This is a genomic window from Pseudomonas sp. PKS (assembly GCF_051913525.1).
GTDB classification, from domain to species: Bacteria; Pseudomonadota; Gammaproteobacteria; order Pseudomonadales; family Pseudomonadaceae; genus Aquipseudomonas; species Aquipseudomonas guariconensis_D.
In genome coordinates this window covers 1-56485 of sequence record NZ_JBEGDO010000027.1, presented here as the reverse complement: position 1 = coordinate 56485, position 56485 = coordinate 1, and the positions used below count along the sequence as shown (strand labels likewise).

Sequence of the window (56485 nt, the reverse complement as noted above, 5' to 3'; positions counted from 1 at the left end):
TCGCTCGACGGTGACGGCGCCACCACCTACATGATCTGCTGCGCCGCCATGCTGCCGCTCTACAGCCGCCTGGGAATGAGCCCGCGGATCATGGCCGGCCTGATCATCCTCGCGGGCGGCGTGATGAACATGACCCCCTGGGGCGGCCCCACCGCTCGTGCCGCCAGCGCCCTGCATGTCGACCCGTCCGACATCTTCGTGCCGATGATCCCGGCCATGGCGTTCGGCGTGGTGGCGATCCTGGCCATCGCTTACCTCTACGGCAAGCGCGAACGGGCCCGGCTGGGCGAACTGCACCTGCCCACCGACGACATCGACCACAGCGAGATCACCGTTTCGCAGTTCCCGGAAGCCCGTCGGCCCAAGCTGATCTGGTTCAACGGCGCCCTGACCGCCGCGCTGATGGTCGCCCTGATCGCTGGCGCCTTGCCGCTGCCGGTGCTGTTCATGATCGCCTTCAGCATCGCGATGATCGTCAACTACCCGTGCCTGCAGCAGCAAAAAGACCGCATCGCCGCCCACGCAGGCAGCGTGCTGGCCGTGACCGGGCTGATTTTCGCCGCGGGTATCTTCACCGGCATCCTCTCTGGCACTGGCATGGTCGAAGCCATGTCCAAGAGTCTGTTGGCGGTGATTCCCGACGCACTCGGGCCGTACCTGGCGGTAATCACGGCGATCGTCAGCATGCCGTTCACCTTCTTCATGTCCAACGACGCCTTCTACTACGGGGTTCTCCCGGTACTCTCCGAAGCGGCCAGCCACTATGGCATCACTCCGGTAGAAATGGCCCGCGCGTCGATCGTCGGACAGCCGGTACACCTGCTGAGCCCCTTGGTACCCTCTACCTACCTGCTGGTGGCTCTGGCGGGTATCGAATTCGGCGATCACCAGCGCTTCACGCTCAAGTGGGCAGTACTCGTGTGCCTGTGCATAATGCTCGCCGCGCTGCTCATGGGGATCTTCCCGCTGTTCAGCAGTCTGTAAGAAACGCGCACTATTCAACCGCGACGCACCCGCCTGGGTGCGTCGCCCTTATCGTTCAAAGGAAAACACATGGAATGGCTGACCAGCCCGGAAATCTGGGTTGCCTTTTTTACTCTTACGGCGCTTGAGATCGTTCTCGGTATCGACAACATCATCATGATCTCGATCCTGGTCAGCCGCATGCCCAAGCACATGCAGCCGCGCACGCGGATCTTCGGCCTGGCCCTGGCCATGGTCACCCGCATCATGCTGCTGCTGTCGATCACCTGGGTGATGCGCTTGACCGACGACCTGTTCGTCATCTTCGAGCAGGGCATCTCGGGGCGTGACCTGATCCTGTTCTTCGGTGGCCTGTTCCTGCTCTGGAAGAGCTCCCAAGAGATCTACCACGGCCTCGAAGGCGAGGACGAAAACGCGGAAGAGCCCAAGGGCGCAGGCGGCAAGTTCTTCTACACCATTATCCAGATCGCCATCATCGACATCGTGTTCTCGCTGGACTCGGTGATCACTGCCGTGGGCATGGTCTCCCACGTACCGGTGATGATCGCCGCGATCATCGTTGCCGTACTGGTGATGATGCTCTGCGCCGGCACCATCAGCGAGTTCATCGACAAGCACCCGTCGCTGAAAATGCTGGCCCTGTCGTTCCTGATCGTGGTCGGTACAGTGCTGATTGCCGAATCCTTCGACGTGCATGTACCAAAAGGCTACGTCTACTTCGCCATGGCGTTCTCCCTGGCGGTCGAGGCGATCAACATCCGCATGCGCACCGCCTTGGCACGAAAACAAGGCAAGGAGCATGAACCGGTGAAACTGCGCAAAGACATTCCGGGTCAATAAGATCAGGAAGCGCAAGAAAGAAAGGGCCCTTCGGGGTCCTTTCTCGTTTCTGGCGCGAAGTTCCCTCGGGTTGATGACAGCCCTTTCATGACTCAAATGTTTCAAATGCCTGGCGAGCATGCGAAGCTGGCGGCAGGTCCGCAAAACAACTAAAGCTTCAGTGAGCCCCAAAAAACAGCCCACCCCCGGGCCCGGCTCACAGCTTCACCTATTGGCCCCAGCCTGGGGCACAAGGCAACAAGGGGGCCCAGAACATGCTGACCCTGCTCAACTTGCTGTCCGCCGTGGCCTTGCTGGTGTGGGGCACGCATATCGTGCGTACCGGCATCCTGCGCGTGTACGGCTCAAACCTGCGTCGTGTGCTCAGCCAGAACATGAGCAAGCGCCCGCTGGCCTTTGTCGCCGGCATCGTGGTCACCGCCATGGTGCAGAGCAGCAACGCCACCGCGATGCTGGTGACCTCGTTCGTGGGGCAGGGCTTGATGGCCATGACCCCGGCACTGGCGATCATGCTGGGCGCCGACGTGGGCACCGCGCTGATGGCGCGGGTGCTGACCTTCGACCTGTCGTGGCTGTCGCCACTGCTGATCTTCCTCGGGGTGATCTTCTTCCTCTCGCGCAAACAGACCCGCGCCGGCCAGCTCGGGCGCGTGGGCATCGGCCTGGGCCTGATCATCCTGGCCCTGCAACTGATCGTGCAGGCTGCCGCGCCGATCACCCATGCCCAGGGTGTACGAGTGCTGTTCGCCTCGCTGACCGGCGACATCATGCTCGATGCCCTGGTGGGCGCCTTGTTCGCCCTGGTGTCCTATTCCAGCCTGGCCGCCGTGCTACTCACCGCCACCCTCGCGGGCGCCGAAGTCATCAGCTTGCCGGTGGCGATCGGCCTGGTGGTGGGCGCCAACATCGGCAGCGGCCTGCTGGCCTTCCTGACCACCAGCATGCAGAACTCCGCCGGCCGCCGGGTCGCCCTGGGCAGCCTGCTGTACAAATTGATCGGCCTGGTACTGATCATTCCCGTGCTGCATCCGCTGGTGGACTGGATGGACTCGCTGACTTTCAGCCCCCAGGAGCTGGTGATCGGCTTCCACCTGCTCTACAACACGCTGCGCTGCCTGGTCATGCTGCCCACGGTCAAACCCATGGGTCGGTTGTGCAGTTGGTTACTGCCAGAACGCGAGAACGGCAATGGGCCGATCAAGGCACGCCACCTGGACGCCACCGCCCTGAGCACACCGAGCCTGGCCCTGGCCAACGCCGCCCGCGAAACCCTGCGCCTAGGCGATATCGTCGACAACCTGCTCGAAGCCATGCTCGGCGCGCTACGCGGCACCCAGACCGCACTGCCTCAGCAAGTGCGCGCCCTGGGCGAGGATGCCGAAGCCTTGTACAGCGCCATCAAGCTGTACCTGGCACAGATGTCCCGGGAAGACCTGAGCGAACAGGACAACCGGCGCTGGGCAGAGATCATCGAGCTGGCCATCAACCTCAAGCTCGCCAGCGACCTGATCGAGCGCATGCTGCGCAAAGTCCAACAGCAAAAGACCTCGCAGCGCCGGGAGTTTTCCCAAGTCGGGCTGGAAGAACTCACTGGCCTTCAGGAACAGTTGCTGGCCAACCTGCGCCTGGGCTTGTCGGTGTTCCTCAGTGCAGACCCCGAGAGTGCGCGCTTGCTGCTGCGCGAGAAGCGCCGTTTCCGCGCACAGGAGCGGCGCCTGGCCCACGCACATGTCAGCCGCCTGCAACGTAAAGTGGTGCAGAGTATCGAAACCAGTTCGCTACACTTGGAGCTGATCGCCGACATGAAGCGATTGAACTCTTTGTTCTGCAGCAGTGCCTATGTCGTACTGGGCGGCGCGGATACGGGCGGACTTCTGCTCGACAGCGTGCCGGACGAGGCCCGCCTGTCCTGAAACTCGAACACACCTGGAGACCCGAGCTCGCCGATGCGTTGCCTGATGTTCGTTTGCCTGCTGATCTGCAGCCTGCCCTCGTTTGCCCTCGATCGTTCGCGGGTGGAGGGGTACCTGTTGCCCAACGGCCTGCAGGTGATCCTCAAGTCCGGCTATGAGCGCGATCATGTGGCCATTCGCCTGGTGGTCGGCGTCGGCTTGGATGATTTCGACTGTGACCAGAAGGAACTGCCGCATCTGCTCGAACACCTGTTGTTCAGCGGCATCGACGACACCGGCGAAGGGGGTCTGGAAGAGCGCCTGCAATCGCTGGGCGGTGAGTGGAACGCCTACACCAGCAGTGCCGACACCACCTTCGTGATCGAAGCGCCCGCGCGCAACCAACGCAAGGTCCTGGACCTGCTGCTGTCGGTGATCCGCGACACGCGCATCGACGCCACGTCCCTGGCGACCGCGAAAAAGATCATCGAACGCGAGGACGGCGGCCATTACGGCCACTTGCAACGCTGGCTCGACCGCCAGGACATCGGCCACCCAGGCAGCGACCAGTTGGCCGTGGAGCTGGGCCTGAAGTGTGCCGAACGCTCCAACCTCGACGACATGACCCTCGAGCAGGTGAAAACCCTGCGCGAACGCTGGTATGCCGCCAACAACATGACCCTGATCGTGGTGGGCGGCCTGGACCGCCTGCTGCCGGCCTACCTGGAACGCACCTACGGCGAACTGCCGGCCACCGAGCCGGGCGAGCGTCGTAACCTCGACACCATCACCCAACAGGCCGAGCAACGCCGCGACCTGACCCGCGGCTGGCTGGGCGACAGCGTCAAGCTGCACTGGCTGTTCATCGAGCCTGAGACCGACAACGACCAGAACGCCACCCTCGATCTGCTCTCGCGCTATCTGGACTGGGCGCTGTACGACCAGTTACGCCTGCGCCATGGCTTGTCCTACGGGCCATCGGTGCGGCGCGAAAGCTTCGGCGATACCGGCATGCTGGCCCTGAACGCAGACCTCGAACGCCAGGATGTCGACCGGGCGATCAAGGTGATGGAACAGTTGTTCGATCATCTGCGCAAGAACGGCCTGGACCCGGACACCTTCGCTCGCATCAAGGACGCGGCCATCGCCCGGGAAAGCTGGAGCACCCAAGGCAACAGCGCTCTGGCGGACTATTACTGGGGCGCGCTCAACGACTACAACGACGGGCGCTTCCGTGACCCGGCGCGCAAGCTGCGCCAGGTGAGCCTCAAGCAGGCCGACGCCGCCTTGCGTACCTTGCTCAAGGAGCCCGGTTATTTGCGCATCGAGAAGCCACTGCTGGGCTTCGACGAACTTTATGGGCTACTCGCCTTGCTATTGGGGGTGATCCTGGCCGTGGGCCTGCTGCGCCTGCGGCGCCATCGGGCACCTGAGCCCGACGGCGCTACACGCCAGCCCTGATTTGGCAGTATCCTGCGGCATCATCTTGCCAGTTCCCATCCTATCGCGGGCTTTTACCGCGATAGGGCCTGCCTGGCCTCACTCACGTTCTTGTCTGTTGCGTCCATGCCCCCGATACCCCATTTCGTCATCCGCGTGATCGAGCTGCTCAAGCGCTATCCCGGCGTCATCGCGCTGGGTGGCTTCCTGTCCGGCATCGGCAGTTTCATCCTCGTCGACCGCCAGGCCAGCCTGGCCAGCTGGGTCGCCATCCTCATGCTGGTCAGCTGGATCTGGCTGATGCTGGAGAACACCCTGACAGGCCTGTTCGCCAAGGTCTTCAAACGCGAGATTCCCCAACCGCTGCTGCGCTATGCGACGCAGATGATCCACCAGGAAAGCCTGTTCTTCGTCCTGCCGTTCTTCTTCATCACCACCACCTGGAACAGCGGCCAACTGGTGTTCACGGGCTTGCTCGGCGCGGCTGGCCTCATCTCGATCATCGACCCGCTGTACTATAAGTGGCTGGCGCCCCGACGCTGGCTGTTCCTGGCGTTGCACACCCTAACGCTGTTCGCCGCCTTGCTGACCGCGTTGCCGATCATCCTGCACCTGACGACCGCGCAAAGCTTCAAACTGGCATTGATTGCCGCCATGGCGCTGTCGTTCCCGAGCCTGGCCAGCAGTTTCCCGATCAACAACTGGCGCCGCGCAGTGGCGTTGGTGCTGGTGACGCTGACTGTCGGCGGCGGCGGTTGGCTGTTGCGCTCCTGGGTACCCCCGGCGACCCTGTGGATGACTGAAGTGGCCGTCAGTACTGAAGTGCAGAACCGCCAGCCCGGCGACTCTCTCGACGAAGTCCCTGTCAGTCGCATCCGCAGCGGCGGCCTGTATGCCTATACCGCGATCAACGCCCCGCGCGGCCTGAACGAGCGCATCTATCATGTGTGGCAGTTGAACGGCAAAGAAGTCGACCGCATCGCCCTGGACATCCATGGCGGGCGAAAGGAAGGCTATCGGGCCTGGACCTACAAACAGAACTTCCCGCCCAACCCGGTGGGCAAGTGGCAGGTGAGGGTGCTGACCGAGGATGGCCAGGTGATTGGCGTGCTGCGCTTCAAGGTGCTCGACGACGCGCCAGCCCAGTGAGGCTTGGGCGCAACGGTCTTGTGTTGCTTTCACCGACGTATTCGCGGACAACCCCGCTCCCAGAGTGCCGGTGGCAAGCGACAGCTCAGCAGCCCCGGCCGCTCTGGTGCGCTATGATCTGAGTCGACGCCTAGCGCCCTGTCAGATGCATGGAGCCTATGACCACCCCCAGCGCCACCCTGGACACCAGCAGCCAACCGGCTTGCCTGCGCATCGCCGGTGATTGGACCTTGGCCCACTACGCCAGCCTCAAGCGCGAGAGCGAACGGCTGCGCTCGCAGTATGGTGACGACACGATCGCCGACCTGAGCCAACTGGGCCGACTCGACACCGCCGGCGCCTCGCTGCTGGCCGAGTTGCTCGGTTCCGAACGCCTGTCGCATTGCACCAACGACCTACCCGAAGCCAGCCGCGCCTTGCTAAAGAACGTCTACTGCTCGGTGCAGGACTACTGCATCCCGGTCAAGGAAGCCGAACGCCCCGTCTTGCTGCTGTTGCTCGAGCGCATCGGCTGCGCCGTCGCCACCCTCTGGGAGGACACCCGGCAATTGCTCGGCTTCATCGGCCTGATCCTCGAGACGCTCGCCCGAAGAGCCTGGCAGCCTCACCGCTGGCGGGTCACGCCGGTGGTGGCGCACATCGAACAGACCGGCCTGGACGCCGCACCGATCGTGGCACTGTTGACCTTTCTGGTGGGCGCGGTGGTGGCGTTTCTCGGCGCCACGGTACTCGCGGACTTCGGCGCCACGGTGTTCACCGTGGACCTGGTGGCGTTTTCCTTCCTGCGGGAGTTCGCCGTGCTGTTGACCGCCATTCTCATGGCCGGACGCACCGCCAGCGCCTTCACCGCACAGATCGGCTCGATGAAAGCCAATGAAGAGATCGATGCCATCCGCACCCTGGGGCTCAACCCCATCGAACTGCTGGTGGTGCCGCGAGTGCTGGCCTTGCTGATCTCCCTGCCGCTGTTGACCTTCGTCGCGATGATCTGCGGCATCGTCGGCGGCGCCGTGGTCTGTGCCCTGTCCTTGGGCATCTCGCCAGCGATGTTCCTTTCGTTGCTGCAGAGCGACATCGGCGTGCAGCACTTCATCGTCGGCCTGGTCAAAGCGCCGTTCTTCGCCTTCCTGATCGCCGCCATCGGCTGCCTGGAAGGCTTCAAGGTCAGCGGCAGCGCCGAATCGGTGGGGGCGCACACCACCTCCAGCGTGGTCCAGTCGATTTTCGTGGTGATCGTGCTCGATGCGGTGGCCGCACTGTTCTTCATGGAGATGGGCTGGTGAGTGGCGCACAAGACGCAGTGATCGAAGCCCGGGGGCTGTGTAACCGATTCGGCAGCCAGAGCGTGCACGAAAACCTCGACCTGGACCTGTATCGCGGCGAGATCCTCGCCGTGGTCGGTGGCTCGGGTAGCGGCAAGTCGGTGTTGCTGCGCAGCATCATCGGCCTGCGCCGGCCCAACGGAGGCCAAGTCAAGGTGTTCGGCCAGGACCTGGCCACACTGAACAGCGAGCAGCGCTCCCTGGTGGAACGACGCTTTGGCGTGCTGTTCCAGAAGGGCGCGCTGTTTTCCTCGCTCACGGTCACCGAGAACGTGGCCCTGCCATTGATCGAACACGCCGGGCTCTCCCGGGCCGACGCCGAGCACCTGGCGGGGGTCAAGCTGGCCCTGGCCGGCCTGCCGATCTCCGCCGCCGACAAGTACCCGTCCTCGCTGTCCGGCGGCATGATCAAGCGCGCCGCCCTGGCCCGTGCCCTGGCGCTCGATCCGGACATCCTGTTCCTCGACGAGCCCACCGCCGGCCTCGACCCGATCGGTGCCGCCGCGTTCGACCAGTTGATCCTGACCCTGCGCGATGCCTTGGGCCTTTCGGTGTTTCTGATCACCCACGACCTGGACACGCTCTACACCATCACCGATCGGGTCGCGGTGCTGTCACAGAAAAAGGTCCTGGTGGCCGGCCCCCTGTCCCAGGTCGAGCAGACCGACGATCCCTGGATCCACGAATACTTTCACGGCCCGCGCGGGCGGGCGGCGGAACACGCCGCCGCCGGCGCCGGGCAGGAGCACTGAACAATGGAAACCCGAGCTCATCATGTCCTGATCGGCCTGGTCACCGTCCTGGTGGTGGCCGGCGCCATGCTGTTCGGCCTGTGGCTGACCAAGTCGAGTGTCGATGACACCTTCAAGGACTACGAAGTGGTGTTCAACGAAGCGGTGTCCGGCCTGTCACGGGGCAGCCCGGTGCAGTACAACGGCATCAAGGTCGGCGACGTCAGCACCCTGCGCCTGGACCCCAAGGACCCGCGTCGGGTCCTGGCCCGCATCCGCCTGAGCGCCGACACGCCGGTCAAGGAAGACACCCAGGCCAAGTTGACCCTGGCCGGCGTCACCGGCAACTCGTTCATCCAGCTCAGTGGCGGTACGCCGAAAAGCCCCGAACTCAAGGGCAAGGACGGCAAACTGCCGGTGATCGTCGCCTCGCCATCGCCCATCTCGCGCCTGCTCAACGACAGCAGTGACCTGGTGACCAACATCAACCTGCTGCTGCACAACGCCAACCAGATGTTCTCCGAAGACAACATCGAGCGCCTGAGCAACACCCTGGCCAACCTGGAGCAGACCACCGGCACCTTCGCCAGCCACAAGGGCGGAATCAGCCAAGCCATCGATCAATTGGCCCAGCTCGGTAAACAGGCCAATGCCACCCTGGCCGAGACCCAGGCCTTGATGCGCAACGCCAACAGCCTGGTCGGCAGCGAAGGCAAGCAGGCCATCGACAGCGCTGAACAGGCCATGCAGTCGCTCGCCGAGAGTACCCAGACCATCAACCAGATGCTCAATGACAACCGCGAGGCCATCGACGGTGGCGCCCAGGGCTTGAATCAACTGGCACCGGCCATCCGTGAACTGCGCGAAACCCTCAACGCGCTCAAAGGCATCTCCCGGCGCCTGGAGGCCGACCCAAGCGGCTATCTGCTGGGCCGAGACAACAACAAGGAGTTCCAGCCATGAGACCGTCGCTGCGCCTTCTGGCCTGGGCCGCCACCTTGAGCCTGGCCACCGCCTGTTCGATCCTGCCCAAGACCGAGCCGGTGGACACCTACCGCCTGCCGGTGAACCAACCCAGCCGAACCGCCAGCGCGCTGGACTGGTCGCTGCGTCTGAACAAGCCACTGGCCAGTGAGGTCTTGGCCACGCCCCGTATCGCAGTGATCCCCCAAGGCGATGTGATCAGCAGCTACAAGGGCGCACGTTGGAGCGATCCGGCGCCATTGTTGATGCGCAACCGCTTGCTCGATGGTTTCCAGCGCGACGGGCGGGTGCAGCGCCTGAGCGCCGATGACAGCAACCTGCAGGCCGATTACGAGCTGGCCGGCGAACTGCAGGCATTCCAGAGCGAGTACCGCGCACAGGGCGCGGTGGACGTGGTGATCCGCTATGACGCGCGACTGGTGGACGGACGCAGCCAGCGCATCCTCGCCAGCCATCGCTTCGAAGTGCGCCAGCCGCTGGCTGACAAACAGGTGTCAGCGGTCGTGGCGGGGTTCGGCAATGCCAGCGACCAACTGGTCGGGCAATTGGTGAACTGGACCGTGACCCAGGCCAGCCAGGCTCAGGCGAAGAACCAGTAGCAGACCAGGATCGCCGCGATCACCCCGGACAGCTCGGCGAGCAGGGCGCACCCCACGGCGTGCCGCACCCGCTGGATGCCCACCGCGCCGAAGTACACCGCCAGCACATAGAAGGTGGTCTCGGTGCTGCCCTGCACCGTCGCCGCCACCAGGGCAGGGAAGCTGTCGACGCCGTGGGTCTGCATGGTCTCGATCAGCATGGCCCGTGCCGCGCTGCCAGAGAACGGCTTGACCAGCGCCGTGGGCAGACCATCGACGAAACGGGTGTCCAGGCCGATCCACTCCACTGTATGACGAATGCCGTCCAGCGCCAGCTCGAGGGCGCCGGACGCACGCAGCACACCGACCGCGCACAGCATGGCGACCAGGTAGGGCAGCAAGCCCTTGGCCACATCGAAACCTTCCTTGGCGCCCTCGACGAAGGCCTCGTAGACCTTGACCCGTCTCAGCGCACCAATGACCAGGAACAGAATGATCACGCCGAACAACGTCAGGTTGCCCAGGATCGACGACAGGCTGGCCAGCGCCGTTGCCGAGAGGGTGCCGAGAAACGCCATGAACGCCCCCAGCAAGAGGGCGCCGGGCACCAGGTAGGCGAGCACCACCGGGTCCCACAGGCGCAGGCGCTGCATGACCGCCACCGAGAGCAGGCCAACCAGGGTCGAAGCACTGGTGGCCAGCAGGATCGGCAAAAACACCATGGTCGGGTCCATGGCCCCTTGCTGGGCGCGGTACATGAAGATCGTCACCGGCAACAGGGTCAGGGACGACGCATTGAGTACCAGGAACAGGATCTGCGCGTTGCTCGCGGTGGTGCTGCTGGGGTTGAGTTCCTGCAGGGCGCGCATGGCCTTCAGGCCGATGGGCGTTGCCGCGTTGTCCAGGCCCAGGCCGTTGGCGGCGAAGTTCATGGTGATCAGGCCTAGGGCAGGGTGCCCAGGCGGCACTTCCGGCATCAGGCGAGCGAACAAGGGCCCCAGGACCTTGGCCAGCCACTCCACGATACCCGCCTGTTCGGCGATTTTCAGGAAGCCCAGCCAGAGGGTGAGGGTACCGAACAGCAGGACCATGACCTCCACCGACAGCTTGGCCATGGCGAAGATGCTCTCGACCATTGCCGCGAAGATACCGGCATTGCCGCCGACCAGCCATTGGGCCAGGGCGCTGACCGCCGCCACCAGGAAAAAGCCGAGCCAAAGGCCGTTGAGCATCCGTGTGTTCCCCCTGAAAAATGCCCGAATGATAGCGTATCGCGCCAGTGGGCTGGGGCCAGGGCAAGGGCTTTGCCCTTGTTCGCGGGTAAATCCGCTCCGGCAAAGCCATGACAAACTGCCAGGCAACAAAAAACCCCGATCAAGTCGGGGCTTTTTGTGAGGTGCGTGTGCTTAGTGGTTCTGCTGCACGACCTTGGCAGGCTCGCCTGCAGTCGCAACCACCGCGTCATGCTTGTGGCCGGCCAGCAGCGAACTGTAGTAGCGCTCGCCCTTGGCGGCGTCGTACATGCCTTCCCAACGGGCGATGACCAGGGCGGCCAAGGCATTGCCGATCACGTTCAGGGCGGTGCGGGCCATGTCCATGATGCGGTCGACACCGGCGATGAATGCCAGACCTTCCAGCGGAATGCCCACACTGCCCAAAGTCGCCAGCAAGACCACGAAGGAAACACCCGGCACACCGGCAATGCCCTTGGAGGTGACCATCAAGGTCAGCACCAGCAGCAGTTGCTGGCTCCAGGACAGGTCGATGCCGTACAGCTGGGCAATGAAGATCGCCGCGATGCTCTGGTACAGGGTCGAGCCGTCGAGGTTGAAGGAGTAACCAGTCGGCACCACGAAACTGCAGATCGATTTCGGCGCGCCATAGGCTTCCATCTTCTCGATCACGCGCGGCAGGACGGTCTCGGAGCTGGAAGTGGAGTAGGCCAGGATCAGCTCATCTTTCATGATGCGCATGATCTTGATGACCGAGAAGCCGAACAGGCGGGCAACCAGGCCCAGCACCATGAAGGCGAAGAAGGCAATGGCGAAGTACACCAGCAGGACCAGCTTTGCCAAAGGCAGCAACGAGGCGAAGCCGAAGTTGGCGACAGTGACCGCGATCAGGGCGAACACACCGATCGGCGCGTAGTTCATGATCATGTGGGTGACCTTGAACATGGTCTCCGACACGGCCTGGAAGGTACGCACCAGCGGGTCGCGCAGATCGCCCGGCAGGCTCGACAGGCCCAGGCCGAACATCACCGAGAAGAAGATGATCGGCAGCATCTCGCCACGGGCGACAGCCGCGAAGATGTTCGACGGGATCAGGTTGAGCAGGGTTTCGATGAAGGCATGCTCATGCTGCACCTCGGCCGCAGTGGCCTGGTACTTGGAGATGTCGACGGTGCCCAGAGTGCTCATGTCGATACCGGCACCTGGGTGGAACAGGTTGGCCAGCACCAGGCCCACGACGATAGCGATGGTGGTCACCACCTCGAAGTAGATGATGGTCTTCAGGCCAATGCTGCCCAGTTTCTTCGCGTCGCCAACTCCGGCGATGCCCACGATCAGCGACGAAATCACGATCGGGACGACGATCATCTTGATCAGGCGAATGAAGATGTCACCGGCAGGCTGCAGGACGTTACTGATCCACCATGCCTTTTCTGCACTGAAATGGTTCAGCAGCGCGCCGATCGCAACGCCCAGGACAAGTCCGATGAGGATCTGCCAGGCGAGGCTCAGTTTTGCCTTCTTCATGTCTTTACCCTTTCTTCTAGTGGTCATGGGTGCCAGGCGGAAAAACGCATCCCAGAGCCTTTGCCAGCGTATTGGGTAGCGTTGGACTTCCGTGCGGCGACGCCATCGAAGGTCACCGCAAGCGAGCGCCGGGCGCTCGGGCCTGCGAAAAAAGGCGGCAACTATTGCGACGGGAAGGGGGGCAGTCTAATGCCGGAAATGACTACCCCATGCCGAATCGGCATGGGGGCTGAAGGGAAATTTGCGCATCAGAAGGGGTCGATTTTTCGGCGTTCGGATTTCCGAACAAGACCAAAGCGCCATTTTCCGGCAGATTTACCAGCATCCATACGGGGGTTTTTATCCCTTGTTCGACAATCCGAATGGTACCCAGCGGGCTAATGGTCCGAGACCCGCCCACCGAAAAAATTTCGATATACGGTCGAGACAAAATGTGTCTTGAGGGAAAAATACTGAAAGCAACCAGACGTCTTTCTTATATAGGCGTCTCGGAAGTCTGACCTGGCTTTGCGCCTAATCTGACACCGCCGGTCAAAACTTCCGATACCGCCCTATCTGACCCGGCCCATTGCGGAGGTACTCCCTGTACCCCTAGGCCACTCCGATCCTGCAACAATCAGAACAGCCCAGCCCCTTGGTCATGCGTCACCCCTCCTCGGAGCGGCGCACCATAGAAGCCTGAAAGATAAAAAGGTTCAGCTTCTAGGACGTTACACGTGCGTGACCCTTGGTCAGTACCACTTCGGGTCCCGTTTGAGCTGCTCCTGCAGCATGGCTTTCATCCCATCGTCCGGGTCACCCAGCCAGCGATACTGCGCATGCCGGGTGGGTGATTTGTCCGCGGGCAGGCCTTCGGGGACTTCGACGAGCATCCCGTAGGCATGATCCTTGTCCCAACTGAACGCCACCACGAGGCGCTTGTACGTGCAGTTGGACGGGGATTCGCATAAAGGGCCCACCAAGAACTGGTCACCATCCTCGGTAACCGCCGACATCTGGTGTTGCGAGCTGCCGGATAAATTGATGACCCAATCGGGCAGGCGCTCCTCGCCCTTGATCGTGTCCTGCCACGTTTCGCGGTACTCGGGGTCCGAACCGAGCAGCTGATCGACCCGGACCTGGCCGTCATTGGCTGCTATCGCCGCGGCGCTACCGCCCAGCAACAGGGCGGTAGCCAGGGTTGTGCAAAGCATCCGGCTCATGCTCAACCTCTGCCGCGTCCGAAGAAGAAAGAAGCCACGAACAGGACCAGGAAGACGATGAACAGAATCTTCGCGATGCCAGTGGCGGCGCCGGCGATACCACCGAAGCCCAGCACGGCAGCAACGATGGCGATGATCAGGAAAGTGATAGCCCAACTCAGCATGATGGTTCTCCTTTCTTTTTGAAATCGATCCGGTACGGCATTCAGAACACCCAGCGTTGTTCATGGACGACAGCGTCCAGATGGGTTGGCGAAGCCTTGGCAGCCGGCAATGGCGCGGTGACTTTGACCAACGTGTTGGCACGGCTCGCCTGGATCTGCGTCAACATCGCGGTTTGCGCCGCCACCTGCTCGGCCAGGCGCGCCGTCTGCCAGCTGTAGTAGAACTGGCCAGCGGCCAGTGTCAGCAGCAGTGCTAAGCCCAGAAACAGGCACTGACGCCAGGGCGAATCGGCGATCTGCGGGCGGTTGACGAATGGGCGATTCATGCCGGCTCCTCCTGCTGTGTTTTTATTCGAACCTAGACAGGAAGTTGCAGCCTGCATGCCAGTCTTCGCCTTCTTTAAAATTCCTTTTAAAACAGACAGTTATAGATAACGCCAAGGGCCACCAAGCACGTATCCTGCACGATGGCCTGCCTGGGGTCGTGCGTTTTGCACGATCAACCCTCTACCTTGCTGGCGATTTTCAACAGGTCGGCATCCACGCCTCGCACGCCGACGATCTGCCGTGCCACCTCCACCGCAATGGTCTTCTGCTCGCTGCTGACCACCTCGCCGGAAAGCCGGACCATGCCCTGTTCGCTGGCCACCTTGAGGTTCAGGCCGTCGAGGTTGCGGCTGTAGCGGTAGCTGCTCTGGATCTTGTCGACGATCCAGTTGTCGCTGGGCTGCGGGCCGACCGGTGCGTCCACAGGCTTCTCCCGCGCCTTGGCCATGGCGGCGCTGTCCAGGCTGACCAGGTTGTTGACCAGGTGCACCCCATCGGTGGTACGCGCCAACACGCCTGCCAGCTCCTTGGCCTCGGCACTATCAACCTTGCCACGCAGGGTGACCACGCCCTCGCGGCTTTCCACTTCGATAGCTGCCTTTTCGGTAATACGGCTCCAGAGCAACCGGGCGCGGATCACCGCGGCCAAGGTGGCGTCCTCCAGACGCTGGGCATAGGCGCGCAGTTCAAGCGGCCGCTCGACCAGCGCCGGGTTTATCTGCAGTTGGTTGTCGACTTGCTCGATGCCGTGGGTGGCAAGCGCGACATGCTCGGCCAGTTGACGCTCGACGTCGTTTTCCACTTCGCCGGTCAACCTGGCGTTCGCGTCATTGACTGCCACTTCGATACGAAACGGGTTGAGCACCCGGTTCAGCGACAGGGCTGTCTGCAGGGCGCCTTGCAGGCGCGCGTCCTGGACCGGATCGGCGAAAACCGGTGGCACGGCGGTCAGCAGGCACGTCGTCAGCACCAGGATTCTCAGGGAAAAAGACATGTCGGCTCCTCCGTCGGTGACATATGAACAGAGAATCGTCGCAACCCCCATGCCAGTCCGCTGTCTTTTTTCTGAGCGCCTGTCCTCGCAGGGCCAGGACGCAGGAAAGCCATTGGCTAGCATGCAAAGGACGGATTCCTTCAGAATTGACCATGCAACTTGCCCGATTTTTCCGACACTAATTGAGATCAATCCCGAAGGAGCGCAGGAAAATGGAATCAGCCCAGGACAACCAAGGCCGCATTCTGCTGGTGGATGACGAATCCGCGATCCTGCGAACCTTCCGTTATTGTCTGGAAGATGAAGGCTACAGCGTGGCCACGGCCAGCAGCGCCGCACAGGCTGAAGCGCTGCTGCAACGCCAGGTGTTCGACTTGTGCTTTCTCGATCTGCGCCTGGGCGAAGACAACGGCCTCGATGTCTTGGCGCAGATGCGCATCCAGGCACCTTGGATGCGCGTGGTCATCGTCACAGCCCATTCAGCGGTCGACACGGCAGTGGACGCGATCCAGGCCGGCGCCGCCGATTATCTGGTCAAACCCTGCAGCCCCGACCAACTGCGCCTGGCCACCGCCAAGCAGTTGGAGGTCCGTCAGTTGTCCGCTCGCCTGGAAGCGCTCGAAGGCGAGGTGCGCAAACCCAAGGACGGCCTGGATTCCCACAGCCCGGCCATGATGGCGGTGCTGGAAACCGCCCGGCAGGTGGCGAGCACCGATGCCAACATTCTGATTCTGGGTGAGTCCGGCACCGGCAAAGGCGAACTGGCCCGCGCCATTCATGGCTGGAGCAAGCGAATGCGCAAGGCCTGCGTGACCATCAATTGCCCCTCGCTCAATGCCGAATTGATGGAAAGCGAGTTGTTCGGCCACACCCGCGGTGCCTTCACCGGGGCCAGCGAAAGTACCCTCGGCCGGGTAAGCCAGGCGGACGGCGGTACGTTGTTTCTCGATGAAATCGGCGACTTCCCCCTGACCCTGCAGCCCAAGCTGCTGCGCTTCATCCAGGACAAGGAATACGAGCGGGTCGGCGATCCCGTCACCCGCCGCGCCGATGTACGCATCCTCGCGGCGACCAATCTCAACCTCGAAGAGATGGTCCGTGACAGTCGCTTCCGCGAGGACCTGCTGTACCGCCTCAACGTTATCACCCTGCACCTGCCACCGCTGCGTGAACGCAGCGAAGACATCCTCATGCTCGCCGAGCGCTTCCTGGCCCGCTTCGTCAAGGAATATGCCCGGCCCGCGCGGGTGTTCAGCGACGAGGCCCGCACGGCATTGCTCAACTACCGCTGGCCGGGCAACATCCGCGAACTGCGCAACGTCGTGGAGCGAGCGAGCATCATCTGCCCGCAGGAGCGCGTGGAAGTCAGTCACCTGGGCATGGCTGAGCCTCCCACCAGTAACGCACCACGCATCGGCGCGGCCCTGAGCCTGGACGAGCTCGAGCGTGCGCACATCGGCGCAGTGCTGGCGGCCAGCGATACCCTGGACCAGGCGGCCAAGACGCTGGGGATCGACGCCTCGACCCTGTACCGCAAGCGCAAGCAGTACAACCTATGAAATGGCCCATGAAGCTGCGCACGCGGCTTTTCCTGAGCATCTCGGCCCTGGTCACGGTCGCCTTGCTCGGCCTGCTGCTCGGGCTGGTCAGCGTGATGCAGATGGCCACCGTGCAACAACGATTGGTGGGAGATACCACCCATACGCTGGAGATCGCCCTCAAGCTGCGGCAGAACCTGGGGGAGCAGTTGAAGCTCATCCTCGATGCCGACACCGACCCCCGTAATCTGCTGACCCTGCAGGAAGACTTCCAGTCCCTGCTCAACCAAGGCCTTGCCGAAGGCGGCGAGCGCACTGCCTTCAGCAAGGCCAGCAGCAACTACCAGGCCTTTCTCCAGGCCTACCGCGAAAGCGCGGCGCCCGCGCGCAGCATGGACACCGAACAACCCTTGGGCGCTGCCTTCAACCAGGTCCGTACCGACCTGATCGACTCGCACAAGCAAGCCCTGGAGCACATCACCCGCAGCGAAGAACAGGCGCGCGACCGCGCCCTGCTGATCAGCGGCATGCTCGGCCTGATGGGCCTGTTGGTGGTGGTACTCGGGTTCGTCACGGCGCACAACATCGCTCGCCGTTTCGGCCAACCCATCGAGGCCTTGGCCAAGGCAGCCGACCAGGTCGGCCAGGGCAATTTCGACGTCACGTTGCCAATCACCCAGGCTACCGAGCTCAACCAGCTCACCCGGCGCTTCGGGTTGATGGCCGATGCCCTGCGCAAACACCAAGCCACCAACATCGATGAACTGTTGGCCGGTCAGCAGCGCCTGCAGGCCGTGCTAGACAGCATCGACGATGGCCTGCTGATCATCGACCGCCGGGGCCGCCTGGAGCACTTGAACCCTGTGGCGCAACGCCAGTTGGGCTGGGACACCAGTCGGGTCGGGACGGGCCTGGCCGAAGCATTGCAGCGCCCGGAGCTCGAACCACAACTGCATCAGGTCTTGCGCGGCGGCGGCCTGGACCGACCGCCGGACGACCTGTGCATCGAAGTGGACGACGAGACCCGCCTGCTGACCTACAGCCTGACGCCGGTCAGCCACCCACAAGGCCCGATCCTGGGGGCCGTGATGGTGCTGCACGACGTCACCGAGCAGCGGGCATTCGAGCGGGTGCGCAGTGAATTCGTCCTGCGGGCCTCCCACGAGCTGCGCACGCCTGTGACCGGCATGCACATGGCGTTTGGCCTGTTGCGAGAGCGGGTGACGTTTCCACCCCAGGCGCGGGAAAACGACCTGTTGGATACCATCGGCGAGGAGATGCAGCGCCTGACCCAACTGATCAATGACCTGCTGAATTTCTCCCGCTACCAAAGTGGCCTGCAAAAGCTGGAGCTTTCGCCCTGTAGCATCGAGGAGCTGCTAGAGCGTGCCCATTCACGCTTTGCCGAGCAGGCCGCGCAAAAGAACATCGAGCTGTTCATCGACGTCGAGCCTCCTCTGCCACGCATCCAGGCAGACGCCGCGCAGCTGGACCGGGTGCTGGACAACCTGCTGCACAACGCGATCCGTCACACCGCCAACGAGGGGCGCATCCGGCTGCATGCGCGGCGGCATGCCGAACGGGTGATCATCGGGGTCGAGGACAACGGCGAAGGCATCGCCTATGGTCAGCAAGCCCGGATCTTCGAGCCCTTCGTCCAAGTCGGGCGCAAGAAAGGCGGGGCCGGGTTGGGCCTGGCGCTGTGCAAGGAGATCGTCCAGCTGCATGGCGGACGGATGGGCGTGTATTCCCGGCCGGGGCAGGGGACGCAGTTCTACATGACCTTGCCAGTTTAGGGCGCCCACTGCGCGCCGTGCTTTCGCGGGTAACCCGCGTCCACAGTATCTGCGGCGTTCTCAACAGCACCACTGAACCTGTAGGAGCGGGTTTACTCGCCACGGTTATTTGCCATTGCGCCGCTGACGCGTCACCAGTTCGGTGAACTGCCGCGCACTAAGCGGATGGGCAAACAGCCAGCCTTGCCCATAATTGACGCCTTCACTGTTGAGCAACTCCGCCTGGTCCTCGCATTCGATCCCTTCGGCTATCACCCGCAGGTGCAGTGAGTGGGCCATGCGAATGATATGCGGCGCCACGCCGCTGCTCGCGGCATCATGCCCCAGCGCATCGATGAAGGCCTTGTCGATTTTCAGGCAGTCGACCGGGAGCGTTTGCAGGTAAGCCAGGCTGCAATAGCCTGTGCCAAAGTCGTCGATCAGGACCTGATGCCCCACCGCGCGCAAGGCCTGCAAGTTGTCGCGTGCCACCACCACATCGATCAGGCCCCGTTCGGTCACCTCGAAGGCAATCTGGCTGGCAGCCACCCGGTGGTGCGCCAGCAACCGGGCCGCCACCCGCCCGATGCGGGGCACCATCACATCACAGGCCGCCAGGTTCACCGAGATGTACAGCGAAGGATTGGCCCGCAACAACTGACCCAGCTGCTCTAGCACCCGTTGCAATACGAAGTCCGTGATCTGGCGGATCTGCCCGGTGTTCTCGGCCAATGGGATGAACAGATCGGGACTGGTCAGCGAGCCATCCGGTCTCAGCCAGCGCACCAAGGCCTCGGCACCGACGCAACGGCGACTATCGAGCTCGAAAATCGGCTGATAAAGCACCTGCAGCTCGCCCCGACGCAAGGCGTTTTGCAGCTCCGAACTCATCGAGCGCCGTTGCAGAATCAACTGCAGCACCAGCCAGCCGACGCAGCAGGCCAATACTAGGCTGCCCGGAAACAGCAACCAGAGCATCCCGTTCATCTTCAGCGGCAGGCCCGCCCGGGGCGCGATCAGCACCAGCTGGTAGTCGGGCGAGTTGGTCGGCATGTGATAGAGCAACCAGTCGTTCTTCTCCAGCAACGACTGGTTCGGTGGCAGCGGCCAATCCACTGTCGGCGGAGGCCAACGCTGGGGCGGGCCGAGCACGGGGATCGCGCGGGTACCATGGTCAAGCACGACCAGCACGCTGCCACCCGGCGGCAAGTCGACCACATCGGAAAGATGGCCCCGGGAGGTGGACACCAGGAACTTGCCGCGCCCCAACATCAGGGCAGCCAGGTTCTCGTTCGGCTCGGTGCTGGTGTTGAGCCAATAGCTGTAGGTGGGCCCCTGGATGTCCGGGGCACGAAGGGGCTCGAGGGTGCTTTCGGCGCCACGGCTGGAGCAGACCACCGCGCCGTCCACGTAGGCGGCCTCATAGATGAATCGCGAACTCAAGCCGATCTGCTGCAAGGCCGCGACCATCGCCGCATCACAACCGCGCAGGGGTTGCGCCTGCAATTGATCCACACCTTCGCGCAACTGGCCGAAGATCTGCTCTAGGCGCTCCAGAAAACGCTCGCCCCGGGCGTTCATCTGGGCGCTTTCGTTTTGTTTCATCTGTTGCAGCGCGACACCGAAGCTTCCAGCAAGCAGCACGATTGCGCTGGAAAATGCGGCCAGCCCAGCCAGCATCCAGGGACGGTGGAAAATTTGACGCAGTGTCGCAAGGAAGGCTGACATCACAGGCATCCAGTTGATTACCAAGAGGTATAGCAACTGTGCGAGAAGTCAGCCTGCCCGTTTGGCGTATGACACCATCAGAAAGGTTTCGTTACCGTTACTCAGCGCGAGCGATTCAATACTTGCAGCATCGCGGCCGTCTGCGCATCCGGCATCCCGTCGAAGCGCTGAGGACGGAAACGCATCTGGAAGGCCGCGATCACATGGCGAGTGGCAACATCCAACTCGCCGGTCTGCTCGATGGCATAGCCGAAACGCGCCAATTGCTGCTGATACCAGCTGATTGTCGGAGGATTGACGCTGAAATACGCCTGTTGCCTTGCCACAGCATTGGCATCCGGCCAAACGCCAAGGCCGGCATCGGCGAGACGTTTCCAAGGGAACAGCGGGCCCGGATCGAGCTTGCGCAGCGGCGCGATGTCACTGTGGCCGATGATGTGCCGTGGCTCGATGTGGTTGCGTTTGACGATATCCTTGAGCAACGCGATCAAGGCCTGGATCTGAGCCTCGCTGTAGGGGTGCCAGACGCGACCGTTGGGTGTGTCGGTGTAGCCTGGGTTGACGATCTCGATGCCGATGGAGCTGGAGTTCAGCCAGGTGCGCCCTTGCCATTGGCTGTCGCCGGCATGCCAGGCCCGGCGGTTTTCGTCCACCAATTGATAAACAGTGGCCGGGCCATCGCCGACCAGGTAATGGCTGCTGACTTCACCATGGGTCAGCAAGGCCAAGGAGCGCCCCAGGGATGCGTTGGTGTAATGCAGGACGATGAACTGGATACGGCTGTCGTGGTTGACGGAAGGATGGTTACGGTCGATCCGCAGGCCGGTGGAGCAGCCAGCCAGCATCAACAACATCAGCCCGGCAAAAAGCGTTTTCATGGGAGAGGGCACGTCAGTAAGTAATCGACATCAGCGCTACAGTATAACGTGCACTTCTCACTACAGCTCGAGAAACGCAATCACCGCGTGCACATCAGCAGAAACTCCAGGGCGTTGTCGCCACTGGGTCCTTTCTTGTCGACCAGTTGGGTCATCACATCGACGTTCCCTGCCAAAGGCTTGCCCGTTACCTTGGCTTGCCCATGCAGCTGGCGATCGTAACTGCTGGCATCGATGGCCGAAACCGTGCAAAAACCCGGGTCCTGCTGCACAACCTGTTTGTTCAACTTCAGTTTGTACACGCTGAAGTAGTTGGGCTGGGACTGATGGGTGATGTCGGTGATCCATTTCGGGGACTGCCGCAACAGTGTGCCGTCAGCCGCCACATGGGCGGTGAACACTTGTTCTTTGGCCATTGCGGTCGTCTGCATGGCCAGAACCATGGCAAACACGGCCAATCCGTTGATTGCTTTCATCTGCTACTCCTGTCTGATCAAGGTGCCGAAACCTGTCCTTCAGGTTTCCGGCCGACCATTGTCAGAGCCAGGGCCGCAGGGAATGCGGTAAATAACTATGCCTGTTCCACGCGATTTCGACCCTGATCCTTGGCCCGGTACAACGCGTCGTCCGCGCGCTTGAGAACCTGGTCGCCTCGCTCGCCAGAGCGGAAAGCGCTCAGGCCAATGGAGGTGGTGATCACCACCCGCTCGCCCTTGAAGTGGAACGGGCAGGCCTCGATGGCCGCTCGCAAGGTCTCGGCCAGCTTGAGGCCGACCGCAGGCGAGGTCTGCGGCAGCAGCACGACGAATTCCTCGCCGCCGAACCGGGCGATGAAATCCTGCCCACGCAGACGCTTTTGCAACTGGTCGGCGACGATCTTGAGGACCTTGTCGCCAGCCAGGTGGCCATAGTTGTCGTTGATCCGCTTGAAGTGATCCAGGTCGAGAATCGCCATCAGCAAATGCCCGCCGTGGGTCTGCCAGTGCTGGACTTCACGCTCGACGCGCTCCGACCAGGCCGCGCGGTTGGGCAGCCCGGTGAGGGGGTCGAGCAGGGCTTTCTGGCGCTGCTCCTCAAGGTGCTCGCGGTAGCCGAGGGCTTCCTGCTCCATGTTCGCTACCCGATCGGCCAAGCCCTGCAAGCGGCCCGCCAGCTCCTGCTCACGACGATCGCGCTCATGCTGATGCTCGTCCATGGTGCTCAGCAAGCCTTCGAGGCGGTTCTCCAGGATAAGCTTGAGGCTGTCCACGTCCGCGGCGCCCTGCACGCTGCTTTGCAGGCCATCGACCTGCTCACGCAATTGGTTGTCCAGTTCACGCGCGGCGCAGCTGTTATCGGCATGCCCGGCACTGGCCTCTTGCAGGTGACTCTGGAAGGTTTCCAGGCGCCCGTTGAGCTGCTGCAGGTAGGCTTCGAATTCATGCTGACCGCTGTCTGTGATGGCCAGCATGAGCACGGCCAGGTCATCGAGCACCGGAATCAGCTCGTACCAGTTCAACCCACGCGACACCCGCTCGCGCATGGCCAACGCCTGTGCCTTGTGGCGCTCCGGCAGGCTCAGGTCGTCGAGCAGGCCGATCAGCGTCTGCTCGATGTGCGCCGCGACCGTGCTGTAGGGGGGTTCCACAGCATCGGGGAGGGCATACGGGCCTTCTTCTTCCGATGTGCTTTGCACAAGGTCAAGCCCTTGGTCGACGATGACGGCAAGCTCGTCGGCAGGCTCGATTTCAATCGGTGACGACGGAACGGCCTCAGGGCTTTCAGGTAGCGGTAGGGGCTCCAGCGTCTCTTGTTGCGGCAAAGGCTCGTCGGTACCGGTCAGCTCAGCGACCTCGACGTCAGCCGCAGCGGGCACCGCGTCGACATTTCCCTCAGCAGCCTGCCCAGGGTCTGTCTGCGGTTGCGGCAAGGGATGCAGTTCATCCACATCGGCCGGCGCCACAGGCTCAGCCGGCGGTTTCTCGAGGACCTCGGCAGGCCTGGCTTGAGCAAGTGCGGCGGCCGGCTCCATATCCGCCTCGCGGCCGCCGAACAGCCGCTGAAGAAAACCGGGTCGTGGTTCTTCATCGGACCTTTGCAGCACACTCAGGGCGCGACCCTGCAGGCCGCTCAGCTCGCCCAACAGCGGCGGCAGCTCGCGGGACTGGCTCACCCCGCCGTCGAGTTTCTTGGAGAGCTTCTTCAGGGGCCGGGCAATATCACCGGGCAAGGGCAAGCGCTGCAGTTGCTCGACCAGCGACGTCAGGGCCTCGCTGACCTGCGTCATGCGGGTCTCGCGGCGCTGCTCGGAGTCCAGCACGGCTTTTTCCAAGCGTGGCAACAGGCCCGCAAGGCCGGCGTCCATGTTGTCGCTACGAATGACCTCGCGCATTTCCTTCATGCACTGATCGACAGTCTTGTCGCTGCCCTCGGCCGCCAAGGTGCTGCGCACCAGGCCGCGACGCAGCAGATCGAGACGAGCCTCCCAACGGCGCTCCAGCTTCTCTTGCTGTTCGATGCTTTTGAGGTACTTCTCTTTCCAGCGCTCGCCTTCGTCTGTCATGCCTGGATCCGCAAACCGGTGATAGCAATCAGCCCAAAGCCGGCAGCGTATCCACAGTCAGTGCATCAGGCAAACGAATCTCGACGGCAACCGGAAGGTGGTCGGAAATTGGCTGGGCCAGCACCTCGACCCGCTCCAGGGTCAGGCTCGGGCTGAGCAGGATGTGATCCAGGCAACGCTGGGGGCGCCAGCTGGGGAAGGTGGCCTCGACCTGCGGCGCGATGAGGCCCAGATCACGAAGAGGCGAATGCTCGAGCAGGTCATTGGCGTGGGTATTCATGTCGCCCATGAGCACTTGATGGCGGTAGCCGCCGATCAGCTCTCGGACATAGGCCAGTTGCCGGGCCCGGGTCTTGGCGCCGAGCGCCAAGTGCATCATCACCACGATCAGGGCGTCTTCGCCTTCGCCAAAACGCACCAGGATCGCACCTCGACCGGCCGGGCCAGGCAGGGGGTGATCTTCAAGATGCTGAGGCTTGAGGCGGCTGAGCACGCCGTTGCTGTGCTGGGCGAAACGCCCGAGGTTGCGGTTGAGCTGCTGGTACCAGTAGGGGAAGGCCCCGAGCTGGGCCAGGTGCTCGACCTGATTGACGTAACCCGAGCGCAGACTGCCGCCATCGGCTTCCTGCAGGGCCACCAGATCGAAGTCGCCGAGCAGGTCGCCGATCCGTTGCAGGTTGCTGGCCCGCCCGTTGTGCGGCAACAAGTGCTGCCAGCTGCGGGTCAGGTAGTGCCGATAGCGCTCGGTACTGATACCGACCTGGATATTGAAGCTGAGCAACCGCAGCCGTCCATCGACCGGCAGGCCCGAGGCCTGCAGGTGATGCTCGTTGACCTGCGGTTGCCGCAGGCCAACCAGGCGTGTGGAGCGAAAGCGGCTCATGGGCAACGCCGCTTACTTAGCGGCGCGCTCCTTGGCGATCAGCTGGTCGGCGACATCCAACACGCCTTCCGGCCCACCGGCGGTACCCAGGTCGAAGCGGTACTTGCCGTTGACGACCATGCTCGGTACGCCAGTGATTTCGTACTTCTTCGCCAGGTCCTTGGCCTGCTGCACCTGGCCTTTGATGGCGAACGAGTTGAAGGTGGCGAGGAACTTGTCCTTGTCCACGCCCTGGGTGGCCAGGAAGTCGGCCATTTCTTCAGGTTTGATCAGGCGCATGCGCTTGTTCTGGATGGCATCGAAGACCGCGGCATGGACGTTGTGCTCCACACCCATGGCCTCGAGGGTCAGGAACATCTGGCCGTGGGCATCCCATGGGCCACCGAACATGGCGGGTACGCGCTTGAAGTTGACGTCGGCCGGCAGTTTTTCAGCCCATGGGTTGATGGTCGGTTCGAAGTGGTAGCAGTGCGGGCAGCCGTACCAGAACAACTCGACGACTTCGATCTTGCCCGGCACGGAAACAGGAACAGGGTTGCTCAGCTCGAAATACTGCTTACCTTCGACAGGCTCCGCAGCCTGTACGGCAGTCATTCCGAATACGCTGGCGGCGACCAGCGCAGCGCTGAGAATCAGTTTACGCATGCTTTACTCCTGAGCAGTCATTGGTCGCCTCGACGCGACCGGTAGCTAAGACCGGTCGGGAAGGGCTCGAGTTCTGTAGTGTAACGGCTATGGACAGAAAAAAGGGCGGTCCAGGCCGCCCTTTCATCTTTGCCAGGCAGCATTAACCGAACGTTAATGCGCAGTGCCTGCGACGAGCCTGGAGAGGCTTCAGTGCAAGCCCTGGATGTAACTGGCCAAGGCCTCGATGTCCTTGTTGCTCAGCTTGCCTGCGATCGAACGCATGGTCATGGCATCGCCGTCATTGGTGCGGTTGCCTTCGCGGAAGTCGGTGAGCTGCTTGGACACATACTGGGCGTGCTGGCCACCCAGGTGCGGGAAGCCCGCCAGGGCGATGCCTGCGCCATTGGGCGAATGGCAACCGGTGCAGGCCGGCATGCCTTTCTCCAGGTCGCCACCATTGAACAGCGCGCGGCCACGCTCGACCAGCTTGGGATCAGTCGCACCGACACTGCCCTTCTGGCTGGAGAAGTAGGCGGCGATATCGGCCAGATCCTGATCGTTGAAGTTGGCCAGCATGCCGGTCATCTCCAGCACGGTACGCTTGCCGGACTTGATGTCGTGCAGTTGTTTTTCGAGATAGCGCTGGCCTTGGCCGGCCAGTTTGGGGAAGTTCGGCGCCAGGCTGTTGCCGTCCGGGTTGTGGCAGGCTCCACAGACGGCTGTCTTGGCCTGACCGGCAGCAGCATCGCCTTTGATGGGTTCCGCAGCATTGGCCGCACCTGCGACACCCATGGTCAACAGCAGACTCACGAATAGTTTGTTCATCAGCTAATCCAACACGGCTAGGGGTGAAATGTTATGTATCGGGACTGTCGCTCATCCAGAGGATGACAGACCGGTAGTCCTCGGTACTGCAGTCCATGCACAATCCACGCGGCGGCATAGCCTTGAAACCCTGGGTAACATGCGCCACCAATACGTCCATACCTTGCGCAAGCCTCGGTTTCCACGCTACCCGATCACCCCGCTGGGGGGCCTGTGGCAACTGCCCGGCATGACAGGCCGCACACGTGCGGTTGTACAACGCCTCGGGATCCTGTGTAGCCTGAGCGCTGAAAAACGGCAGGAACATACCGACAGCAAGCAGCCATTTCGCCATGCGCAACGACCTTTCAGGGTTGGGGGCCGCGCTGCGTTCTAATGCGCGAGCTATTGTTCGACACCCCATGCACATCATCCTACGCCGGGATAATGCGCACACAAAAACTGGGGCATTATATACTTCCGCCATCCAAACGGAAACGACACAGCTTGCCGCGCCCGGCGCCTGAATGGCTGGTCTTGGCAACACCCATATCGGATATCCCATGCAAGTCAAAAACCCCATCCTCGGCCTCTGCCAGAAAGCCAAATTCGCCCTTAGCGCCGCCAAGGTCGAACAATGCCCTCAAGACCAGGGTTACGAGGTGGCTTTCGCCGGTCGTTCCAACGCCGGCAAATCCAGCGCCCTCAATACCCTGACCCATGCCAGCCTGGCGCGTACCTCCAAGACCCCCGGGCGCACCCAACTGTTGAATTTCTTCAGTCTGGACGATGAACGGCGTTTGGTCGACCTGCCAGGCTACGGATATGCAAAAGTCCCGATCCCGCTCAAGCAGCACTGGCAGCATCACCTGGAAGCCTACCTCGGCAGCCGTGAGTGCCTGCGCGGGGTGATCCTGCTGATGGATGTGCGCCACCCGATGACCGATTTCGACAAGATGATGCTCGACTGGTCCAAAGCCAGCGCCATGCCGATGCACATCCTGCTCACCAAGGCCGACAAGCTCACCTTCGGCGCGGCCAAGAACACGCTGCTCAAGGTGCAGTCGGAAATCCGCAAGGGCTGGGGTGATGGCGTGACCATCCAGCTGTTCTCGGCCCCCAAGCGCCTGGGGCTCGAGGAAGCCTACGGCGTGCTGGCCGAGTGGATGGAGTTGGAAGACAAACCTGCCTGAAGGCAAGGCAGTGTCGCGTGGGAGCGAACGCTCAACACCCGATTGGCGGGTACAGCCGCTCCCACAGAGCTACGCGCAAGCTGGCCCCAAATTCCAGGCAAAAAAAACCCCGGACTTCGTATGGGGAGGGGGAAGTTCGGGGTTCAAGTCCGGACCGCTAGGGCGGGGTCCGGGTATCTGCCAACACTTAACACAACATAGGAGCATCGAAAGGCTTCACCAGCCATTCAGTTACTCTGAGTCCCGCTTCACCGGTTTAGTTCCAACGCCCTGAAAACTATTTGCGATAGTTTCATGAAACCTCAGAACCGCCAGCGCTGAACCGACAACGGATCCGCGACTCTCGCCGCAGATCCTATCCTGCTTCCCCTGCTCGATTCAGTGAGCTTCGTCCCAATTCGAGCCAATGCCCACTTCCACGAGCAACGGCACATCCAGCTGCGCGGCATTGCTCATGTAGGGTCGGATCTGCTCCCGCACCTGCTCGACCAAGTCCTCACGCACCTCCAGCACCAGTTCGTCGTGCACCTGCAGGATCACTCGCGCATCCAGGCCGCTATCGGTCAGCCAGTTATCCACAGCCACCATGGCGCGCTTGATGATATCCGCCGCGGTGCCCTGCATCGGCGCGTTGATCGCGGTGCGCTCGGCGCCCTTGCGCAGCGCCGGGTTCTTCGCGTTGATGTCCGGCAAATACAGGCGGCGACCGAACAAGGTTTCGACGAAGCCCTGCTCGGCAGCCTGGGCGCGGGTGCGCTCCATGTAGGCCAGCACACCGGGGTAGCGGGCAAAATAGCGGTCGATATAGTCCTGGGACTGCTTGCGATCGACACCGATCTGCTTGGCCAGGCCAAAGGCGCTCATACCGTAGATCAGGCCAAAGTTGATGGCCTTGGCGCTACGGCGCTGGTCGTGGGTGACTTGCTCCAGCGGCACGCCGAAAACCTCCGCAGCGGTAGCCCGGTGTACGTCCAGGTCGTTGCGGAAGGCGTGCAGCAGCCCTTCGTCCTTGGCCAGATGGGCCATGATGCGCAGCTCGATCTGCGAATAGTCGGCCGCCAGCAGCTTGTAGCCGGGGCTGGCGATGAATGCCTGGCGAATCCGACGCCCTTCGGCGGTGCGCACCGGAATGTTCTGCAGGTTCGGATCGCTGGACGACAGGCGCCCGGTGGCGGCCACAGCCTGCTGGTAGGAGGTGTGGATACGGCCGGTGCGCGGGTTGATCTGCTCTGGCAGCTTGTCGGTGTAGGTGCTCTTGAGCTTGCTCAGGGAGCGGTATTCCATCAGTACCGTGGGCAGCGGGTAATCCTGCTCGGCCAGTTCGGCCAACACCGCTTCGGCCGTGGAGGGCTGGCCCTTGGCGGTCTTGCTCAGCACCGGCATGCCCAGCTTGTCGTAGAGGATCACGCCCAACTGCTTGGGCGAGCCCAGGTTGAATTCCTCGCCCGCCAACGCGAAAGCCTCACGCTCGAGCTCGGCCATCTTCACGCCCAGCTCACCGCTCTGCACCTTGAGCAGCTCGGCATCGACCAATGCTCCCTGGCGCTCGATCTTGGCCAGCACCGGCACCAACGGCATCTCGATGTCCATCAGGACCGGCTGCACACTGGGTGTCTTGGCCAGACGCTCCTGCAGGGCGTGGTGCAGGCGCAGGGTGATATCGGCGTCCTCGGCCGCGTAAGGGCCGGCCTTTTCCAGCGGGATCTGGTTGAAGGTCAACTGTTTCGCGCCTTTGCCGGCGATGTCCTCGAACGCAATGGTGCTGTGATCCAGGTACTTGAGCGCCAGGCTGTCCATGTCGTGGCGGGTGGCGGTCGAATCCAGCACGTAGGATTCGAGCATGGTGTCGTAGGTCACGCCGCGCATCTGGATGCCCTGGGCCGGGTCGCCACCCAACGCACAGTTGGCCAGGATATTGATGTCGTACTTGGCGTTCTGACCGATCTTGCCCTTGGCCAGGTCTTCCAGCAGTGGCTTGAGCGCCAGCAATACGCTGTCGCGGTCCAGTTGCGCAGGAGCGCCGTCATAGTCGTGGGCCAGCGGCACATAGGCAGCCTCATAGGGCTCGACCGCGAACGACAGGCCGACCAGCTTGGCCTGCTGGGCGTCCAGGCTGGTGGTCTCGGTGTCGAAGGCGAACAACGGCGCCTGGCGCAGCTTGTCGAGCCAGACGTCGAAGCGCGCCTGGTCGAGGATGGTTTCGTACTTGGGCTCGACCTTGGCCTGCGACGCAGGCGGCGGGGCGACCACGTCACCGGCCTGGGCCGCATCGCGCTGGACCTCGGCAATCCAGCTCTTGAACTCCATCTCGGTGTACAACGCCAGCAAGGCGTCGCGGTCCGGCTCGCCGCACACCAGCGCATCGACTTCGATGTCCAGCGGCACATCGACCTTGATGGTCGCCAACTCGTAGGACAGGAACGCCGCCTCGCGGTGCTCCTCGAGCTTGGCCGGCAGGCCCTTGGCGCCGCGAATCGGCAGCGCCGGGACCTTGTCGAGGTTGGCGTACAAGTCGCTCAGGCCGCCACCGATGCCCGTCAGCAAGCCGACGGCGGTCTTTTCACCGACCCCCGGCACACCGGGGATGTTGTCGACCTTGTCGCCCATCAGCGCGAGAAAGTCGATGATGTGCTCGGGACCGACGCCAAATTTCTCGTGCACGCCAGCAACGTCCAGCACGCTACCGGTCATGGTATTGACCAGCGTAATGTGCCCATCCACCAATTGCGCCATGTCCTTGTCGCCGGTCGAGATGATCACTGGCCGATTCAAGGCCGCGCTGCTGCGCGCCAGGGTGCCGATGACATCGTCGGCTTCGACCCCTTCGACACACAGCAGTGGATAGCCCAGGGCCTTGACGCTGGCATGCAGCGGCTCGATCTGCACCCGCAGATCGTCAGGCATGCTCGGGCGGTTGGCCTTGTATTCGGCGAACATGGCATCGCGGAATGTGCCTCCCTTGGCGTCGAAGACCACCGCGAAGAGGCTGTCCGGATACTGCTTGCGCAGGCTCTTGAGCATGTTCAGCACACCCTTGACCGCACCGGTGGGCATGCCCTTGGAGGTGGTCAGCGGCGGCAGCGCATGAAAGGCGCGGTAGAGGTAGGAGGAACCGTCCACCAGGACGAGGGGCGCTTGGCTCATGAGGAGAATCAACCTTTTCGGCAGGTCCGGCGCTAGAATAGCGGGAACAATTGACGACAAAGGGACAAGGTTATCATGCGTACACTCAATCGCCTGTTACTGCTCGGTCTGTTGGCCACCATGCCAGTCGTCACCCTGGCGGCGGAAGACGCCCCATCGGCAGATCCCGATGTAACCATTCGCACGGAAGGCGACAAAACCATCCAGGAGTACCGGCAGAACGGTTTCCTGTATGCGATCAAGGTGACGCCCAAGCACGGCAAGCCTTATTTCCTGGTACGCGCCGATGGCTCCGAAGGTAACTTCATTCGATCCGACCAGCCGGACATGCTGATTCCGTCCTGGAAGATCTTCGAGTGGTAATCTGAGGCGTATCGTTCACATCAACCAGGCACTTCCGGGTGGAAGTGCCCGCATGGGCTTCTTTTCATCATGTCAGTCTTCACCCCCGTGACCCGGCCTGAGCTGGAAACCTTTCTGGCGCCGTATGAGCTGGGCCGCCTGCTCGACTTCCAGGGCATCGCCGCCGGCACCGAGAACAGCAATTTCTTCGTCAGCCTGGAGCAGGGGGAATTCGTCCTGACGCTGATCGAGCGCGGGCCAGCCGAGGACATGCCGTTCTTCATCGAACTGCTCGATGTGCTGCACGATGCCGACATGCCAGTGCCCTACGCCCTGCGTGACCGCGACGGCAATGCCCTACGCGAACTGTGCGGCAAGCCTGCGCTGCTGCAGCCACGGCTGTCAGGCAAGCACATCAAGGCGCCGAACAACCAGCACTGTGCCCAGGTGGGCGAGTTGCTGGCGCATATCCACCTGGCCACCCGCGAGCACATCATCGAGCGCCGCACCGACCGCGGCCTGATCTGGATGCTTGAGGCTGGGGCCGAGCTGATGCCAGGCCTGGATACCGGCCAGGGCCAGATGCTGCAGGCCGCGCTGAACGAGATCGACGCGCACAAAGCGCAGATCCTGGCCTTGCCACGAGCCAACCTGCACGCCGACCTGTTCCGCGACAACGTGATGTTCGAAGGCACGCACCTGACCGGCGTAATCGACTTCTACAACGCTTGCTCGGGGCCGATGCTCTATGACATCGCCATCACCGTGAACGACTGGTGCCTGGATGAAGCCGGCGGCATCGATGTGCCACGCGCCCAAGCGCTGCTGGCCGCCTATGCGGCACTGCGCCCATTCACCGCTGCCGAAGCCGAGCTGTGGCCGGTCATGCTGCGCGTGGCGTGCGTGCGGTTCTGGCTGTCGCGCCTGATCGCGGCCCAGGCGTTTGCCGGGATGGATGTGATGATCCACGACCCGAGTGAGTTCGAGGTGCGCCTGGCGCAACGTCAGCAGGTGGCTTTGAGCCTGCCGTTCGCCCTCTGAACCTCGTCTGCTTCTTCGCGGGTGAACCCGCTCCCACAGCGACAGCGCCAGTCTTGAAACGCGCGCTGTCCCTGTGGGAGCGGGTTTACCCGCGAAAAGGCCTCCATCGATTCACAGCTGTTCCAGGCATCCCGTCAGCTCATTGCCCAGCTTCTCCAGCAACCGCTCATACCCTTTGGCGTCCACAGGGTCGTTCCCACCCAAGGCATCGAGCTCGGCCAGACGCACCGGCAGACCGGCCGTCAGTGTTTCGGCCAGGCGCGGGCGCAGTGGCGGCTCGCTGAACACACAGGTCTTGCCCACTTCCTGCAGGCGTTTGCGCATGGCGGCGACATGCTGCGCGCCCGGCTGTACCTCGGCGGCGACATTGAACACGCCGGTGTGTTTAAGGCCATACGCCGCCTCGAAGTAATCGAAGGCCTCGTGGAACACGAAGTACGGCTTGCCTTCGATCCCCGCTACCCGCGCCTTGATGCGCAGGTCCAAGGCATCCAGACGTTCGACGAACGCCTTGAGGTTGCCCTGGTAACGGGCAGCGTTCGCCGGGTCGGTGGCGGCCAAGTCGCTGGCCATCTTCGCCGCGATCACCCGCGCGTTGGCCGACGACAGCCACAGGTGCGCATCCAGGCTGCCAGGACGATGGTCATGATCGTGATCGTCGCCGTCATCCTCATGGGCATGGCTGTCCTCGCCAAAATGGCGTAGGTGCATACCTTCGAGCGACTGCACCGCAACGCTAGGCTTGGTACGGCCGTTGATCACCCGGGGTAGGAAACTCTCCATGTCCGGGCCGATCCAGTACAACAGGTCGGCATTGGCCACGCGCCGCACGTCGGAAGGACGCAGTGCATAGCTGTGCGGCGAAGCGCCCGGCGGCAGCAGCACGTCCGGAGTGCCAACGCCGTCCTGGACGGCCGCGGCAATCTGCTGCAAGGGTTTGATACTGGTCAACACGCGCACCTCGGCCTGGGCCGAGAAGGCGATGAAAGCGACAAAAAGGGCAAGCAATCGGGACACGGTGAGTACTCGGCGGGCCAGAAAGAGGTAACATAATAACGTCTCTGTCCGGAACCGTCGCCGCCCATGTCCATCACGCCGCTGGCCAACCGTCCTCACGATCACTCCCACTGCGTGCACAGTGCACTGGCCGAGGCCGACGCCCTGTGTACACGCCAGGGCCTACGCCTGACCGCTTTGCGCCGCCGGGTGCTGGAGCTGGTCTGGCAGAGCCACAAGCCGCTGGGCGCCTACGACATCCTGGCCGTGCTGAGCGAGCAGGATGGCCGCCGCGCTGCGCCGCCGACCGTGTACCGCGCCTTGGATTTCCTCCTGGAGAACGGCCTGGTCCACCGTATCGCCTCACTCAACGCCTTCATCGGTTGCAGCCACCCCGAACACGTGCACCAGGGCCAGTTCCTGATCTGCCGCACCTGCCATGTGGCCATCGAGCTCGAACAGCAGAGCATCAGCGAAGCCATCATCACCAGCGCCAAGGGCGTAGGCTTCTCCGTCGAAACACAGACCGTCGAAGTGGTCGGCCTGTGCGGCAGCTGCCGGGGGCAGGCATGAGCGACGCGCTGATCCGCCTCGAACAGGTCGGCGTCACCTTCGCCGGCGAGTCGGTGCTCGACAGCATCGACCTGTCGGTGGCCCCCCGCCAGATCGTCACCCTGATCGGCCCCAACGGCGCCGGCAAGACCACGCTGGTGCGCGCCGTGCTCGGCCTGCTCAAGCCGCACCGCGGCACGGTATGGCGCAAGCCTCGGCTGCGTATCGGCTACATGCCGCAAAAGATCCAGGTCGATCCCACCCTGCCACTGTCGGTACTGCGCTTCCTGCGCCTGGTACCAGGGGTGGACCGCGCCGCGGCACTGTCGGCCTTGCAGGAAGTCGGCGCCGAACAGGTGATCGACAGCCCGATCCAGACCATCTCCGGCGGCGAGATGCAGCGTGTGCTGCTGGCCCGTGCATTGCTGCGCGAGCCGGAACTGCTGGTGCTCGATGAGCCCGTGCAGGGCGTGGACGTGGCCGGCCAGGCCGAGCTGTACAGCCTGATCACCCGCCTGCGCGACCGCCACGGCTGCGGCGTGCTGATGGTCTCCCACGACCTGCACCTGGTGATGAGCACCACCGACCAGGTGGTGTGCCTGAACCGTCACGTGTGCTGTTCCGGGCATCCGGAGCAGGTCAGCGGCGATCCGGCGTTCGTCGAACTGTTCGGCCAGAACGCCCCGAGCCTGGCCATCTACCATCACCATCATGATCACCGCCATGACCTGCACGGCTCAGTGATCGCCCCTGGCGCCCACGTTCATGGAGAGCACTGCAAGCATGGCTGATTTTCTTCTCTACGCCCTGCTCGCAGGCTTGTCCCTGGCCCTGGTGGCCGGCCCCCTGGGATCGTTCGTCGTCTGGCGGCGCATGGCCTATTTCGGCGATACCCTGTCCCACGCAGCATTGCTCGGGGTCGCCCTGGGCCTGGCGCTGGATGTCAGCCCCGCCCTGGCGGTGACCGTCGGCTGCCTGCTGCTGGCGATCCTGCTGGTCACCCTGCAACAACGCCAGCCGCTGGCCTCCGACACCCTGCTTGGCATCCTGGCACCGAGTACATTGTCGCTGGGACTGGTGGCACTGAGTTTCATGCACGACGTGCGCATCGACCTGATGGCCTACCTGTTCGGCGATCTGCTGGCCATCAGCCCCACCGATTTGGCCTGGATCCTGGGCGGCAGCGTCGTGGTCCTGCTGTTGCTCGCGGCCCTGTGGCGTCCGCTGTTGGCCGTGACCGTACATGAGGAACTGGCGATGGTCGAAGGCTTGCCGGTGGTGGGCCTGCGCCTGGCCTTGATGCTGTTGATTGCCGTGGTCATCGCCGTGGCCATGAAGATCGTCGGCGTACTGCTGATCACCTCGCTGCTGATCATTCCCGCCGCTGCGGCACAGCGCCACGCCCGCTCGCCGGAGCAGATGGCCCTGGGCGCCAGCCTGCTGGGCGTGGTCGCGGTCTGTGGCGGGCTGGCCATGTCATGGTTCAAGGACACCCCGGCCGGCCCGTCGATCGTGGTCTGCGCCGCGGTGCTATTCTTGCTGAGCCTGGCGTTGCCCAAGCGCTGAAAATTGCAGGAGGCGTGCAGGCGCATCCTGCAACCTTCTGTCAGGTAAAGGGTCTGTAAGACTTATTTTCGAGCGTGCACACCAGGGTGTAGACTTGCTCGCTTTTTGCGCAAATAGAGAGTCGCAGGAATGAAGCCGTTCGCCTCCCGTTTTCTGCTTGTTGCCGTTTTTTCCCTGTTCCTGGCGGCCTGCTCCAGCACTCCGCCGGAACAGGCGAGCGCGCCTGCCCAGGCCGATGCCTGGCAAGCGCTGCAACAAAGCATCGCCAGCAATGAGCTGGCCACCGCCGAAGACCAGTTGGCCGCGTTGCAGGCGCAATCGCCGGACGATGCACGCCTTGAGCAGTACCAACGCCAACTGGCCGAAGCCTACCTGCAGCGCAGCCAGATCGTCTTGCAGAAGGGCGACGTCAACGCTGCCGCCACCGCGTTGGCCCGTGCTCGCGCGCTGATGCCCCAGGCCCCGGCGGTCACGGGGGGCGATGCCGTGGCCCAGGCGCGCAAGGCCGAACTTGAAAAGGCCGAGGCTGCGCTCAAGGCCGCCGAGGCCAAGCCCAAGGCCCGCGTCCTCGACCCCAGCGCACCGAGCACCGTGGTGGCGCTCAAGACTACCGACATCCGCGCCATGCGCCGCCAGCTCGATGACATCGCCGCCGATGTAGTGAACTACCAGTGCGATGTGGTGTTCCAGGTGCCACGCACCGACGATGCGCCCTGGCTCAAGACCTTGCTCGAGAAGCGCGTGCACAAGCTCGACAACGGTTTCGAGCTGAACCAGCGCCATGAAATCCAGCGCTCGCTGCCCGCGCAAGTGGTGCTGGTCCCGCGTCAGCCCTGAGCATTGCGGGGCGCTCTGCGCCCCCTATCGCAGGCTTGGCCAGTTCCCACTGATTGGCAGGAACTGGCGAAACATAGCCTGGACCTACGCCGGAATTGCCTCAGCCATCGCCTCCCGCGCCCACACCCGGTGTTGTTCCAACGCCTTCACGAAGGCATCCACCGCCTGCTGATCATCCCCCAGCAGCAAGCCTGCATCCTCATTCAAGCCCAAGGCATTAAGCAACGCCTTGCCCTCGCTGGCCACTCCCATGGGCTTGAGATGCTTGTAGGCCTCAAGCAGGTAATGCTTGGCCAAACCACTTTTCCCCAGCGCCTCCAGGGCCGCCTTGCCGGCCGGCACCCACAATCCATCGATCATCACCGATGGCATCCCCTCCATCGAAGCATCCACCGCCAACGCCTTGCCCTCGGCAGTCGTCACCGGCGCCGACGTCGGCCCCAGAACAAGCACGCGCGCGCTTTGGGCCTCGAAGGCCTTCACCAGCCGATCGACACTGGCGCCTTCCACCCCATCGGCCACCAACAGGGCAATCTTGCGTCCCTTGATGCCCACGCTGCCGGGATGGTTCATCTGGCTCAGCGCCGGTGACTGCGCAGGCGTCGACCCCTTGACCTGCACCGTTGCGGCCTTGGGCACCGGCAAGCCAAGGTTGGCCGCCACGGCTGCGGCGAGGCTCAGGTCGATGTTGGCCAATATCTCGTACACCTCCCGCACCCGGATTGCCTCCCGCTCGACCTTGCCCAGCTCGAAGCTGTAGGCCTTGATGATGTGCTGCTGTTCGGTCGGGCTCATGCTTTGGAAGAACAACCGCGCCTGGGAGAAGTGGTCGCTGAAAGAGTCGCTACGCTGACGGATCTTGTGCCCGTCGATGCGCTCCTGATAACTCTCGAAGCCTCCGCCATGGGGTGCCGGCGGCGTTTCCTTGGGCCAACCGCCATCAATGGAATTGGGTTCGTAGGAGGCACGCCCCTTGTCGATGGTCATGCGGTGCATGGCATCACGCTGACTGCTGTGGTTGGGCACGATCGGCCGGTTGATCGGAATTTCATGGAAGTTCGGCCCGCCCAGGCGGCTGAGCTGGGTATCGGTATAGGAGAACAGACGCCCCTGCAGCAACGGGTCGTTGGTGAAGTCGATTCCCGGCACGATATGCCCGGGACAGAAGGCGATCTGCTCGACTTCAGCGAAGAAGTTGTCCGGGTTGCGGTTGAGCACCATCTTGCCCAGCGGCGTCACGGGCACCAGTTCCTCGGGAATGATCTTGGTCGGGTCGAGCAGATCGAAGTCGAAGTTGTGCTCGTCAGCCTCCGGGACAATCTGCACGCCCAGCTCCCACTCGGGATAATCACCGGTCTCGATCGCCTCCCACAGGTCACGGCGATGGAAGTCCGGGTCCTTGCCGCCAAGCTTCTGCGCCTCGTCCCAGAGCACCGAGTGCACACCCTGGCGCGGCTTCCAGTGGAACTTCACGAATGTGGCCTCGCCCTGGGCATTGATCAGGCGGAAGGTGTGCACGCCAAAGCCTTCCATCATGCGCAGGCTGCGCGGAATGGCCCGATCGGACATCGCCCACATGACCATGTGTGCCGATTCCGGCACCAGCGAGACGAAATCCCAGAAGGTATCGTGGGCCGATGCTCCGGTGGGGACTTCGTTGTGCGGTTCGGGCTTCACCGCATGGACGAAGTCCGGGAACTTGATCGCATCCTGGATGAAGAACACCGGCATGTTGTTGCCCACCAGGTCGAAGTTGCCCTCGTCGGTGTAGAACTTCACGGCAAAGCCGCGCACGTCGCGCACGGTGTCGCCCGAGCCGCGCGGGCCCTGCACGGTGGAAAACCGTACGAACACAGGCGTGATTTTCTGCGGATCCTGCAGGAAGCCTGCCTTGGTCAACGGCTCGTGGCAGCCATAGCTCTGAAAGTAGCCATGGGCACCGGTGCCACGGGCATGGACGATGCGCTCGGGGATCCGCTCATGATCGAAGTGGGTGATTTTCTCACGCATGATGAAGTCTTCGAGCAGCGAAGGCCCACGCACACCAGCCTTGAGAGTGTTCTGGTTGTCGGCAATCTTCACCCCCTGGTTGGTGCGCAGGGCCTGGCCGGTGGCATCGCTGCGTACGCTCTCCAGGCTCTGCACCTTGGCGTTGGTGTTGGCCCGGTCAGGCGTGTGGGTTCCGGCCAGCTGGCTGTCCCTGGGCGAATCCGGAGTCTTTGGCATGTCGGCTCTCCTCGTCATGGCTTTCAGGCGCCCCGTTCGGGCTCGTTCCTGTAGTGACTGGAGGCGCCCCGTGAGCGTTCAATCGGATTACCGGTTGTCGCGTTATGCCCAGCGGATTGGTTGATGACGAAATAAATGCTAAGAACAACTATGGGAAAAGGCTAAAATGCGCGACCCCGGCTAACCGCTGACCCAAATTCCATGCGCCCCACAAGGTTCGCTCAGTGATCGAGTTTCAACATGTCCACAAGACCTACCGCGTCGCCGGTAGGGATATCCCCGCCCTGAACCCGACCAGCCTGACTATTGAAAATGGCCAGGTGTTCGGCCTGATCGGGCATTCCGGCGCCGGCAAGAGCACCTTGCTGCGCCTGATCAACCGCCTGGAGGCCCCAAGCGGCGGCAAGATCATCGTCGACGGTGAAGATGTCACCGCCTTCGACGCCAACCAGCTGCGCCGCTTCCGCCAGCAGGTCGGGATGATCTTCCAGCACTTCAACTTGCTGGCTTCCAAGACCGTCGCCGACAACGTCGCCCTGCCATTGACCCTGGCCGGCGAGCTGTCGCGTAGCGAGATCGACAAGCGTGTGACCGAACTGCTGGCTCGCGTCGGGCTGTCGGACCACGCCAAGAAGTACCCAGCCCAGCTTTCCGGTGGCCAGAAGCAGCGCGTGGGTATTGCCCGTGCTTTGTCCACCAGCCCCAAGATCCTGCTGTGCGACGAGGCCACCAGCGCCCTGGATCCGCAAACCACGGCCCAGGTCCTGCAGCTACTGGCCGAGATCAACCGTGAGCTGAAGCTGACCATCGTGCTGATCACCCACGAAATGGACGTGATCCGCCGGGTCTGCGACCGCGTGGCAGTGATGGATGCCGGGCAGATCGTCGAGCAGGGCGCGGTGGCCGATGTGTTCCTGCATCCGCAGCACCCGACCACCAAGCGTTTCGTCCAGGAAGACGAGCAGGTGGATGAAAGCGAGCAGCGCGATGACTTCGCCCACGTGCCAGGGCGTATCGTGCGCCTGACCTTCCAGGGCGATGCCACCTACGCACCGCTTCTGGGCACCGTGGCCCGGGAGACTGGCGTGGACTACAGCATCCTGGCCGGACGTATCGACCGCATCAAGGACGTCCCCTATGGACAGCTCACGCTCGCCGTCACCGGCGGCGACATGGAAGCGGCGTTCGCCCGCTTCAAGGCAGCTGATGTTCATATGGAGGTACTGCGTTGATGGACGCCCTTAATTTCTTCGCCAACGTCGACTGGACCGAAATCTGGCTGGCCAGTATCGACACCATGATCATGTTGTTTGGCTCGCTGTTCTTCACCGTGCTGCTGGGCCTACCTCTGGGCGTGCTGCTGTTCCTCTGCGGCCCGCGGCAGATGTTCGAACAAAAAGGCGTGTATGCGCTGCTGTCGCTGGTGGTCAACGTGCTGCGCTCGCTGCCGTTCATCATCCTGCTGATCGTCATGATCCCGATCACCGTGCTGATCACCGGCACTTCGCTGGGGGTCGCCGGTGCGATCCCACCGCTGGTGGTGGGTGCGACGCCGTTCTTCGCACGCTTGGTGGAAACCGCCCTGCGTGAAGTAGACCGCGGCATTATCGAGGCCACCCAGTCGATGGGCGCCACCACCCGCCAGATCATCACCAACGCCCTGCTGCCCGAAGCCCGGCCAGGCATCTTCGCCGCCATCACCGTCACTGCCATCACCCTGGTGTCCTATACCGCCATGGCCGGCGTGGTCGGTGCCGGCGGCCTGGGCGACCTGGCCATCCGCTTCGGCTACCAGCGCTTCCAGACCGACGTGATGGTGGTCACCGTGATCCTGCTGCTGATCCTGGTTCAAGTTCTGCAAAGTGTCGGCGACAAACTGGTCGTGCATTTTTCCCGTAAGTAACCCCAATGGGGTCGGCCTGGCCGACCCGTTCGGGGGCCGTCGCGGCCCTCACAAGGAGTGATCAATGAAGAAGCTGCTTGCTGTCGTCGCCGCTGTCGCGGCCTTCTCGGCCAACGCCGAGTCCCTCACCGTCGCGGCCACCCCGGTTCCGCACGCCGAGATCCTCAACTTCGTGAAGCCGCAACTGGCCAAGGAAGGGGTGGAGCTGAAGGTGAAGGAATTCACCGACTACATCCAGCCGAACGTGCAAGTGGCCGAAAAGCGCCTGGACGCCAACTTCTTCCAGCACCAGCCGTACCTGGATGAGTTCAACAAGGCCAAGGGCACCAACCTGGTCAGCGTCGCCGGCGTACACCTGGAGCCGCTGGGCGCTTACTCGAGCAAGATCAAGAAGCTCGACGAACTGCCGTCCGGCGCCACCGTGGTCATTCCCAACGATGCCACCAACGGCGGCCGCGCCCTGCTGCTGCTGGACAAGGCCGGTGTGATCAAGCTCAAGGACAACAAGAACATCCTTTCGACCGTCAAGGACATCACCGGTAACGACAAGGGCCTGAAGTTCCGCGAGCTGGAGGCGGCCACCATCCCACGCGTGCTGACCCAGGTCGACCTGGCGCTGATCAACACCAACTACGCGCTCGAAGCCAAGCTCAACCCTGAGAAGGACGCCCTGGTCATCGAAGGCAGCGATTCGCCCTACGTGAACATCCTGGTTGCTCGCCCGGACAACAAGGACGCCGACGCCATCAAGAAACTGGCTGCCGCCCTGCACTCGCCGGAGGTGAAGCAGTTCATCACCGAGAAGTACAAAGGTGCGGTGATTCCTGCGTTCTAAGCCGTCTGATCGCGCTCAACGTTTCGCGGGTAAACCCGCTCCCACAGAGACGCCACAGGCCAAAGCGCCGCGGCGAACCTGTAGGAGCGGGTTTACCCGCGAAGCTTTTCAGCCGCGAGGTCAATCCCGTTTGACCAACCCCGGCAGCTGCGCCACCAGCTTCTGGTTGTTCAACGGCGCACGGATGAAGCCGCGTTGGCGCCCGTCCGGCCCGACCACCGCCAGGTTGCCGCTGTGATCGACCGTGTACCCCGGCTTGCTGGTATCGGCCGGAATGAACGGAATGCTCAGGCCATTGGCCAACGCCTGGGTGTCCTCGATCGACCCCGTCAGGCCGACGAAGTCCTTGTCGAAATAGCCCAGGTACTGCTTGAGCTGGTTCGGCGTGTCCCGGTTCGGGTCCACACTCACCAACACCACCTGCAAATGCTCGAGTGCCTCCTTGGGCAGCTCGCTCTTGACCTGGCGCAACTGGGCCAGGGTAGTGGGGCAGATGTCGGGGCAGTAGGTGTAGCCGAAGAACAGCAGTGACCACTTGCCCTTGAGCTGATCCAGCGCCACGGGCCGGCCGTCCTGGTCGGTCATGGTCACCTCCGGCACGGTGCGGCTCTGGGGCAGCAGAATGATGCCGGCATCGATCAGCTCGGCCGGGTTCGCCTCGCTGCGACCATTGAGCACCTTGTTGACGGTCAGGCCGAGGATCAAGGCGACGACGGCGACGAGGATGAAGACGGTTTTCTGGGTTCGGGTCATAGGTTCGGCAACAGGTAGTGGTCCAAAAGCAGTGCGATGAACAGCAGGAACAAGTACCCGATAGAGTACTTGAAGGTCCTGATCGCAGCGTGCGGCCTGGTGCCACGGTACAACACCCAGGCCCAGTGGAGAAAGCGCAGGCCCAGGGCCAGGGCACAGACCAGATAGAGCGGGCCGCTCATGTGGATGACGTATGGCAGCAGGCTCACCGCCAGCAGCACCAGGGTGTAGAGCAGGATGTGCAGCTTGGTGTAGCGCTCGCCATGGGTCACCGGCAGCATGGGGATGTCTGCCTTGGCGTACTCCTGCTTGCGGTGGATCGCCAGGGCCCAGAAGTGCGGCGGGGTCCAGGCGAAGATGATCAGCACCAGCAGCAACGGCTCGGCGCTCATATGCCCACTGACCGCCACCCAGCCTAGCAACGGCGGCGTTGCACCCGCCAGACCACCGATGACGATGTTCTGCGGCGTGGCACGCTTGAGAAACCCGGTGTAGACCACCGCATAGCCCAGCAACGAGGCGAGGGTAAGCCAGGCGGTGAGGGCGTTGGTGAAGACCAGCAGCACGGCCATACCCGCCAGCGACAAGGCCAGTGCGAAGCCCAGCGCCGGCAAGGGTGCAACCCGGCCTTCAGCCAGCGGTCGTTTATGGGTGCGGGCCATCAGCGCATCGATGCGCCGGTCCACCACATGGTTGACCACCGCCGCGCCCCCGGCGCAGAGGGCTATACCCAGGTTGCCGAACAACAGGATGTGCCAGGGCACCCCGGCACGGGTGGCCAGGAACATCCCCGCCAGCGAGGTGATCAGCATCAGGACCACCACCTTGGGCTTGGTCAGCTCCAGGTAGTCGCGCCACCCGGCTCGCGCCGGGCGCTCACTCAGAAGCGTCGCCACGCGTCAGCCCTCGTGTGCACGGTCCGACCCGCACTGGTGACCGGTGTGAGGCGCCAGCCATGGCCCACACGGACCTTGTCCACTACGCGAATCCGGTAGTTCACCAGCACCATGCTCAGCAGCAACAGGGCACCGCCCGCGTTATGCGCCACGGCCACCCCCAAAGGCAGATGGAACAGTACGTTGCTGATACCCAGGCTGACCTGCACGCCCAACACCAGCAGCACCAGCCGGGCCAGCCCGGTGAGCCCGTTGCGGTGCAGCTTCCAGCTCAACATCAGCAATACCGCGACGACCATCAGCGCGCCGAGCCGGTGACTGATGTGGATGGCGGTGCGGGCATCACTGTCCAGTTGTCCACCGAGGTAGTTGGGCCCCACGTGCTGGGTCAGGTGAAAGCCGTTGCTGAAGTCCGCCGCCGGCCACCATTGACCGTGGCAGGTGGGCAGATCGATGCAGGCCACCGCGGCATAGTTGGCACTGACCCAGCCTCCCAAGGCGATCTGTCCGATCACCATCAGCAGCGCCAGCGCCGCCACCCGGCGCAGGCTCAAAGGCAGCTTGGGCAACGGCGCAAAGGCGCGGGATAGACGCAGGGATAGCAGGAACAACAGGCTGAGCGTGGTGAAGCCGCCCAGCAAATGGGCAGTGACCACCTGCGGCCACAGCTTGAGCGTGACCGTCCACATGCCGAACGCCGCCTGGGCGAGCACCACCCCTAGCAACAGCACCGGCAAGCGGTACGGCTGGCCGTCCCGGGCATGACGGCGCACCGCCTGGAAGGCCAACAGCGCGATCACCGTCGCCAGTGTGCCGGCGAAGTAGCGGTGGACCATCTCGGCCCAGCCCTTGGCCTCCTCTACCGGATGGTCCGGGAAACGCAGCTCGGCGTGTGCCAGTTGGGCTTCGGTCTTGGGTACGCCGATGAAGCCGTAGCAGCCGGGCCAGTCGGGACAGCCCAGGCCAGCGTGGGTCAGGCGGGTATAGGCACCGAGCAGCACGACCAGCAGCGCCAGCACGGTGGCAAACACAGCAAGGCGGTATCCGGGTCTGGCCATGGCGGCCTCCTAGCCGATGTTGGACAGCTTGAGCAGATGGCGCAGGTCGTCGAGCACCTGTTTGCCGTTGACCTTGGCGTCGTAGCGCAGCACCAGGTTGCCGTGGGGATCGACAATCCAAAGCTGAGGACCGGGCACATCGACCTTCTGGCCATAGCGCTGGGTATCCAGCGGGTAACGTTGTAACTGCGGGTACTCACGTTCGAGGGTGCCCTGGTAATCGCCAGGCAGTGGCTGGGCGGTGGCCAGGGCATGGCTGGCACGGCTTGCATCGCGGCCCAGGCCAATCTGGATCTGCCGCGCCAGGTACACCAGCGCCTGGCAATCCTTGGCGCAGGCTGCCGGGGCGCTGACCAGCAATTGCCAGCGCGCTTCCTGGGCATCGATGCCGATATCCGCGCGGCTTTGACCGTTGCCGATCATCTCGCCGTGGTAGCTACGCCCCTCAGGCACCCAGAACTGCAGCTTGTACATGCTGGTGGCCAGGATCATCGGCCCCAACACCACCAACAGGATCAGGATCAGCTGCAAACGCCCGCGGCTTCTGGGTTTGCCACGTTCAGGCATGTCCAGCGGACTCGTTACGCCGCCCATGAGGGTTCTCCTTTTTGTCATGCCAGCCGAAGTAGAGGTAGAGCAGCACCAGCGCCGTGGCCAGGGCGAACCACTGCACGGCGTAGCCCAGGTGTTTTTCCGGACCCATGGCGACCACCGGCCAGTCCAGCCGGTAGCTGGCCGGGCCGGGCTCCAGACGCAGTTCATGGGCAAAGCCTTCACGGCCGAGCTGTTGCCACAGGTGGGCAGGGTCGACGGCGGTCAGCAGATGCGGCCACTGGCCGCCGACCGGGTCTGGGTGTAGCTGGAAGGTGGCGCCCGGCGCGACATAGACCGAGGCCTCGAGCGCCAAGGCCTGCGCAGGCGTCTCGAAACGGACCGGCTCGCGACGATCCGGCCAGGGCAACCAGCCCCGGTTGACCAGCAGCCACAGGCCGCTGGCCTGGTCATGAAACGGTTGCAACACCTCCACACCCGCCCGGCCGTCGCGAATGCTGTTGTCCAGCAGCAGGCTGTGTTCACCATCGAAGCGGCCATACAGGTGCACGCGACGGTAGGCCGGGTCGGCCACCTGCGGCAGTTGGCCGCCGGCCAGGGGCGCCTCGATCCTGCGTTCGGCGAAGCTTGCCAGCAGCGCACGTTTTTCATCGGCACGGCCCAGTTGCCAGCAGCCGAGCGCAATCAGGCCCGGCAGCAGCGCGAGCACCACAAGGGAGGGTACCAGGCCCGGGCGAAACGGCTTCACCGTGGCCTCGCCAGGTCGATCGCTATACTGAGACTCATCACCGCATCCCCCCGGAGTTTCGCCATGCTCAAGGCCGCGATTGTCCTGATGCTGTTGGCCACCATCGCCAGCCTGTTCAGCGGGCTGGTGTTTCTGGTCAAGGACGACGAACACTCGACCCGCTTGCTCAAAGCGCTGACCGTGCGGGTCACCCTGGCTTCCTTGACCATCGCCCTGGTGGCCTGGGGCCTGATCAGCGGCCAACTGGTGTCCCACGCCCCCTTCTAGGTTTTCACCTGACCCTGTGGGAGCGGGTTCACCCGCAAATACGTCGGTGCACTTACTGCCGCATTCGCGGATAAACCCGCTCCCACCTGGTCCGTCGATGCTCTCTCTAAAGACAGTTGCCCTCACACAGGTCAGAGCACGTACACGAAGATGAACAACCCCACCCACACCACATCGACGAAGTGCCAGTACCAGCTCGCCGCCTCGAAACCAAAGTGCTTGTCCGGATCGAAATGCCCACGCAGCACACGGCAGAACATCACGATCAGGATCAGCGTGCCCAAGGTCACGTGGGCACCGTGGAAGCCGGTGAGCATGAAGAAGGTCGCGCCATAGATCCCCGACCCCAGCGTCAGGCCCAGCTTGGTATAGGCCTCGTGGTACTCGTAGGCCTGCAACGCCAGGAACGACAAGCCCAGCAGGATGGTCAGCCCCAGCCACAGCTTGAGCGGCCCACGATGATTCTTGCGCAGGGCATGGTGGGCGATGGTGACGGTCACGCTGGAGCTCACCAGCAAGATGGTATTGATCAGCGGCAGGTGCCACGGATCGATGATTTCCTTCGGCGGCGGAAACAGCTTCGGATCCGGCGTATGCAACAGCGGCCAGGCGAACTCGAACGTTGGCCAGAGCATATGGGCGATGCCCTTGTGCCCCTCGCCGCCGAGCCAGGGGCCGGCCAGTACCCGCACGTAGAACAGCGCGCCGAAGAACGCCAGGAAGAACATCACCTCCGAGAAGATGAACCAGCTCATGCCCCAGCGGAACGAGCGGTCCATCTGCGCGCTATAGAGCCCGGCGTGGCTTTCCTTGACCACCGCACCGAACCAGCCGAACAGCATGTAGGCCAGAAACAGCGCGCCGACGAAGAAAATCAGCGGCCCATGGGACCCGGGGTGCCCGGCCTTGAGGTCGTTGAACCAGGTCCCCAGGCCGAACACCGTGATGAACATCCCGATGGTCGCGATGATCGGCCACTTGCTCTGCGCCGGGACGTAGTAGTGCTCATGACTTGCCATTGCTGTTCTCCTTCCCTTAGCGGGCGCCCTGGACGTCCTGGGCCGCGACATGAGCGACCGGTGGGTGGCGAGCGGTGATGTCGAACAAGGTGTAGGCCAGTGTCAGGTGCTTCACATTGGCCGGCAGTTCGCGGTCGACGATGAACCGCACCGGCATCTCGATGCGCTCACCGGGTTGCAGCACCTGCTGGGTGAAGCAGAAGCACTCGGTCTTGTGGAAATACGCCGCGGCCTCGGCCGGGGTGATGCTGGGTATGGCTTGGGCACTCATGGGCCGGTCGGTGGGGTTGCGAGCGATGAAGATCATCTGGTTGACCGCACCCGGGTTGACCTCCAACTGGTCGGCGGTGGAATAGAAGTCCCAGACCATGTCGCTGGCGTTGGTGGACATGAACTGCACCCGCACCGTGCGAGACGGGTCACTCACCTGACTGCCCTCGTATTGCCCGCCGGTCTTGCCATTGATGCCGAAGGCCTTGCACATCACGTCGTAAATCGGCACCAAGGCAAAACCAAAGGCGAACATCAGCACCGCCAGCATCAAGAGGCGCGTGACCAGGCGTCTGAGCGAAAGGCCGTTCATGCCTGGCGCCTCACTTCACATCCGGTGGTGTCTGGAACGTGTGGTAAGGCGCCGGCGAAGGCACCGTCCACTCCAGGCCATCGGCGCCATCCCAAGGCTTGGCCGGTGCCGGCGCGCCGCCGCGGATGCACTTGATGACGATGAACAGGAACAGGATCTGCGTGGCACCGAAGGTGAAGGCCCCGATCGACGACACCATGTTGAAGTCGGCGAACTGCAGGTTGTAGTCCGGAATCCGCCGAGGCATGCCGGCCAGCCCCACGAAGTGCATCGGGAAGAAGGCCATGTTCATGCCCACGAACGAAAGCCAGAAGTGCAGCTTGGCTAGGGTTTCGTCGTACATGTGCCCGGTCCATTTCGGCAGCCAGTAGTAGGCCGAGGCGAAGATGCCGAAGATCGCCCCCGGCACCAGCACGTAGTGGAAGTGGGCCACGACGAAGTAGGTGTCGTGGTACTGGAAGTCCGCCGGGGCGATGGCCAGCATCAGCCCGGAGAACCCACCGATGGTGAATAGGATGACGAACGCGATGGCGAACAGCATCGGCGCCTCGAAGGTCAGTGCGCCCTGCCACATGGTGCTGACCCAGTTGAACACCTTCACCCCAGTGGGCACGGCGATGAGCATGGTGGCGTACATGAAGAACAGCTCGCCAACCACCGGAATCCCGACCACGAACATGTGGTGGGCCCAGACGATGAACGACAGGAAGGCGATCGCGCCGGTGGCATAGACCATCGAGGTGTAGCCGAACAGCGGCTTGCGCGAGAAGGCCGGAATGATCGAGCTGACCGCACCGAAGGCCGGCAGGATCATGATGTACACCTCCGGGTGCCCGAAGAACCAGAACACGTGCTGGAACAACACCGGGTCGCCACCGCCGGCAGCGCTGAAGAAGCTGGTGCCGAAGTGGATGTCCATCAGCATCATGGTTACCACACCTGCCAGCACCGGCATCACCGCAATCAGCAGGAACGCGGTGATCAGCCAGGTCCAGACGAACAGCGGCATCTTCATGAGCGTCATGCCCGGGGCACGCAAGTTGAGGATGGTGGCGATCACGTTGATCGCGCCCATGATCGAGCTGATCCCCATCAGGTGGATGGCGAAGATGAAGAAGGTCACGCTGGCCGGCGCGTAGGTGGTGGACAGCGGCGCGTAGAAAGTCCAGCCGAAGTTGGGACCACCGCCTGGGCTGAACAGGGTCGAGACCAGCAGCAGGAAGGCCGCCGGCAACAGCCAGAAGCTGAAGTTGTTCATCCGCGGCAGGGCCATGTCCGGCGCGCCGATCATCAGCGGGATCATCCAGTTGGCCAGGCCGACAAAGGCCGGCATCACCGCGCCGAACACCATGATCAGCCCGTGCATGGTGGTCATCTGGTTGAAGAACGCCGGCTCCACGATCTGCAGCCCAGGCTGGAACAGCTCGGCACGGATCACCATGGCAAAGGAGCCGCCGAGCAGGAACATGGTGAAGGCGAACCACAGGTACATCGTGCCGATGTCCTTGTGGTTGGTGGTCAGTACCCAGCGCATCAGGCCCTTGGCCGGGCCGTGGGCGTGGTCATGGCCGTGGGCGTGGTCGTCGATCACTGCACTCATGTCCTGTCTCCTGCAATCCATTGATTGCCGCGAGTTACCCGGTTCATTGCGCGTCTGCCTGCTTGAGCGCCAGCACGTCTTTCGGCGTGACCATGTCACCTTTGTTGTTGCCCCAGGCGTTGCGCTCGTAGGTCACCACGGCGGCGATGTCGACTTCCGAAAGCTGCTTGCCGAACGCAGCCATGGCGGTACCGGGACGGCCGTGGAACACCACGCTCAGGTGTTCTTCCTTAGGCCCTGTGGCGACCTTCGAGCCCTTGAGCGCCGGGAACATCGGCGGCAGGCCCTGGCCCTCGGCCTGGTGACAGGACACGCAGGTGGTGTGGTAGACCTTGTCGCCGCGCTCGACCAACTCCTCGAGCGTCCACTCCTTGCTGGTCAGCTCCTTGAGCTTGGCGGCCTCGGCTTTGCGTTCACCCAGCCAGGCGTCGTAGTCGGCCTTGGACTTGACCTCGACCACCACCGGCATGAAGCCATGGTCCTTGCCACACAGCTCGGTGCACTGACCGCGGTAGATGCCGGGTTTCTCGATGCGGGTCCAGGCCTCGTTGACGAAGCCCGGAATGGCGTCACGCTTGACCGCGAACGCCGGCACCCACCAGGAGTGGATCACATCGGCGGCAGTCACCAGGAACCGCACCTTGGCACCGACCGGCAACACCAGCGGCTGGTCGACTTCCAGCAGGTAATGCTCATCCTTGGGTGCCTGGTTGTGGATCTGGTCGGTGGGCGTGGCCAAGTTGCTGAAGAACTCCACGTCCTGGCCCAGGTACTTGTAGTGCCATTTCCACTGGTAGCCGGTGACCTGGATGTCGAGGTCCGACTCGCTGGCGTCATAGATGTCGATCAGGGTCTTGGTGGCCGGGATGGCCATGGCCACGAGAATCAGGAAGGGGACGACGGTCCAGAGGATCTCGACCCAGGTGTGCTCGTGGAAGTGCGCAGGCTCCTGGCCGGTGGAGCGGCGGTGGATGACCATCGACCAGAACATCGCGCCGAACACCACGATGCCGATGACCACGCAGATCCAGAAAATGGTCATGTGCAGGTCGAACACGGCGTTGGAGACTTCCGTCGCCCCCGGTGCCATGTTCACGGTCCAGGCGGCGTGCGCCTGGCCAAACACCAACCACAGCAGGAGGCCCATCCAGACATGTGGATGTCGCATCATTGCGGGTTCCCCTTATCGTTCTTGTTGTCCCGGAGGCGTGGACGACCGTACGGCTAAGGAGGGGATGGCGGCCAAGACTGCCTGGCTTCGACGACCGAGCCCCTGCAAATGGCAGTCGGGCCTCATCAACGAATCACGTTCAACCCGAGTATAGACAGCGACCAATGGCACGCAACGAAGGCCATGAAAACAACTTCGACGATCGACGTAATCGCTTGAAAGCCTTGCAGTTACTGGGACGGAGCAAAATGATGGCACATTGATATAACTACTCGGACAGACGTGTCTCGGGGTTATAACAAATGCGTCTTAGGCATTCTGGTAAGCAAGCTAACTTAGTGTCTTCCGTTTGTAACGCCTTGTCCCTGGAGTTGTCATGAACATCGCTGCTGTCCGCGAGCAGATCACCCACGCCCACCAACACGAGGGCCAGACCGGCCAACTGAAACAGCGCCTCGAACAACAACTGCCGCATCTGCATCCATCGATCCAACTGCCCGAGCAGGATGCCCAGGGTACTCTGGCGCGTTTCGTCAGCGCCTACATCGACCAGGTTCCGGAACTGCTGGAGGCCGCCCATGAGGTGGCCCGTGAAGCCGGGATAGAGTCGCAGATCAAGCCGGTGCTGAAAATCGCCGAAGCCTACTTCCTGCAACCGCCCAGCGTCATGCAAGGCCATGTCGGCCTGGATTGCCTGCTGGACGAAGCCTACCTGGCCCATCGCCTGGTCGAAGAGGTCAATGACCTGTACATCCGCCACTTCCAGCAGCCGCTGATTCCGGTGGACACCACCGTGGCCAACCTGATCGCCCATCAATTGATCGGCGAAACCTTCGCCAATCAGCTGGATGAAGTAGTGCACCACTCGGTGGACTCAATGCTCGATGACGAGAGTTTTGCCGTGGAGTCGGTGGAGACCTACCGGGAAAAACTCTGCAGCCCCGAAACCGGTGCAGCCTGGAAACGCTGGCCCTGCCTGTCCCGTCAGCTGGGCGTGGAGCTCGGCCAGCCGGTCTGATCCACCTGACGCATTGGCGGGTTTACCCGCGAACGGGCCGCAAAGCGGCCCCTTTTGTGTCAGGCCCCAATACCCGCCGTCGTGCGCAGGCGCCCCTCGATACGCCGCTTGAGCCTGCGCTGCTCGATCACCAAGCGAGATCCCTTGGCCGCGTTGCTGCGCCCCCAGTCTTCGAGCAGCTCGAGGCAGGAGTGATCGATATAGCTCAGGTTGCCCAACGGCACGTGGAGCGTGGTCCCTTGCGGCACGGTCTCCAGCACCTGGGTCAGCGCAGGCACTTTGAGAAACGTCGCCGCGCCGCTCAGGCGCAGTTCCATGTGCCCGGGTTGCGCCAGGGTGACCAGGCCGATCTTCAGCCGCGCCGCCTTGAGCGCCAGCTTGAGCAGGGTCAGGGCAAAGCCCAGCAGCACGCCGGTCAGCAAGTCGGTGAAGATGATCGCCAGCGCCGTCGTGGCATAGGTGAACATTGGCATGCGCCCGTACCGGCCAAGACCGCGAAACGCCTTGAAATCCACCAGCTTGATCCCCGTATACACCAGCACACCCGCCAGGCTGGCCACAGGGATCTGCTGCAGCACACTACTGAGCGCCACCACGAACGCAAGTAACCACAGCCCGTGGAAAATCGCCGACCAACGGGTCTGCGCACCGGCCTGGACATTGGCCGAGCTACGCACGATGACCCCGGTCATCGGCAGCACCCCGAGCACGCCGCACAGCATGTTGCCCAGCCCCTGCGCCGACAGTTCCCGATCGAAGTCCGAACGCTGGCCGCTGTGCATACGGTCCACCGCAGCAGCGGACAACAGTGTTTCGGCACTGGCGATGAAGGCCAGGGCGAAGGCCGCGACCAGCAGGGCAGGGTCGGCCAACTTGAGCAGATCGTCCGGGCGCAGCCAGTCGATGGCTTCGGACAAATCCGCCGGCACCTGCACCCGGTTCACCGGCAGGGCCAGCCACAGGCTGACAGCAGTCATTACCGCAACGCCCAGCAGTGCACCAGGCACAAAGCGCAGGCGCTGCGGTCGCCAGCGTTCCCAGGCCCACATCAAGGCAATGGTGCCAAGGCCTAGCGCACCGGACTGCCAGCCATTGCCCGCACGTTCCAGGGGCAGCGCCGAGGCCAGTGTTGCCGGGAAGCCCAGCAGGTTTTCCACACCCGAGGGCTGTGGCGCGCTGTCGAACATCACGTGCACCTGGGACAGCACGATCAGCACGCCGATACCCGCGAGCATCCCATACACCACCGCAGGCGCCGTGACCCGGAACCAACAGCCCAGACGCAGGCGTCCTGCCACCAGTTGCAACAGCCCCGCCAGCAACAGGATAGGTCCCAGCATGGCCATGCCATGCTGGCGCACCAGCTCGAACACCAGCACCGCCAAGCCTGCCGCCGGACCACTGACCTGCAAGGGCGAGCCGGCCAAAAAGCCCACCACGATGCCGCCGATGATGCCCGTGATCAGACCCTTGGCAGGCGGCATGCCAGAGGCGATCGCGATGCCCATGCACAGGGGCAGCGCCACTAGGAAGACCACCACCGAAGCCAACAACTCTCGCGGCAATGCCGCTTTGATCTGTGTCTTGTTCACCATGAAGCTCCTTTCTCAAGTTTGGCGGCCACTCCAAGGCCGCAGGCACGGGGAACCCTGACTCGCGCGCAGGCGCGGGCCGCCAGCAAGCCGGCAGGGCAGTCAGGGAAATTCAAGGCAGCCGACAGCCAGGCCACACCCCGCAGGGGTGCGACCGGCCATCAAGAACAACGCAGGTGTTCGGGTCGCTTAGTAGCGGCCTCTCGGTGTAGCGCAGGGGATTGGCTCACCGGCAGTGAGCGGCAGGAAGCTGTCGGAGGCGGCGTCGTAGGCCTCGATCCGGCTGGTCTCGATGTCGTAGACCCAGCCATGGATGAACAGCTGCCCGGCTGCCAGGCGCGAGGCGACCGAAGGATGGGTGCGCAGATGGTGCAACTGGGCGATGACGTTTTCCTTGGTCAGCACCTGCATGCTTTCGTGCTCGCTGCCGCAGGAGCAGTTGTCCTCGACCACGGTACGGGCCACTTCGGCATGGCGCAGCCAGGCCTTGACCGTGGGCATCTTCTCCAGCGAGTTGGGGTTGAGCACCGCGCGCATGGCGCCGCAGTCGGAGTGACCGCAGACGATGATGTGGTGCACGCCCAGGGCCATCACGGCGTACTCGATGGCGGTGGAAACACCACCGTTCATCTGACCATAAGGCGGAACGACGTTGCCGACGTTACGGGTCACGAACAGATCGCCCGGCGAGCTCTGGGTAATCAGCTCCGGAACGATGCGTGAGTCGGCACAAGTGATGAACATCGCGCGTGGCTTCTGCGCGGTGGCGAGCTTCTTGAACAGCTCTTGCTGCTCGGGGAAGACGTCATGGTGAAAACGCAGGAAGCCGTCGACGATATGCTTCAGGGCAGCATCGGCGCTTTCGGCAGGTGCGGCCGGGACGACCTTGTTTGGGTCCTTGACGGGCATGATTCATCCTCTTGGCGGTTGTAGGTAAGGTCCATTTTACCGGGGAAAGATTCTGGCTATGCAGGGCGTTAGATGACACGCACAGGCGATAAATCACAATCTCTTGTCGACTTACGCTACGGGAGAAAACTTAACTGAAACTGAATTCGAAGGCTCTAGAACGGGCGTTCCAGCTTCATGAGGCGGGACGTCGATAGTAGCAAAAAAATATCAATCGCCACTACTCCCGAATAAAAATCTCAGCTTGCATGAGCCAGGCTGAGGATGGCCATGGGACCGCACCTCAAAACAACGCCATCTGCCCACCCGGAGGACAAAAGGCCGTGCAATCGAGCGCCTGCGCCTCGCGCCCCTCGAACCCCAGCCGCTTTGCCGCCTTGCGAAACCGCTGCGCCAGTAATTCAGCGAACACCCCCTCGCCACGCATGCGCGTCCCGAACCGGCTGTCGTACAGCTCGCCCCCGCGGCTCTGGCGAATCAGGCTCAATACGTGGGCGGCACGTTGCGGGTAGTGATCCTGCAGCCACTGCTCGAACAACGGCGCCACCTCCAACGGCAGGCGCAGCATCATGTAGGCCGCGCTCTGGGCGCCGGCTCCCTTTGCCGCCTCCAGCAGGTGCTCCAGTTCGCTGTCGTTGACCATGGGAATCATCGGCGAGCACAGCACGCCCACCGGCACCCCGGCCTCGCGCAGTACACGGATCGCCCGCAGACGGGCCTTGGGCGCCGCCGCCCTCGGCTCGAGGATGCGCTTGAGTGTGTCGTCGAGCGTGGTAAGGCTGATCATCACCCGCGCCAGGCGCTGGCTGGCCAGCTCAGCCAGCAGATCAAGGTCACGCAGCACCAATGCCCCCTTGGTGACGATGGTCACCGGATGGCGATAGCGCAGCAGCACCTGCAGCAGGCGCCGGGTCAATTGCTGCTCCCGTTCGATGGGTTGATAGGGGTCAGTATTGGAACCCAGATTGATGGGAGCACAGACGTAGCCTGGCTTGCTCAGCTGTTGCTCGAGCACTTCGGCGGCGTTGGTCTTGGCGATCAGCTTGGTCTCGAAATCCAGGCCAGGGGAGAGGTCCCAGTAGGCATGGCTGGGGCGGGCGTAGCAGTAGATGCAGCCGTGCTCGCAACCCCGGTAGGGGTTGATCGAGCGGTCAAAGGGCAGATCGGGCGAGGTGTTGCGGGTGATGATGGTCTTGGCGGTCTCGATGCGGATTTCGGTGCCTTGGGTCGCCGGCACGTCCTGATACCAGCCATCGTCTTCCACAGTCGAATGGCTGGGAGAAAAGCGATTGAGCGGGTTGTGGGTCGTGCCTCGACCTTTTTGCGGCGCTGGGGAGAACATCGCAGACTCCATTTACTGTATTTATGTACAGTACATCTGGATGATTCCCCGTTCCAGCACCTTACGTCAGCCAGCGCGCCTCATTCGAGGCCGTACCAGTCCAACAGTGCCTCGATCTGCATAGGTCGTCCCAGAAACTCCTCGCATCCTTCAGGTATCGGCTTGGCATTGGCCCAGTTGGCGAATGCCGCCCGGAAGCGCTTGCCCGCCCTGTTGTCGAACACCCCCCATTTTTCGAAGTGGGTGAATACGTCGATGGCATGTGCTTCGCCCCAGACGTAGCTGTAATAACCCGCCTCGTAACCGGACACCAGATAGTCGAACGCGTGCGCCGGCTTCTCGAAGCTCGCCAGAGGCCAGCAGCCGCAGCGTTCGCGGCATTCAGACAGGCGCTGCTGTATGGACTTGCCGTCGCCGGGCGAGCTGTGCAGCTCCAGATCGAACAGCGCCATACTCACGTCGAAGGCACACTTCTCCAACTGCACCTCGCGCAGGTTGGCCAGGGCCGCCTGAGCCTGCGCCAGCGTGAGCGGCTCACCGGTCAGGTAATGGCTGGAGATGTCCGCCAGGTACTGCGCGTTCCACAGCCAACGCTCAAGAAACTTGCCGAAGAACTCCTGACTATCCGAGCCTGCCCGGTTTGGATCGGACAGCAAATGGTTGGTGGCAGGCATCAGCAGGATGTGCAGCCCGTGGCCGAACTCGTGGAACAGTTTGCGCAGGGCCAGATGATCGAGCAGGGCTGGCTCGCCCCCCAAGCCTGGCTCGCCGTCGCTGACCACCATTACCGAAGCGCCATGCGTCCGGCCCTGTTCGTCCCGACGCCGATGGCGCACGGCAATAGTATGAGCTCCGTCTTGCTTGCCTGGGTACATCAGGACATCCAGATACAGCATGCCGATTTCCACGCCTTCCTGGTGCACGGTGAAGCTGCGCACGCTGGGATGCCACGCCGAGACAGAGCAGGGCGCAAGCGTCAGGTCGAAGACCCGCTCAGCCAGATCGACCAAGGCGTGCACCACCTTGTCCAGCGTGAAGTAGCCGCGCAGGGCTTCATTGCTCATGGCCTGCTTGCGAGCTTGCAGGTACCGGACGTCCCATGGTTGCACTGCATCCAGATCATGCTGCACAGCCAGGCCCTGAAGCTCGGTGCGAGCTTTGACCATGGCGGGCCGCAGCTTTTGCGCCAGCGTCTGGAGCAACTGATGAACAGGCTCGACGCTGCCTGCGGCCTTGCCCTGCAAGATCAGCTGCGCGTAGCTGGTGTTTCCGATCAGTTGCCCTTTCTGCTCCCGCAGAAGCGCCAGTTGTTGCAGCCGGGTGCCATTGTCTTGCTGCTCATCCGAATGAACACCCCGGGAGTGGTAGGCCTTATAGACAGCCTCGCGCAGACGCCGATCATCGGCGAATTCGAGAATGGCATTGGCGTTGCGTTCATTGCAGAGAATCTGCCAGCCCTCCAGGCCGGCATCCTTGGCTTGCCGGGCCATCAGGTCGCGCAAGCGCTGGGGCACGCCCTCCAGGCGCGCCTCGTCTTCGATCTGAAGGCTCGATCGTTCACTCGTTTCATCGAGCGTCTGATAGAAGCCACCGATCTGTTCGTTGATGTCATCTTCCAGTTGCCCCAACGTGGCGTTTTGCTGCGCATCCAGATGCACACCGGCCAAGCGGTACTCCAGAAGGATCCTGCGCAGCGTGGCCTTTTCATAGACATCCAGGCTGGACTGATCCGTGGCCAGGCGTTCATAAAGGGCGTGCAGCGGCTTGTTTCTGCGGTTATCCATGAACAGGCGCTGCGCTCGACGATACCCTTCGCCAAACGCCGCATGCCAGGCCTCACCCTTGCTGGCCAGGGGCAAGGTGGCAAAGACGATCGCCTGCAGATCGGCTATGACGTTGTCCATCGCCAGTACCACCCCATACCAGCTGGGCTGTTTATGCTGACTGTCCAGCACTTGCGACAGGCCGGTTTCATAGGCATCGGCCACTGTGTCGAGGGCCGACTTTACGTGCTCGAGCGTCACGCTGTCGTAATCGATGGGTGAGCGATTGTCGTTCAGTAGGGGATTGCGGGCTTGCATGGGAGATTCCTGCTCGGTTGATGATCAACGCGAGCATGGAGCGCAAGACCCTGCGCAGGTGGCTGCATAACTACCACCTGGCTGTGCAGGCACGCGCCCCCAGGCCTTGGCCCGGGGGCG

At 62.9% G+C, this 56485-nt stretch carries 53 protein-coding genes (1 of these 53 cut by a window edge); 23 read left to right on the top strand and 30 right to left on the bottom strand.

The features are described from left to right. From ABOA88_RS21280 to ABOA88_RS21240, 9 genes are all read left to right on the top strand, one after another. Positions 1-984, top strand: the 3' portion of a protein-coding gene (locus tag ABOA88_RS21280; RefSeq protein ID WP_043207764.1) for a CitMHS family transporter. It extends 324 nt beyond the left edge of the window; only the last 984 of its 1308 coding nucleotides appear in the window; its start codon lies off the left edge, out of view; the stop codon is at positions 982-984. Between the two features lie 69 nt (positions 985-1053). Further along, entirely contained in the window at positions 1054-1824 is a 771-nt protein-coding gene (locus ABOA88_RS21275; protein ID WP_043207762.1) for a TerC family protein, read from the top strand. Between the two features lie 254 nt (positions 1825-2078). Then, the gene (locus ABOA88_RS21270; RefSeq protein WP_196170209.1) at positions 2079-3737 is read left to right on the top strand and encodes a Na/Pi cotransporter family protein; all 1659 of its coding nucleotides are present in this window, start codon (positions 2079-2081) and stop codon (positions 3735-3737) included. 33 nt (positions 3738-3770) lie between these two features. After that, positions 3771-5177, top strand: a complete 1407-nt coding sequence (locus tag ABOA88_RS21265; RefSeq protein ID WP_196170210.1) for a M16 family metallopeptidase — start codon at positions 3771-3773, stop codon at positions 5175-5177. A 105-nt stretch (positions 5178-5282) separates the two neighbouring features. Further along, positions 5283-6305 (top strand): DUF5924 family protein, encoded by a 1023-nt coding sequence (locus tag ABOA88_RS21260; RefSeq protein WP_196170211.1) that lies wholly within the window; start codon positions 5283-5285, stop codon positions 6303-6305. Positions 6306-6454: 149 nt separating this feature from the next. Continuing rightward, on the top strand, positions 6455-7588 hold the full coding sequence (locus ABOA88_RS21255; RefSeq protein ID WP_367850528.1) for an ABC transporter permease: 1134 nt from the start codon (positions 6455-6457) through the stop codon (positions 7586-7588). Further along, positions 7585-8379 carry an ABC transporter ATP-binding protein gene (locus tag ABOA88_RS21250; protein WP_196170213.1) on the top strand — a complete coding sequence of 265 codons (795 nt, stop codon included), beginning with the start codon at positions 7585-7587 and terminating at the stop codon, positions 8377-8379. The genes ABOA88_RS21255 and ABOA88_RS21250 overlap by 4 nt, the downstream gene beginning before the upstream one ends. Positions 8380-8382: 3 nt before the next feature. Beyond that, positions 8383-9321, top strand: a complete 939-nt coding sequence (locus tag ABOA88_RS21245; RefSeq protein ID WP_043207751.1) for an MlaD family protein — start codon at positions 8383-8385, stop codon at positions 9319-9321. Continuing rightward, positions 9318-9941 (top strand): ABC-type transport auxiliary lipoprotein family protein, encoded by a 624-nt coding sequence (locus ABOA88_RS21240; RefSeq protein ID WP_196170214.1) that lies wholly within the window; start codon positions 9318-9320, stop codon positions 9939-9941. The genes ABOA88_RS21245 and ABOA88_RS21240 overlap by 4 nt, the downstream gene beginning before the upstream one ends. Here ABOA88_RS21240 and ABOA88_RS21235 read toward each other — a convergent pair. The 6 genes from ABOA88_RS21235 to ABOA88_RS21210 form a co-directional block, all read right to left on the bottom strand. Beyond that, positions 9923-11152 (bottom strand): nucleoside recognition domain-containing protein, encoded by a 1230-nt coding sequence (locus ABOA88_RS21235; RefSeq protein ID WP_367850529.1) that lies wholly within the window; start codon positions 11150-11152, stop codon positions 9923-9925. The two genes, ABOA88_RS21240 and ABOA88_RS21235, sit on opposite strands and share 19 nt — an antisense overlap. Positions 11153-11326: 174 nt before the next feature. Beyond that, positions 11327-12679, bottom strand: a complete 1353-nt coding sequence (gltP, locus tag ABOA88_RS21230; protein ID WP_196170216.1) for a glutamate/aspartate:proton symporter GltP — start codon at positions 12677-12679, stop codon at positions 11327-11329. Between the two features lie 731 nt (positions 12680-13410). Further along, positions 13411-13881, bottom strand: a complete 471-nt coding sequence (locus ABOA88_RS21225; protein WP_196170217.1) for an inhibitor of vertebrate lysozyme family protein — start codon at positions 13879-13881, stop codon at positions 13411-13413. Between the two features lie 2 nt (positions 13882-13883). After that, positions 13884-14045, bottom strand: a complete 162-nt coding sequence (locus tag ABOA88_RS21220; RefSeq protein ID WP_003252966.1) for a DUF1328 domain-containing protein — start codon at positions 14043-14045, stop codon at positions 13884-13886. Positions 14046-14086: 41 nt separating this feature from the next. After that, a complete protein-coding gene (locus ABOA88_RS21215) occupies positions 14087-14371 on the bottom strand; it encodes a hypothetical protein (RefSeq protein ID WP_367850530.1) in 285 nt (94 codons plus the stop codon). A 173-nt stretch (positions 14372-14544) separates the two neighbouring features. Continuing rightward, positions 14545-15366, bottom strand: coding sequence for a BON domain-containing protein (locus ABOA88_RS21210; RefSeq protein ID WP_367850531.1), 822 nt, complete (start codon positions 15364-15366; stop codon positions 14545-14547). A gap of 212 nt (positions 15367-15578) precedes the next feature. Between ABOA88_RS21210 and algB the strand changes: the two genes are divergently transcribed. Together algB and ABOA88_RS21200 are read left to right on the top strand one after the other, a co-directional pair. After that, positions 15579-16925 (top strand): sigma-54-dependent response regulator transcription factor AlgB, encoded by a 1347-nt coding sequence (algB, locus tag ABOA88_RS21205; protein ID WP_196170220.1) that lies wholly within the window; start codon positions 15579-15581, stop codon positions 16923-16925. Further along, entirely contained in the window at positions 16922-18700 is a 1779-nt protein-coding gene (locus ABOA88_RS21200; protein WP_367850532.1) for a KinB sensor domain-containing domain, read from the top strand. Before algB ends, ABOA88_RS21200 begins: the two co-directional genes overlap by 4 nt. Positions 18701-18805: 105 nt before the next feature. Here ABOA88_RS21200 and ABOA88_RS21195 read toward each other — a convergent pair whose 3' ends face one another. The 8 genes from ABOA88_RS21195 to ABOA88_RS21160 form a co-directional block, all read right to left on the bottom strand. Further along, positions 18806-20407 (bottom strand): EAL domain-containing protein, encoded by a 1602-nt coding sequence (locus tag ABOA88_RS21195; protein WP_196170222.1) that lies wholly within the window; start codon positions 20405-20407, stop codon positions 18806-18808. Positions 20408-20508: 101 nt separating this feature from the next. Then, a complete protein-coding gene (locus tag ABOA88_RS21190; protein WP_367850533.1) occupies positions 20509-21285 on the bottom strand; it encodes an N-acetylmuramoyl-L-alanine amidase in 777 nt (258 codons plus the stop codon). Positions 21286-21365: 80 nt separating this feature from the next. Continuing rightward, positions 21366-21761 carry a hypothetical protein gene (locus tag ABOA88_RS21185; RefSeq protein WP_196170224.1) on the bottom strand — a complete coding sequence of 132 codons (396 nt, stop codon included), beginning with the start codon at positions 21759-21761 and terminating at the stop codon, positions 21366-21368. A 95-nt stretch (positions 21762-21856) separates the two neighbouring features. Continuing rightward, entirely contained in the window at positions 21857-23827 is a 1971-nt protein-coding gene (locus tag ABOA88_RS21180; RefSeq protein ID WP_367850534.1) for a GGDEF domain-containing protein, read from the bottom strand. 28 nt (positions 23828-23855) lie between these two features. Next, positions 23856-24710 (bottom strand): endonuclease/exonuclease/phosphatase family protein, encoded by an 855-nt coding sequence (locus ABOA88_RS21175; RefSeq protein ID WP_196170226.1) that lies wholly within the window; start codon positions 24708-24710, stop codon positions 23856-23858. A 12-nt stretch (positions 24711-24722) separates the two neighbouring features. Then, positions 24723-25355: a thiol:disulfide interchange protein DsbA gene (dsbA, locus tag ABOA88_RS21170; RefSeq protein ID WP_196170227.1), complete on the bottom strand. Its 633-nt coding sequence runs from the start codon at positions 25353-25355 to the stop codon at positions 24723-24725. A gap of 189 nt (positions 25356-25544) precedes the next feature. Then, positions 25545-26162, bottom strand: a complete 618-nt coding sequence (locus tag ABOA88_RS21165) for a c-type cytochrome (protein ID WP_367850535.1) — start codon at positions 26160-26162, stop codon at positions 25545-25547. Positions 26163-26193: 31 nt separating this feature from the next. Further along, a complete protein-coding gene (locus ABOA88_RS21160; RefSeq protein ID WP_196170229.1) occupies positions 26194-26496 on the bottom strand; it encodes a c-type cytochrome in 303 nt (100 codons plus the stop codon). A 208-nt stretch (positions 26497-26704) separates the two neighbouring features. On the opposite strand from ABOA88_RS21160, the gene yihA reads away from it, so the two are divergent. Next, positions 26705-27334 (top strand): ribosome biogenesis GTP-binding protein YihA/YsxC, encoded by a 630-nt coding sequence (gene yihA / locus ABOA88_RS21155; RefSeq protein ID WP_070575832.1) that lies wholly within the window; start codon positions 26705-26707, stop codon positions 27332-27334. Positions 27335-27712: 378 nt separating this feature from the next. On the opposite strand, the gene polA is transcribed toward yihA, so the two are convergent. Continuing rightward, on the bottom strand, positions 27713-30478 hold the full coding sequence (gene polA / locus ABOA88_RS21150; protein ID WP_367850536.1) for a DNA polymerase I: 2766 nt from the start codon (positions 30476-30478) through the stop codon (positions 27713-27715). A gap of 75 nt (positions 30479-30553) precedes the next feature. Between polA and ABOA88_RS21145 the strand changes: the two genes are divergently transcribed. After that, positions 30554-30841 (top strand): DUF2782 domain-containing protein, encoded by a 288-nt coding sequence (locus ABOA88_RS21145; protein ID WP_043207720.1) that lies wholly within the window; start codon positions 30554-30556, stop codon positions 30839-30841. Positions 30842-30910: 69 nt separating this feature from the next. Continuing rightward, positions 30911-31861 carry a homoserine kinase gene (locus ABOA88_RS21140; RefSeq protein WP_070575758.1) on the top strand — a complete coding sequence of 317 codons (951 nt, stop codon included), beginning with the start codon at positions 30911-30913 and terminating at the stop codon, positions 31859-31861. A 111-nt stretch (positions 31862-31972) separates the two neighbouring features. Here ABOA88_RS21140 and ABOA88_RS21135 read toward each other — a convergent pair whose 3' ends face one another. Next, positions 31973-32878, bottom strand: coding sequence for a zinc ABC transporter substrate-binding protein (locus ABOA88_RS21135; RefSeq protein ID WP_367850537.1), 906 nt, complete (start codon positions 32876-32878; stop codon positions 31973-31975). 66 nt (positions 32879-32944) lie between these two features. On the opposite strand from ABOA88_RS21135, the gene zur reads away from it, so the two are divergent. From zur to ABOA88_RS21115, 4 genes are all read left to right on the top strand, one after another. Beyond that, on the top strand, positions 32945-33430 hold the full coding sequence (gene zur, locus ABOA88_RS21130) for a zinc uptake transcriptional repressor Zur (protein WP_196170233.1): 486 nt from the start codon (positions 32945-32947) through the stop codon (positions 33428-33430). Beyond that, complete coding sequence (gene znuC / locus ABOA88_RS21125; RefSeq protein ID WP_367850538.1) at positions 33427-34200, top strand: zinc ABC transporter ATP-binding protein ZnuC; 774 nt, start codon at positions 33427-33429, stop codon at positions 34198-34200. Before zur ends, znuC begins: the two co-directional genes overlap by 4 nt. Beyond that, complete coding sequence (gene znuB / locus ABOA88_RS21120) at positions 34193-34975, top strand: zinc ABC transporter permease subunit ZnuB (protein WP_196170235.1); 783 nt, start codon at positions 34193-34195, stop codon at positions 34973-34975. The genes znuC and znuB overlap by 8 nt, the downstream gene beginning before the upstream one ends. 129 nt (positions 34976-35104) lie before the next feature. Then, positions 35105-35812, top strand: coding sequence for a PA5502 family lipoprotein (locus tag ABOA88_RS21115; RefSeq protein ID WP_367850539.1), 708 nt, complete (start codon positions 35105-35107; stop codon positions 35810-35812). Positions 35813-35896: 84 nt separating this feature from the next. Here the strand turns inward: ABOA88_RS21115 and katE are convergent, their stop codons facing one another. Next, positions 35897-38056 carry a catalase HPII gene (gene katE, locus ABOA88_RS21110; protein WP_367850540.1) on the bottom strand — a complete coding sequence of 720 codons (2160 nt, stop codon included), beginning with the start codon at positions 38054-38056 and terminating at the stop codon, positions 35897-35899. Positions 38057-38262: 206 nt separating this feature from the next. Here katE and ABOA88_RS21105 point away from each other — a divergent pair, with 206 nt between their 5' ends. The 3 genes from ABOA88_RS21105 (at position 38263) to ABOA88_RS21095 (ending at position 40776) form a co-directional block, all read left to right on the top strand. Then, positions 38263-39270: a methionine ABC transporter ATP-binding protein gene (locus ABOA88_RS21105; RefSeq protein WP_196170238.1), complete on the top strand. Its 1008-nt coding sequence runs from the start codon at positions 38263-38265 to the stop codon at positions 39268-39270. After that, complete coding sequence (locus ABOA88_RS21100; RefSeq protein WP_367850541.1) at positions 39270-39941, top strand: methionine ABC transporter permease; 672 nt, start codon at positions 39270-39272, stop codon at positions 39939-39941. Before ABOA88_RS21105 ends, ABOA88_RS21100 begins: the two co-directional genes overlap by 1 nt. Before the next feature lie 64 nt (positions 39942-40005). Beyond that, a complete protein-coding gene (locus ABOA88_RS21095; RefSeq protein WP_196170239.1) occupies positions 40006-40776 on the top strand; it encodes a MetQ/NlpA family ABC transporter substrate-binding protein in 771 nt (256 codons plus the stop codon). Between the two features lie 120 nt (positions 40777-40896). Here ABOA88_RS21095 and ABOA88_RS21090 read toward each other — a convergent pair whose 3' ends face one another. The 5 genes from ABOA88_RS21090 to ABOA88_RS21070 are packed head-to-tail and all read right to left on the bottom strand — an operon-like array spanning position 40897 to position 44783. Then, on the bottom strand, positions 40897-41529 hold the full coding sequence (locus tag ABOA88_RS21090) for an SCO family protein (protein ID WP_196170240.1): 633 nt from the start codon (positions 41527-41529) through the stop codon (positions 40897-40899). Then, positions 41526-42425, bottom strand: coding sequence for a heme o synthase (gene cyoE, locus ABOA88_RS21085; RefSeq protein WP_196170241.1), 900 nt, complete (start codon positions 42423-42425; stop codon positions 41526-41528). The genes ABOA88_RS21090 and cyoE overlap by 4 nt, the downstream gene beginning before the upstream one ends. Then, positions 42410-43483 carry a COX15/CtaA family protein gene (locus ABOA88_RS21080; protein ID WP_196170242.1) on the bottom strand — a complete coding sequence of 358 codons (1074 nt, stop codon included), beginning with the start codon at positions 43481-43483 and terminating at the stop codon, positions 42410-42412. The genes cyoE and ABOA88_RS21080 overlap by 16 nt, the downstream gene beginning before the upstream one ends. Positions 43484-43492: 9 nt before the next feature. Next, positions 43493-44077, bottom strand: coding sequence for a hypothetical protein (locus tag ABOA88_RS21075; protein ID WP_367850542.1), 585 nt, complete (start codon positions 44075-44077; stop codon positions 43493-43495). Then, positions 44043-44783, bottom strand: coding sequence for an SURF1 family protein (locus ABOA88_RS21070; protein ID WP_367850543.1), 741 nt, complete (start codon positions 44781-44783; stop codon positions 44043-44045). Before ABOA88_RS21070 ends, ABOA88_RS21075 begins: the two co-directional genes overlap by 35 nt. A 63-nt stretch (positions 44784-44846) precedes the next feature. Between ABOA88_RS21070 and ABOA88_RS21065 the strand changes: the two genes are divergently transcribed. Further along, positions 44847-45050 (top strand): twin transmembrane helix small protein, encoded by a 204-nt coding sequence (locus tag ABOA88_RS21065; protein ID WP_070091358.1) that lies wholly within the window; start codon positions 44847-44849, stop codon positions 45048-45050. 131 nt (positions 45051-45181) lie between these two features. Here the strand turns inward: ABOA88_RS21065 and ABOA88_RS21060 are convergent, their stop codons facing one another. Genes ABOA88_RS21060 through coxB form a run of 4 tightly spaced genes read right to left on the bottom strand, consistent with a single transcriptional unit; the run spans position 45182 to position 49423 of the window. After that, the gene (locus tag ABOA88_RS21060; RefSeq protein WP_196170245.1) at positions 45182-46069 is read right to left on the bottom strand and encodes a cytochrome c oxidase subunit 3; all 888 of its coding nucleotides are present in this window, start codon (positions 46067-46069) and stop codon (positions 45182-45184) included. A gap of 16 nt (positions 46070-46085) precedes the next feature. After that, positions 46086-46652: a cytochrome c oxidase assembly protein gene (locus ABOA88_RS21055; RefSeq protein ID WP_367850544.1), complete on the bottom strand. Its 567-nt coding sequence runs from the start codon at positions 46650-46652 to the stop codon at positions 46086-46088. Between the two features lie 10 nt (positions 46653-46662). Beyond that, positions 46663-48252 (bottom strand): cytochrome c oxidase subunit I, encoded by a 1590-nt coding sequence (ctaD, locus tag ABOA88_RS21050; RefSeq protein WP_196170247.1) that lies wholly within the window; start codon positions 48250-48252, stop codon positions 46663-46665. A 43-nt stretch (positions 48253-48295) separates the two neighbouring features. Beyond that, complete coding sequence (gene coxB, locus ABOA88_RS21045) at positions 48296-49423, bottom strand: cytochrome c oxidase subunit II (protein WP_196170248.1); 1128 nt, start codon at positions 49421-49423, stop codon at positions 48296-48298. Positions 49424-49799: 376 nt separating this feature from the next. Here coxB and ABOA88_RS21040 point away from each other — a divergent pair, with 376 nt between their 5' ends. Continuing rightward, a complete protein-coding gene (locus tag ABOA88_RS21040; protein ID WP_367850545.1) occupies positions 49800-50441 on the top strand; it encodes a hypothetical protein in 642 nt (213 codons plus the stop codon). 59 nt (positions 50442-50500) lie between these two features. On the opposite strand, the gene ABOA88_RS21035 is transcribed toward ABOA88_RS21040, so the two are convergent. The 4 genes from ABOA88_RS21035 to ABOA88_RS21020 all read right to left on the bottom strand — a co-directional run bounded on the left by ABOA88_RS21035 (position 50501) and on the right by ABOA88_RS21020 (position 56365). Further along, positions 50501-52036, bottom strand: coding sequence for a SulP family inorganic anion transporter (locus tag ABOA88_RS21035; RefSeq protein ID WP_367850546.1), 1536 nt, complete (start codon positions 52034-52036; stop codon positions 50501-50503). A gap of 186 nt (positions 52037-52222) precedes the next feature. After that, on the bottom strand, positions 52223-52942 hold the full coding sequence (locus tag ABOA88_RS21030) for a carbonic anhydrase (protein WP_196170251.1): 720 nt from the start codon (positions 52940-52942) through the stop codon (positions 52223-52225). A gap of 283 nt (positions 52943-53225) precedes the next feature. Further along, positions 53226-54284, bottom strand: a complete 1059-nt coding sequence (locus tag ABOA88_RS21025; RefSeq protein ID WP_196170252.1) for a PA0069 family radical SAM protein — start codon at positions 54282-54284, stop codon at positions 53226-53228. 80 nt (positions 54285-54364) lie between these two features. After that, positions 54365-56365 (bottom strand): M3 family metallopeptidase, encoded by a 2001-nt coding sequence (locus ABOA88_RS21020; RefSeq protein ID WP_367850547.1) that lies wholly within the window; start codon positions 56363-56365, stop codon positions 54365-54367. Between the last annotated feature and the right edge of the window lie 120 nt (positions 56366-56485).

Bases quoted from the DNA above. Each gene is read 5' to 3' on its own strand.
- ABOA88_RS21210 (WP_367850531.1), bottom strand. From the start codon at position 15,366: ATGTCTTTTTCCCTGAGAATCCTGGTGCTGACGACGTGCCTGCTGACC.
- ABOA88_RS21270 (WP_196170209.1), top strand. From the start codon at position 2,079: ATGCTGACCCTGCTCAACTTGCTGTCCGCCGTGGCCTTGCTGGTGTGG.
- ABOA88_RS21160 (WP_196170229.1), bottom strand. From the start codon at position 26,496: ATGGCGAAATGGCTGCTTGCTGTCGGTATGTTCCTGCCGTTTTTCAGC.
- ABOA88_RS21030 (WP_196170251.1), bottom strand. From the start codon at position 52,942: ATGCCCGTCAAGGACCCAAACAAGGTCGTCCCGGCCGCACCTGCCGAA.
- ABOA88_RS21060 (WP_196170245.1), bottom strand. From the start codon at position 46,069: ATGGCAAGTCATGAGCACTACTACGTCCCGGCGCAGAGCAAGTGGCCG.
- ABOA88_RS21225 (WP_196170217.1), bottom strand. From the start codon at position 13,881: ATGAGCCGGATGCTTTGCACAACCCTGGCTACCGCCCTGTTGCTGGGC.
- ABOA88_RS21095 (WP_196170239.1), top strand. From the start codon at position 40,006: ATGAAGAAGCTGCTTGCTGTCGTCGCCGCTGTCGCGGCCTTCTCGGCC.
- ABOA88_RS21185 (WP_196170224.1), bottom strand. From the start codon at position 21,761: ATGAAAGCAATCAACGGATTGGCCGTGTTTGCCATGGTTCTGGCCATG.
- ABOA88_RS21215 (WP_367850530.1), bottom strand. From the start codon at position 14,371: ATGAATCGCCCATTCGTCAACCGCCCGCAGATCGCCGATTCGCCCTGG.
- ABOA88_RS21180 (WP_367850534.1), bottom strand. From the start codon at position 23,827: ATGACAGACGAAGGCGAGCGCTGGAAAGAGAAGTACCTCAAAAGCATC.
- ABOA88_RS21025 (WP_196170252.1), bottom strand. From the start codon at position 54,284: ATGTTCTCCCCAGCGCCGCAAAAAGGTCGAGGCACGACCCACAACCCG.
- znuC (WP_367850538.1), top strand. From the start codon at position 33,427: ATGAGCGACGCGCTGATCCGCCTCGAACAGGTCGGCGTCACCTTCGCC.
- ABOA88_RS21275 (WP_043207762.1), top strand. From the start codon at position 1,054: ATGGAATGGCTGACCAGCCCGGAAATCTGGGTTGCCTTTTTTACTCTT.
- dsbA (WP_196170227.1), bottom strand. From the start codon at position 25,355: ATGCGTAAACTGATTCTCAGCGCTGCGCTGGTCGCCGCCAGCGTATTC.
- ABOA88_RS21190 (WP_367850533.1), bottom strand. From the start codon at position 21,285: ATGAAAACGCTTTTTGCCGGGCTGATGTTGTTGATGCTGGCTGGCTGC.
- yihA (WP_070575832.1), top strand. From the start codon at position 26,705: ATGCAAGTCAAAAACCCCATCCTCGGCCTCTGCCAGAAAGCCAAATTC.
- ABOA88_RS21140 (WP_070575758.1), top strand. From the start codon at position 30,911: ATGTCAGTCTTCACCCCCGTGACCCGGCCTGAGCTGGAAACCTTTCTG.
- ABOA88_RS21240 (WP_196170214.1), top strand. From the start codon at position 9,318: ATGAGACCGTCGCTGCGCCTTCTGGCCTGGGCCGCCACCTTGAGCCTG.
- ABOA88_RS21165 (WP_367850535.1), bottom strand. From the start codon at position 26,162: ATGAACAAACTATTCGTGAGTCTGCTGTTGACCATGGGTGTCGCAGGT.
- ABOA88_RS21080 (WP_196170242.1), bottom strand. From the start codon at position 43,483: ATGGCCAGACCCGGATACCGCCTTGCTGTGTTTGCCACCGTGCTGGCG.
- algB (WP_196170220.1), top strand. From the start codon at position 15,579: ATGGAATCAGCCCAGGACAACCAAGGCCGCATTCTGCTGGTGGATGAC.
- polA (WP_367850536.1), bottom strand. From the start codon at position 30,478: ATGAGCCAAGCGCCCCTCGTCCTGGTGGACGGTTCCTCCTACCTCTAC.
- katE (WP_367850540.1), bottom strand. From the start codon at position 38,056: ATGACGAGGAGAGCCGACATGCCAAAGACTCCGGATTCGCCCAGGGAC.
- ABOA88_RS21035 (WP_367850546.1), bottom strand. From the start codon at position 52,036: ATGGTGAACAAGACACAGATCAAAGCGGCATTGCCGCGAGAGTTGTTG.
- zur (WP_196170233.1), top strand. From the start codon at position 32,945: ATGTCCATCACGCCGCTGGCCAACCGTCCTCACGATCACTCCCACTGC.
- ABOA88_RS21195 (WP_196170222.1), bottom strand. From the start codon at position 20,407: ATGTCAGCCTTCCTTGCGACACTGCGTCAAATTTTCCACCGTCCCTGG.
- ABOA88_RS21265 (WP_196170210.1), top strand. From the start codon at position 3,771: ATGCGTTGCCTGATGTTCGTTTGCCTGCTGATCTGCAGCCTGCCCTCG.
- coxB (WP_196170248.1), bottom strand. From the start codon at position 49,423: ATGATGCGACATCCACATGTCTGGATGGGCCTCCTGCTGTGGTTGGTG.
- ABOA88_RS21260 (WP_196170211.1), top strand. From the start codon at position 5,283: ATGCCCCCGATACCCCATTTCGTCATCCGCGTGATCGAGCTGCTCAAG.
- ABOA88_RS21220 (WP_003252966.1), bottom strand. From the start codon at position 14,045: ATGCTGAGTTGGGCTATCACTTTCCTGATCATCGCCATCGTTGCTGCC.
- ABOA88_RS21235 (WP_367850529.1), bottom strand. From the start codon at position 11,152: ATGCTCAACGGCCTTTGGCTCGGCTTTTTCCTGGTGGCGGCGGTCAGC.
- ABOA88_RS21245 (WP_043207751.1), top strand. From the start codon at position 8,383: ATGGAAACCCGAGCTCATCATGTCCTGATCGGCCTGGTCACCGTCCTG.
- gltP (WP_196170216.1), bottom strand. From the start codon at position 12,679: ATGAAGAAGGCAAAACTGAGCCTCGCCTGGCAGATCCTCATCGGACTT.
- ABOA88_RS21100 (WP_367850541.1), top strand. From the start codon at position 39,270: ATGGACGCCCTTAATTTCTTCGCCAACGTCGACTGGACCGAAATCTGG.
- ABOA88_RS21200 (WP_367850532.1), top strand. From the start codon at position 16,922: ATGAAATGGCCCATGAAGCTGCGCACGCGGCTTTTCCTGAGCATCTCG.
- ABOA88_RS21065 (WP_070091358.1), top strand. From the start codon at position 44,847: ATGCTCAAGGCCGCGATTGTCCTGATGCTGTTGGCCACCATCGCCAGC.
- ABOA88_RS21255 (WP_367850528.1), top strand. From the start codon at position 6,455: ATGGAGCCTATGACCACCCCCAGCGCCACCCTGGACACCAGCAGCCAA.
- ABOA88_RS21145 (WP_043207720.1), top strand. From the start codon at position 30,554: ATGCGTACACTCAATCGCCTGTTACTGCTCGGTCTGTTGGCCACCATG.
- ABOA88_RS21115 (WP_367850539.1), top strand. From the start codon at position 35,105: ATGAAGCCGTTCGCCTCCCGTTTTCTGCTTGTTGCCGTTTTTTCCCTG.
- znuB (WP_196170235.1), top strand. From the start codon at position 34,193: ATGGCTGATTTTCTTCTCTACGCCCTGCTCGCAGGCTTGTCCCTGGCC.
- ABOA88_RS21040 (WP_367850545.1), top strand. From the start codon at position 49,800: ATGAACATCGCTGCTGTCCGCGAGCAGATCACCCACGCCCACCAACAC.
- ABOA88_RS21175 (WP_196170226.1), bottom strand. From the start codon at position 24,710: ATGAGCCGCTTTCGCTCCACACGCCTGGTTGGCCTGCGGCAACCGCAG.
- ABOA88_RS21090 (WP_196170240.1), bottom strand. From the start codon at position 41,529: ATGACCCGAACCCAGAAAACCGTCTTCATCCTCGTCGCCGTCGTCGCC.
- ABOA88_RS21075 (WP_367850542.1), bottom strand. From the start codon at position 44,077: ATGGGCGGCGTAACGAGTCCGCTGGACATGCCTGAACGTGGCAAACCC.
- ctaD (WP_196170247.1), bottom strand. From the start codon at position 48,252: ATGAGTGCAGTGATCGACGACCACGCCCACGGCCATGACCACGCCCAC.
- ABOA88_RS21020 (WP_367850547.1), bottom strand. From the start codon at position 56,365: ATGCAAGCCCGCAATCCCCTACTGAACGACAATCGCTCACCCATCGAT.
- ABOA88_RS21055 (WP_367850544.1), bottom strand. From the start codon at position 46,652: ATGAACGGCCTTTCGCTCAGACGCCTGGTCACGCGCCTCTTGATGCTG.